Origin of the sequence: Anaerotignum sp. (assembly GCF_040307045.1) — a bacterium.
Lineage (GTDB): Bacteria > Bacillota > Clostridia > Lachnospirales > Anaerotignaceae > Chakrabartyella.
In genome coordinates this window covers 115,344-173,014 of record NZ_JAWRKF010000004.1, presented here as the reverse complement: position 1 = coordinate 173,014, position 57,671 = coordinate 115,344, and the positions used below count along the sequence as shown (strand labels likewise).

58 protein-coding genes, 1 tRNA gene and 1 other annotated feature (2 of these 60 cut by a window edge) are annotated in these 57,671 nt (G+C 39.2%); of the genes, 52 read left to right on the top strand and 7 right to left on the bottom strand.

Features of this window, described 5'->3' with window-relative positions; all coding sequences use genetic code 11:
- From ABVZ64_RS02980 to fliJ, 26 genes are all read left to right on the top strand, one after another.
- Positions 1-91, top strand: partial view of a GatB/YqeY domain-containing protein gene (locus ABVZ64_RS02980; protein ID WP_352399569.1) — the 3' portion only. The gene continues 362 nt to the left of window position 1, outside the view; the window shows 91 of its 453 coding nt (coding positions 363-453); the start codon falls outside the window, past its left edge; the stop codon is at positions 89-91.
- A gap of 224 nt (positions 92-315) precedes the next feature.
- Positions 316-1,314: an ABC transporter substrate-binding protein gene (locus ABVZ64_RS02975; RefSeq protein ID WP_352399568.1), complete on the top strand. Its 999-nt coding sequence runs from the start codon at positions 316-318 to the stop codon at positions 1,312-1,314.
- A gap of 105 nt (positions 1,315-1,419) precedes the next feature.
- A complete protein-coding gene (locus ABVZ64_RS02970; RefSeq protein WP_352399567.1) occupies positions 1,420-2,328 on the top strand; it encodes an ABC transporter permease in 909 nt (302 codons plus the stop codon).
- Positions 2,321-3,115: an ABC transporter ATP-binding protein gene (locus ABVZ64_RS02965; RefSeq protein WP_352399566.1), complete on the top strand. Its 795-nt coding sequence runs from the start codon at positions 2,321-2,323 to the stop codon at positions 3,113-3,115. Before ABVZ64_RS02970 ends, ABVZ64_RS02965 begins: the two co-directional genes overlap by 8 nt.
- A gap of 235 nt (positions 3,116-3,350) precedes the next feature.
- A complete protein-coding gene (gene yqfC, locus ABVZ64_RS02960; RefSeq protein ID WP_352399565.1) occupies positions 3,351-3,614 on the top strand; it encodes a sporulation protein YqfC in 264 nt (87 codons plus the stop codon).
- Between the two features lie 13 nt (positions 3,615-3,627).
- Positions 3,628-4,869, top strand: a complete 1,242-nt coding sequence (gene yqfD, locus ABVZ64_RS02955) for a sporulation protein YqfD (protein ID WP_352399564.1) — start codon at positions 3,628-3,630, stop codon at positions 4,867-4,869.
- Positions 4,832-5,833 carry a PhoH family protein gene (locus ABVZ64_RS02950; RefSeq protein ID WP_352399563.1) on the top strand — a complete coding sequence of 334 codons (1,002 nt, stop codon included), beginning with the start codon at positions 4,832-4,834 and terminating at the stop codon, positions 5,831-5,833. The genes yqfD and ABVZ64_RS02950 overlap by 38 nt, the downstream gene beginning before the upstream one ends.
- Positions 5,802-7,922: an HD family phosphohydrolase gene (locus tag ABVZ64_RS02945; protein WP_352399562.1), complete on the top strand. Its 2,121-nt coding sequence runs from the start codon at positions 5,802-5,804 to the stop codon at positions 7,920-7,922. Before ABVZ64_RS02950 ends, ABVZ64_RS02945 begins: the two co-directional genes overlap by 32 nt.
- Positions 7,906-8,376, top strand: coding sequence for an rRNA maturation RNase YbeY (ybeY, locus tag ABVZ64_RS02940; protein ID WP_352399561.1), 471 nt, complete (start codon positions 7,906-7,908; stop codon positions 8,374-8,376). The genes ABVZ64_RS02945 and ybeY overlap by 17 nt, the downstream gene beginning before the upstream one ends.
- Positions 8,377-8,390: 14 nt before the next feature.
- Entirely contained in the window at positions 8,391-8,783 is a 393-nt protein-coding gene (gene cdd, locus ABVZ64_RS02935; protein ID WP_352399560.1) for a cytidine deaminase, read from the top strand.
- Between the two features lie 13 nt (positions 8,784-8,796).
- Positions 8,797-9,357, top strand: a complete 561-nt coding sequence (locus ABVZ64_RS02930; protein WP_352399559.1) for a uracil-DNA glycosylase — start codon at positions 8,797-8,799, stop codon at positions 9,355-9,357.
- Between the two features lie 195 nt (positions 9,358-9,552).
- The gene (locus ABVZ64_RS02925; protein WP_352399558.1) at positions 9,553-10,008 is read left to right on the top strand and encodes a hypothetical protein; all 456 of its coding nucleotides are present in this window, start codon (positions 9,553-9,555) and stop codon (positions 10,006-10,008) included.
- Positions 10,005-10,907, top strand: coding sequence for a GTPase Era (gene era / locus ABVZ64_RS02920; protein ID WP_352399557.1), 903 nt, complete (start codon positions 10,005-10,007; stop codon positions 10,905-10,907). Before ABVZ64_RS02925 ends, era begins: the two co-directional genes overlap by 4 nt.
- 104 nt (positions 10,908-11,011) lie before the next feature.
- Entirely contained in the window at positions 11,012-11,203 is a 192-nt protein-coding gene (locus ABVZ64_RS02915; RefSeq protein WP_352399556.1) for a hypothetical protein, read from the top strand.
- Complete coding sequence (recO, locus tag ABVZ64_RS02910; RefSeq protein ID WP_352399555.1) at positions 11,173-11,901, top strand: DNA repair protein RecO; 729 nt, start codon at positions 11,173-11,175, stop codon at positions 11,899-11,901. Before ABVZ64_RS02915 ends, recO begins: the two co-directional genes overlap by 31 nt.
- A 144-nt stretch (positions 11,902-12,045) precedes the next feature.
- Positions 12,046-12,226, top strand: a binding site (T-box leader).
- Between the two features lie 80 nt (positions 12,227-12,306).
- Complete coding sequence (locus tag ABVZ64_RS02905) at positions 12,307-13,695, top strand: glycine--tRNA ligase (protein ID WP_352399554.1); 1,389 nt, start codon at positions 12,307-12,309, stop codon at positions 13,693-13,695.
- A 280-nt stretch (positions 13,696-13,975) separates the two neighbouring features.
- Positions 13,976-14,734 (top strand): AIM24 family protein, encoded by a 759-nt coding sequence (locus ABVZ64_RS02900; protein WP_352399553.1) that lies wholly within the window; start codon positions 13,976-13,978, stop codon positions 14,732-14,734.
- A 434-nt stretch (positions 14,735-15,168) separates the two neighbouring features.
- Positions 15,169-17,811: a pyruvate, phosphate dikinase gene (gene ppdK, locus ABVZ64_RS02895; RefSeq protein WP_352399552.1), complete on the top strand. Its 2,643-nt coding sequence runs from the start codon at positions 15,169-15,171 to the stop codon at positions 17,809-17,811.
- 988 nt (positions 17,812-18,799) lie between these two features.
- Positions 18,800-19,168: a flagellar basal body rod protein FlgB gene (gene flgB, locus ABVZ64_RS02890; RefSeq protein WP_352399551.1), complete on the top strand. Its 369-nt coding sequence runs from the start codon at positions 18,800-18,802 to the stop codon at positions 19,166-19,168.
- Between the two features lie 15 nt (positions 19,169-19,183).
- A complete protein-coding gene (gene flgC, locus ABVZ64_RS02885) occupies positions 19,184-19,627 on the top strand; it encodes a flagellar basal body rod protein FlgC (protein WP_352399550.1) in 444 nt (147 codons plus the stop codon).
- A gap of 18 nt (positions 19,628-19,645) precedes the next feature.
- On the top strand, positions 19,646-19,948 hold the full coding sequence (fliE, locus tag ABVZ64_RS02880; RefSeq protein WP_352399549.1) for a flagellar hook-basal body complex protein FliE: 303 nt from the start codon (positions 19,646-19,648) through the stop codon (positions 19,946-19,948).
- A gap of 216 nt (positions 19,949-20,164) precedes the next feature.
- Positions 20,165-21,760, top strand: a complete 1,596-nt coding sequence (gene fliF, locus ABVZ64_RS02875) for a flagellar basal-body MS-ring/collar protein FliF (RefSeq protein ID WP_352399548.1) — start codon at positions 20,165-20,167, stop codon at positions 21,758-21,760.
- 2 nt (positions 21,761-21,762) lie between these two features.
- Entirely contained in the window at positions 21,763-22,773 is a 1,011-nt protein-coding gene (gene fliG / locus ABVZ64_RS02870; RefSeq protein ID WP_352399547.1) for a flagellar motor switch protein FliG, read from the top strand.
- Positions 22,757-23,623, top strand: a complete 867-nt coding sequence (locus ABVZ64_RS02865; protein ID WP_352399546.1) for a FliH/SctL family protein — start codon at positions 22,757-22,759, stop codon at positions 23,621-23,623. Before fliG ends, ABVZ64_RS02865 begins: the two co-directional genes overlap by 17 nt.
- Positions 23,616-24,917 (top strand): flagellar protein export ATPase FliI, encoded by a 1,302-nt coding sequence (gene fliI / locus ABVZ64_RS02860; RefSeq protein ID WP_352399545.1) that lies wholly within the window; start codon positions 23,616-23,618, stop codon positions 24,915-24,917. Before ABVZ64_RS02865 ends, fliI begins: the two co-directional genes overlap by 8 nt.
- Positions 24,918-25,379 carry a flagellar export protein FliJ gene (fliJ, locus tag ABVZ64_RS02855; RefSeq protein ID WP_352399544.1) on the top strand — a complete coding sequence of 154 codons (462 nt, stop codon included), beginning with the start codon at positions 24,918-24,920 and terminating at the stop codon, positions 25,377-25,379.
- A gap of 116 nt (positions 25,380-25,495) precedes the next feature.
- Here the strand turns inward: fliJ and ABVZ64_RS02850 are convergent.
- Together ABVZ64_RS02850 and ABVZ64_RS02845 are read right to left on the bottom strand one after the other, a co-directional pair.
- Positions 25,496-25,569: transfer RNA gene (locus ABVZ64_RS02850), tRNA-Met, on the bottom strand.
- Positions 25,570-25,648: 79 nt separating this feature from the next.
- Positions 25,649-26,362: a M48 family metallopeptidase gene (locus ABVZ64_RS02845; RefSeq protein ID WP_352399543.1), complete on the bottom strand. Its 714-nt coding sequence runs from the start codon at positions 26,360-26,362 to the stop codon at positions 25,649-25,651.
- A gap of 408 nt (positions 26,363-26,770) precedes the next feature.
- Between ABVZ64_RS02845 and ABVZ64_RS02840 the strand changes: the two genes are divergently transcribed.
- From ABVZ64_RS02840 to ABVZ64_RS02825, 4 genes are all read left to right on the top strand, one after another.
- Entirely contained in the window at positions 26,771-27,778 is a 1,008-nt protein-coding gene (locus ABVZ64_RS02840; RefSeq protein WP_352399542.1) for a TAXI family TRAP transporter solute-binding subunit, read from the top strand.
- 114 nt (positions 27,779-27,892) lie between these two features.
- On the top strand, positions 27,893-28,285 hold the full coding sequence (locus ABVZ64_RS02835; protein ID WP_352399541.1) for a DUF1850 domain-containing protein: 393 nt from the start codon (positions 27,893-27,895) through the stop codon (positions 28,283-28,285).
- A gap of 92 nt (positions 28,286-28,377) precedes the next feature.
- A complete protein-coding gene (locus ABVZ64_RS02830) occupies positions 28,378-30,333 on the top strand; it encodes a TRAP transporter permease (protein WP_352399540.1) in 1,956 nt (651 codons plus the stop codon).
- Positions 30,334-31,466: 1,133 nt separating this feature from the next.
- Complete coding sequence (locus tag ABVZ64_RS02825; RefSeq protein ID WP_352399539.1) at positions 31,467-31,934, top strand: TspO/MBR family protein; 468 nt, start codon at positions 31,467-31,469, stop codon at positions 31,932-31,934.
- Positions 31,935-32,143: 209 nt separating this feature from the next.
- Here ABVZ64_RS02825 and ABVZ64_RS02820 read toward each other — a convergent pair whose 3' ends face one another.
- Positions 32,144-32,596 (bottom strand): hypothetical protein, encoded by a 453-nt coding sequence (locus ABVZ64_RS02820; protein ID WP_352399538.1) that lies wholly within the window; start codon positions 32,594-32,596, stop codon positions 32,144-32,146.
- 201 nt (positions 32,597-32,797) lie between these two features.
- Between ABVZ64_RS02820 and cls the strand changes: the two genes are divergently transcribed.
- Positions 32,798-34,270: a cardiolipin synthase gene (cls, locus tag ABVZ64_RS02815; RefSeq protein WP_352399537.1), complete on the top strand. Its 1,473-nt coding sequence runs from the start codon at positions 32,798-32,800 to the stop codon at positions 34,268-34,270.
- Positions 34,271-34,289: 19 nt separating this feature from the next.
- The gene (locus ABVZ64_RS02810; RefSeq protein WP_352399536.1) at positions 34,290-35,039 is read left to right on the top strand and encodes an acyl-[acyl-carrier-protein] thioesterase; all 750 of its coding nucleotides are present in this window, start codon (positions 34,290-34,292) and stop codon (positions 35,037-35,039) included.
- A 699-nt stretch (positions 35,040-35,738) separates the two neighbouring features.
- Here ABVZ64_RS02810 and ABVZ64_RS02805 read toward each other — a convergent pair.
- From ABVZ64_RS02805 to ABVZ64_RS02790, 4 genes are all read right to left on the bottom strand, one after another.
- Positions 35,739-36,179 carry a DUF3955 domain-containing protein gene (locus ABVZ64_RS02805; protein ID WP_352399535.1) on the bottom strand — a complete coding sequence of 147 codons (441 nt, stop codon included), beginning with the start codon at positions 36,177-36,179 and terminating at the stop codon, positions 35,739-35,741.
- Complete coding sequence (locus ABVZ64_RS02800; protein WP_352399534.1) at positions 36,176-36,652, bottom strand: RNA polymerase sigma factor; 477 nt, start codon at positions 36,650-36,652, stop codon at positions 36,176-36,178. Before ABVZ64_RS02800 ends, ABVZ64_RS02805 begins: the two co-directional genes overlap by 4 nt.
- Before the next feature lie 323 nt (positions 36,653-36,975).
- Positions 36,976-37,386, bottom strand: a complete 411-nt coding sequence (locus tag ABVZ64_RS02795; RefSeq protein WP_352399533.1) for an HIT family protein — start codon at positions 37,384-37,386, stop codon at positions 36,976-36,978.
- Between the two features lie 64 nt (positions 37,387-37,450).
- Positions 37,451-37,951, bottom strand: coding sequence for a hypothetical protein (locus ABVZ64_RS02790; RefSeq protein WP_352399532.1), 501 nt, complete (start codon positions 37,949-37,951; stop codon positions 37,451-37,453).
- Positions 37,952-38,101: 150 nt separating this feature from the next.
- Between ABVZ64_RS02790 and murG the strand changes: the two genes are divergently transcribed.
- The 20 genes from murG to ABVZ64_RS02690 all read left to right on the top strand — a co-directional run.
- Positions 38,102-39,160 carry an undecaprenyldiphospho-muramoylpentapeptide beta-N-acetylglucosaminyltransferase gene (gene murG / locus ABVZ64_RS02785; RefSeq protein WP_352399531.1) on the top strand — a complete coding sequence of 353 codons (1,059 nt, stop codon included), beginning with the start codon at positions 38,102-38,104 and terminating at the stop codon, positions 39,158-39,160.
- Positions 39,161-39,267: 107 nt separating this feature from the next.
- Positions 39,268-40,080 (top strand): peptidylprolyl isomerase, encoded by an 813-nt coding sequence (locus ABVZ64_RS02780; RefSeq protein ID WP_352399530.1) that lies wholly within the window; start codon positions 39,268-39,270, stop codon positions 40,078-40,080.
- A gap of 26 nt (positions 40,081-40,106) precedes the next feature.
- The gene (locus tag ABVZ64_RS02775; protein ID WP_352399529.1) at positions 40,107-40,550 is read left to right on the top strand and encodes a hypothetical protein; all 444 of its coding nucleotides are present in this window, start codon (positions 40,107-40,109) and stop codon (positions 40,548-40,550) included.
- Between the two features lie 354 nt (positions 40,551-40,904).
- The gene (pyrG, locus tag ABVZ64_RS02770) at positions 40,905-42,503 is read left to right on the top strand and encodes a CTP synthase (protein WP_352399528.1); all 1,599 of its coding nucleotides are present in this window, start codon (positions 40,905-40,907) and stop codon (positions 42,501-42,503) included.
- A 106-nt stretch (positions 42,504-42,609) separates the two neighbouring features.
- Positions 42,610-43,035 (top strand): adenine nucleotide alpha hydrolase family protein, encoded by a 426-nt coding sequence (locus tag ABVZ64_RS02765; protein ID WP_352399527.1) that lies wholly within the window; start codon positions 42,610-42,612, stop codon positions 43,033-43,035.
- 274 nt (positions 43,036-43,309) lie between these two features.
- The gene (locus ABVZ64_RS02760) at positions 43,310-43,810 is read left to right on the top strand and encodes an SEC-C metal-binding domain-containing protein (RefSeq protein ID WP_352399526.1); all 501 of its coding nucleotides are present in this window, start codon (positions 43,310-43,312) and stop codon (positions 43,808-43,810) included.
- 3 nt (positions 43,811-43,813) lie between these two features.
- Positions 43,814-44,878, top strand: coding sequence for an L-threonylcarbamoyladenylate synthase (locus tag ABVZ64_RS02755; RefSeq protein ID WP_352399525.1), 1,065 nt, complete (start codon positions 43,814-43,816; stop codon positions 44,876-44,878).
- 19 nt (positions 44,879-44,897) lie between these two features.
- Complete coding sequence (gene rpiB / locus ABVZ64_RS02750) at positions 44,898-45,326, top strand: ribose 5-phosphate isomerase B (protein ID WP_352399524.1); 429 nt, start codon at positions 44,898-44,900, stop codon at positions 45,324-45,326.
- 19 nt (positions 45,327-45,345) lie between these two features.
- Positions 45,346-45,972: a uracil phosphoribosyltransferase gene (upp, locus tag ABVZ64_RS02745; RefSeq protein ID WP_352399523.1), complete on the top strand. Its 627-nt coding sequence runs from the start codon at positions 45,346-45,348 to the stop codon at positions 45,970-45,972.
- A gap of 89 nt (positions 45,973-46,061) precedes the next feature.
- A complete protein-coding gene (locus tag ABVZ64_RS02740; RefSeq protein ID WP_352399522.1) occupies positions 46,062-47,099 on the top strand; it encodes an MraY family glycosyltransferase in 1,038 nt (345 codons plus the stop codon).
- Between the two features lie 105 nt (positions 47,100-47,204).
- Entirely contained in the window at positions 47,205-48,131 is a 927-nt protein-coding gene (locus ABVZ64_RS02735; protein WP_352399521.1) for a DnaD domain protein, read from the top strand.
- Positions 48,132-48,146: 15 nt separating this feature from the next.
- The gene (locus ABVZ64_RS02730; protein WP_352399520.1) at positions 48,147-49,142 is read left to right on the top strand and encodes an ATP-binding protein; all 996 of its coding nucleotides are present in this window, start codon (positions 48,147-48,149) and stop codon (positions 49,140-49,142) included.
- Positions 49,143-49,554: 412 nt separating this feature from the next.
- Positions 49,555-50,181 carry a dTMP kinase gene (tmk, locus tag ABVZ64_RS02725; RefSeq protein ID WP_352399519.1) on the top strand — a complete coding sequence of 209 codons (627 nt, stop codon included), beginning with the start codon at positions 49,555-49,557 and terminating at the stop codon, positions 50,179-50,181.
- 22 nt (positions 50,182-50,203) lie between these two features.
- Entirely contained in the window at positions 50,204-50,530 is a 327-nt protein-coding gene (locus ABVZ64_RS02720) for a cyclic-di-AMP receptor (RefSeq protein WP_352399518.1), read from the top strand.
- A 64-nt stretch (positions 50,531-50,594) separates the two neighbouring features.
- Entirely contained in the window at positions 50,595-51,584 is a 990-nt protein-coding gene (holB, locus tag ABVZ64_RS02715) for a DNA polymerase III subunit delta' (protein ID WP_352399517.1), read from the top strand.
- Complete coding sequence (locus ABVZ64_RS02710) at positions 51,581-52,453, top strand: PSP1 domain-containing protein (RefSeq protein WP_352399516.1); 873 nt, start codon at positions 51,581-51,583, stop codon at positions 52,451-52,453. Before holB ends, ABVZ64_RS02710 begins: the two co-directional genes overlap by 4 nt.
- Positions 52,443-53,198 carry a tRNA1(Val) (adenine(37)-N6)-methyltransferase gene (locus tag ABVZ64_RS02705; protein WP_352399515.1) on the top strand — a complete coding sequence of 252 codons (756 nt, stop codon included), beginning with the start codon at positions 52,443-52,445 and terminating at the stop codon, positions 53,196-53,198. The genes ABVZ64_RS02710 and ABVZ64_RS02705 overlap by 11 nt, the downstream gene beginning before the upstream one ends.
- On the top strand, positions 53,195-54,055 hold the full coding sequence (gene rsmI, locus ABVZ64_RS02700; RefSeq protein WP_352399514.1) for a 16S rRNA (cytidine(1402)-2'-O)-methyltransferase: 861 nt from the start codon (positions 53,195-53,197) through the stop codon (positions 54,053-54,055). Before ABVZ64_RS02705 ends, rsmI begins: the two co-directional genes overlap by 4 nt.
- 43 nt (positions 54,056-54,098) lie before the next feature.
- Entirely contained in the window at positions 54,099-54,476 is a 378-nt protein-coding gene (locus ABVZ64_RS02695; RefSeq protein ID WP_352399513.1) for a hypothetical protein, read from the top strand.
- Positions 54,477-54,830: 354 nt separating this feature from the next.
- A protein-coding gene (locus ABVZ64_RS02690; RefSeq protein WP_352399673.1) for an acyl-CoA dehydratase activase-related protein crosses the window boundary here: on the top strand, positions 54,831-57,671 show its 5' portion. The gene runs 1,446 nt beyond the window's last position; only the first 2,841 of its 4,287 coding nucleotides appear in the window; it begins with the start codon at positions 54,831-54,833; its stop codon lies off the right edge, out of view.

Here is a 57,671-nt window from a genome sequence, read left to right as displayed (position 1 = left end):
CATGGCGGTGATTACACCAAAAGTGAAGGGGCGTGCCGACAACAAGATCGTTGGCAGTTTTGTAAAGAAAATGCTCCAGGGCAATCAATAATCAAAGTAAATATTTTAAAGACCTGTTGGTGTAAAGCCAGCGGGTCTTTTCTTTTCTCAAAAAATAACGAAAATAAGACGAAGATAATTTGTAATTTTGTATGGGTTTAAATACAGTTTAACTTGACTTTAAGCGAATGCGTGTTATAATTACTTTAATAAATTAAAGCATAACCGCAAATATGCACTAAAGTGTTTCGGTTAATTTTGAGGGAGTGGTGTGGTATGAAAATGAAAAAAATGCGTTTGGTTGCAGCCATGGCTATGGCAGCAATGGTAGTTTCAATGACAGGCTGTGGTGGGGGAAGCGATACGGCTGAACCTGCTGGGGACGAAGGGGTATCTGAAACATCTTACAATGTAGGGGTTATGCAGTTGGTTGAACATCCTGCTTTAGATGCGGCTACACAGGGCTTTCAGGATAAGTTGAAAGAGCTATTAGGCGACTCGGTAACCTTCGATGTGCAAAATGCCCAGGGTGAAAGCACAAACTGTACGACGATTGCAACTAAATTTGTTTCTGATGGTGTAGATTTAATTATGGCGAATGCAACAGGTGCTGTTCAGGCAGCAGCAGCAGCAACCGGGGATATTCCAGTAGTAGGTACCTCTGTGACAGATTATAAAACAGCAGGCGTTATTGAAGAAAATGATGCGCCGGGAAGAAATGTAACAGGTGTTTCTGATTTAGCACCAGTAGATCAACAGGTGGCTCTTTTGCAAAAAGTAAATCCTGAGGCAAAAAAAGTAGCAATTGTATATTGCAGTGCTGAACCGAATTCCATTTTCCAGTCTGAATTGGCACAAAAATATTTGACCGAGGCAGGCATTGAGTTTAAAGAATATACAGCGGCAGACTCCAATGAGATTCAGGCAGTTATTACAAATGCCGTGGGTGAGTGTGACACCGTTTATATCCCTACAGATAATACCATGGCGAGCAACATGGAAATCATCAAAAACGTAACAGTACCTGCAGGTATTCCTGTTATTACTGGGGAAGAAGGTATGTGTGCAACTGGTGGTTTGGCAACATTAAGCATCAGCTACTACGAATTGGGCCTAAAAGCCGGTGAAATGGCTTATGAAATTTTAGTTAATGGTGCAGACCCTGCAACAACACCAATTGCCTTTGTTAGTGATAATATTGTACCAAAATTCAATGCTGAAATTGCAGAGGCTGTAGGCATTGCAATGCCAGAAGATTTTGAAGCAATTCAATAATCAAAGATACATACAAAAGAGGCAGAGCGGGCCAGGTGACTGACCGCTCCCTTTTTTCTACCTAAGGGATGTAAAATAGGATGCAAAGAATGGGGGAGGAATGACATGAATGTCATGGCGTTGATGAAGGCATTACCCGGTTCTGTGGCACAGGGGCTCATTTGGGGCTTACTTGCCATCGGGGTATATATTACATACAAAGTTTTGGACTATGCGGATTTGACTGTAGACGGTAGCCTATGCACAGGTGGTGCGGTTGCGGTTATGATGATGCTTGGGGGGTACAATCCCTATATCGCATTAATTGGTGCAACAGCGGCGGGTATGGTTGCCGGCTTAGTAACGGGGGTATTTCATGTAACTTTTGGTATCCCTGCTATTTTATCAGGCATTTTGACACAGCTAGGATTATATTCTGTAAATATGCGTATTATGGGGAAATCTAATCAAGCCATTAGCGTGGATAAATATAATTTGATCTTAAGCTTACGGGATATTCCCAATGCAATTTTCGTTTCTGCAATTTTTTGTGCCATTGTAATTGTTATTTTGTACTGGTTTTTTGGAACCGAGCTTGGGCGTTCTATTCGTGCAACAGGGAATAACGAAAGTATGTCTAGAGCCCAGGGCATAAACACAAAAACCATGAAAATTGTTGGCTTAATGATTTCCAATGGTTTGGTTGGATTGGCAGGTGCGCTGTATGCACAGTATCAGGGAAATGCGGACGTAAATATGGGCCGTGGTGCCATTGTCATTGGTTTGGCGGCGGTAATTATCGGGGGCGTTTTATTCGGCAAAATATTTAGGAATTTTGCTATGCGGTTGGTTGGCGTTATCTTTGGTGCTATTTTGTACTTCGTTGTTATTGCAGTAGTATTGCAGTTAGGCTTAGAGACCACAGACTTAAAGTTGGTAAGTGCTTTGATTGTGGCAACTTTCCTGGCTGTACCTTATATGAGAAGTCAATATTTCATGACTCATGGCAAAAAGGGAGGGAAGGCAAATGCTTGAAATTAAAAATGTTTATAAAACCTTCAACCCAAACACGCCAAATGAGAAAAAGGCATTGAATTGTCTTAATTTAACTTTAGAGCCGGGGGATTTTGTTACAATTATCGGTGGGAATGGTGCTGGTAAATCCACGATGTTAAATGCCATTGCAGGGGTTTGGCCTGTGGATAGTGGTCAAGTGATTATTGACGGAGTGGATGTAACAAAGTTACCTGAGCACAAAAGGGCCTTGTATTTGGGGCGTGTGTTTCAGGACCCAATGAATGGTACAGCCGCTGATATGGAAATTGAGGAGAACCTAGCTTTGGCATTTAGACGTGGAAAAATAAGAGGGCTTCGCTGGGGAATAACAGCAAAAGAAAGGGAAGAGTATAAAATATTATTAAAAACCTTAGATCTGGGGTTAGAGACACGCATGAGGGCAAAGGTTGGACTTCTTTCCGGTGGACAAAGACAGGCATTAACATTGCTTATGGCAACGTTGAAAAAGCCGAAACTTCTTTTGTTGGATGAACATACAGCGGCTCTTGACCCCAAAACGGCAGCGAAAGTTTTGGAGCTTTCCGACCGCATCATTGAGGAGCATAGCTTAACAGCTTTGATGGTTACCCACAATATGAAGGATGCCATTGCCCATGGTAATCGTTTGATTATGATGTGTGATGGACGGATTATATTGGACATCAAAGGGGAGGAAAAAAATAAATTAACCGTGGAAGACTTGTTGCAAAAGTTTTCCTTGGCAAGTGGTAGTGAATTTGTAAGCGATAGAGCTTTGTTGGGATAATAAATAAGGTGCGATTTCTTCTGTACACAAGGAGGAAATCGCACTTTTTTATGGAATAAAATAAAAACAAAAATCCCCCTTTTTACGCTGACTCCCCATTTTCTGGAAGAATATTTTTGCTAAAGGTGAAGGTTTAATTTTATGGTCGTATTTTTTGAACATTGCAAGACAAGGTATTTCTTGGCGTTTTCAAGCATAATGTAAACAAACGGTTTTTCGGATGGTGATGAGGTATATGGATTTACGAAGGGGTGTGACCGAAGCCTTAGACCTGCCAAAAGAAATTATGCTGGATTTACCGTTGATATCTTTAACGGGGCGGGAAGAGGTTACTGTTGAAAATCATAAAGGAATATTGACCTACGGAGAAGACAGCATTCGTATTGGTACGAAGGTAGGTACGCTATGCATTCGTGGGCAAGATTTGGGGCTAAAACAATTAACCGGGGAAGCGTTGGTGATAACGGGAAAGTTGATAGCTCTGGAATTTTTGACCTGATGAGGTGAGGATTTTGTTTCTGGCATTGTGGTATTATTTCCGTGGATATGTTATGATAAAAGTGAACGGTTTTGCCGCGGAGCGGTTTATGAATATGCTCTCTTATCGGGGAGTATACTTATGGGACGTGGAGTCTGACGGCGCTGGGGTGCGATTAAAAGCACCTATGGGAAGCATGAATTTGCTTTCTATGTGTGCGGAAAAAACCGGCTGTAGGATTGAGGTGCAAGGGTATGGTGGCTTTCCAGCTAAAGCCCATCGTTTTAAAGGACGACAGGTATTAACGACAGGAATCATGCTTTTTGCAGCAGGACTTTATTTGCTATCTTCTTTTATTTGGGTGATTCAAGTTGAAGGGAATGAGAGAGTTGAATCGGCAGAAATATTAACCTACTGCCAAGAGCTAGGGCTAAAGCCTGCAGCTTGGAAACGAGGGGTTGATCCAGAGAAAATCACGAAAGAACTGTTGATTCAGTTTCCCGATATTTCATGGGTAAGTGTGGGTGTAAAAGGAACCGACGTAACAATAAAGGTTGCTGAAACCATTGAGAAAACAGAGGTAGTGGACAAGGAGACGCCCAGTGATGTGATTGCTACTATGGATGGTGTTGTATTAAAAATCACAGCTGAACGAGGGACGCCTTTGGTCAAAGAAGGCGATGTGGTGAAAAAAGGTGACGTGCTGATTTCTTCGGAGGTTTTGATTGGCCTTGAAGGAGAAGAACAGCATTCGGAGTATGTGGCGGCAGAAGGTACTGTAACGGCGCGGGTTTGGGAGCAGTTAACAGATGAACTACCTCTTACATATGAAGAAAAAATTTATACTGGAGAAACAAAAACAAACAAAATTCTAAGTTTTTGGGGAAAAGATGCAGATTTTATTCATCCCTCCCTAGAAGGTGCAGAAGTCGATGTTGAGGTTCTTTTTGATAAAGAATTGTCTCTGGGTGATTTTAAGATGCCTATTTCTCTAAAAAAAGAGCAATATAATATATATACCCTTGAGAAAAAAAATCGTACTGTTGACGAGGCAAAGAAAGAGCTGGAAGATATGTTAAGAAAAAAGACGGAGCAATGCCTTAGTCCGTATGGTACAATTGAAAAGATAGAGGTACATTATGAAGAGTATACCGATTGCGTTCGTGCCAAAGGGCAAGCGGTGTTAACCGAGCGAATTGATGAAAAACAAAAAGCAGAGAAAGGGCGGGATGCCGTAGATGGCACAAATAGAGAGAGCGATACAGCTGGACAATAGGGTAATATTACCTGTGTTTGGACAGTTTGATGTAAATATAAGAAAGATTGAAAAAGAGTGTAATGTGAAGATTGTGAACCGCGGGGATGATGTGAAAATTAGCGGAGAAGAAGGAAATGTGCATCGAGCGTGGAGTGTTATGAATTCCATTGCGGCCTTGGCAAGAAAAGGTGAGGAGATAACGGATCAAAACTTGAACTATTTTATCGCTGCTGCTGAAGAGATGAACTTAGAAGAAGCAGAAAAAGTGTATAACGACTTGATTTGCCTTACTGCCAATGGAAGACCATTAAAGCCAAAAACACTGGGCCAAAAAAAATATGTGGATTTAATCAAAAATAACACTGTGGTTTTTGGCGTTGGTCCTGCGGGTACAGGCAAAACCTACCTGGCAATGGCAATGGCAATCACAGCCTTTAAAAATAACGAAGTAAGCCGAATTATCCTTACTCGCCCTGCCATTGAGGCTGGGGAGAAACTGGGTTTTTTGCCTGGGGATTTGCAGCAGAAGGTGGATCCGTATTTGAGGCCGTTGTATGATGCTCTTTATGAAATCATGGGTTCGGAAACCTTTTTGAAGAATATGGAAAGAGGATTAATCGAAGTTGCCCCATTGGCTTATATGCGTGGACGTACCTTAGATAATGCTTTTATCGTATTGGATGAAGCCCAAAATACAACCCCGGAACAAATGAAAATGTTTTTAACTCGCATTGGGTATGGTTCAAAAGCTGTGATTACAGGTGATGTGACCCAAATTGATTTAACGGAGGGAAAACGTTCGGGATTAACGGAAGCAACCAAGATATTATCCGGCATTGAGGGTATTGGTTTGATTACGCTAACAAACAAAGACGTAGTCCGTCATCCGTTGGTTCAAAAAATCATTCTAGCCTATGAAAAATTCGAGACCAAGAATCGGAGTGATCAGGATGGCAATAAGGACAAAAGAGGTAGGTATTAAACGGTATTCTCAATGGATTTTGCTGGGGATAGCCTTTATTCTTACGGTACTTTGCATTGGTGCAGGCCCTTATGGACAAAACGAAGAAATTGTTCAAGTTGGCGATGTGGCCATGAAGCGCTATGTGGCTACAAGGGATACGGTGGATGAGGTTACAACGGAAAAACTAAAGACAGCAGCGGCAAATAGTGTAGGACCAATTTACAAGAATGATGTTGTGGTGGAAGAAAATAGTACGAAGCAGGTCAATGACGTTTTTCAGGAGTTAAACGATTTAATTCTTGGGATGAACGATGGAGATGACTTTTACCAAAAGGTGCAAGGGGCATCCCTAAAGCTGCCTGTCGTATTGAGCAATCGTCAGTTATCTGCATATCAGGCCATGCCTTTGTCTAATCGCATTTTGTTTGCGGAAGACTGTGTTGGTATTCTGAACCAGATCTATGGAGAAGGTCTTTCTGCCGATGAGTTAGAACAAGGCAAAGCCCAGATAAAGGCGGGTGTTGCTGCCACTGCTTGGAGTACAGACTTAAAGGGAATGGCATATACCATTGTTTCTGCAGCCTTAGACCCCAACTTGGTGTTGGATGAAGATGCCATGGAAACCGCCAGAGAAGAAAAACGTGGTGAGGTAAACAGTGTTTGGATCCGTAAGAATCAAAAGATTGTAGATGAAGGAGAAATAATAACCCAGGATATATATGATAGATTGGTATCTTTAAAACTGATTGGTGATGCCAAAAAGGATGGTAGTTTAATCCCATTTTTAGGAAGCACCACCATTATAGCCCTTCTTTTGGGAGCCGTTAGCTTGCTTTTTTTATGGAATAAGGGAGCGGCCGTTTTGAAAAAAAACGAGATACGTATGCTATGTTGTGTATACACTATAATGGTTTTACTGTGTAAAGCCATGGCTTTATTGCCTTATTATTCATTAATACCCCTATGTTTATTTGCAATGTTGGTCAGTATCTTAATTGGGCGTAGAATGGCGCTTTTGATGAATTGTTTTTTCTGCATTGTTGCGTGTATGATTTTTAACGGGGATGTGGAATTTTTAACTTATGCTTTGATTAGTGGCTCCTTTGGTGCATTAATGATTCAAAAGACAGAACGTCGTGCCCATATGGTTCCTGTGGCAGTTGGTATGGCAATGGTAAACTTTATTGCAATGTTTGCTGTAGGTTTATTTTTTAGAGATGGATACACCACAGAGCTTGCCATTGCATCGGGATTAGGTGCGTTGATGGGGTTAATTGGTGTTGTCATTGCTGTAGGTAGTTTGCCATTTTGGGAAGGTGTTTTTGAGGCAAATACACCTTTGCGTCTATTGGAGCTGACAAACCCCAACAATGAGCTTTTAAGAAGGCTTATGATTGAAGCGCCAGGTACATATCACCACAGTTTAATTGTGGCGAATTTAGCAGAAACCGCTGTTTACGAAATAGGAGGCAATACGGCTTTGGCAAGGGCTGGGGCATACTATCACGATGTTGGAAAGCTAAAATACCCCATGTTTTTTGGCGAAAATCAATCGGGGCATAATCCCCATGATGATTTGGAGCCCAAAGCAAGTGCCCGCATTATTACGCAGCATACAAAAGCTGGGGTTGAACTGGGTATAGAATATGGGATCCCTAAGGTGATTTTAAATATTATGAAGGAGCACCATGGCACTTCTTTGGTAAAATATTTTTATTTTAAAGCATTAAAAACCTATGGTGCAGAAAATGTGGTAGAGGCGGATTACCGTTATGATGGACAAGTCCCATCTAGCAGAGAATCAGCAGTGGTTATGCTTGCAGACACCGTGGAGGCGGCAGTTCGGGCCATGCTAGGCAATGGCAAAACCTTGGATGATGTGGAAGAATTTATCAAAGGGCTAATAAAAGACAAATTGGACGACGGACAATTAAACCGCAGTGGCCTTGCAATTCATGAATTGGAAATTATACGCAAGGCATTTTTAAAGGTATTCCATGGGATGTATCATGAAAGAGTGAGCTATCCCAAAAAAGAGGATATCGAGGCTGCATCCCGAAAAACACAGATAGGAAAAGAGGAGGAAAGCAGTGACAATACTGATTGATAATCGTACAGAAGAAGTTCTTTCCCAGGAACTTTTTGAAGCCATTGAAAAAATGGTACATGAATCTTTACGCTATGAAGGCTTTGAACAGCCTTGCGAGGTAAGCGTGTCTATTGTGGTTAATGCAGAGATTCGGCAAATTAACAAGCAGTTTCGGGGGATAGACCGAGCAACAGATGTATTGAGCTTTCCGTTGCTTACTTTTGAAGAGGATGAAATTCTTGACTTGAATGAAAAGAACGAAGTGCTTTTGGGCGATATTATCATTTCTTTGGAACGGGCCAGAGAGCAGGCCCAGGAATACGGTCACTCTTTAAAAAGAGAAGTAGCATTTTTGACTGCCCATAGTATGTTGCATCTTTTGGGTTATGATCATATGAAAGAAGATGAAGAAAAAGAAATGTTTTCAAAGCAACGGGAAATACTGATAAATGCAGGCATTCCCAGAGAATAGAGGAGATGGTTATAATGAAAGACCATGAACTGGTTGTACTGGCAAAAAAGGCTATGGAAAAATCCTATGCTCCTTATTCAAAGTTTAAAGTAGGAGCGGCATTGTTGGGGAAAGATGGAATTGTATACCTTGGTTGTAATGTGGAAAATGCATCTTTTGGTGCTACCATTTGTGCAGAAAGAATAGCCCTTACAAAGGCTGTTTCTGAAGGGGCAAGAGAGTTTGAAAAAATTGCTATTGTTGCAAGCTCCGGTGAGTATGCAGCTCCATGTGGAATTTGTAGGCAGGTATTATACGAATTTATGCCCGATGGAGAAGTAATCCTAGATAGTAACGAGGAAGGCATGAAAGTGATGAAGTTAAAAGAGCTTCTACCTATGGGCTTTCGTGGGGAAGATATAAAGTAAGCGGGGGAAAGCTATGGCTGAAAAAACCTGGGAAACATTAGAAGGTGCTTGTCGCAGCTGTAAGAAATGTAGGCTTTGGGAGTTGCGTACAAATGTGGTAATTGGCAAAGGTAACCCAAAGGCAGATATTATGCTTATCGGTGAAGGTCCCGGTCAACAGGAGGATTTGCAAGGTGAGCCTTTTGTTGGACCCGCAGGGCAGTTGTTGGATAAAATGCTGGCTAGTGTAGGGCTTTCTTTGGAGGATGTTTATATTGCCAATATTGTCAAGTGTCGGCCGCCTGGCAATAGAGACCCTTATGATGATGAGAAGCAGGCTTGCTTAAACTTTTTGAGGTATCAGCTAAAACTTGTAGAGCCGAAGATTGTTGTTTGCTTGGGGCGTGTAGCAGCTTGTGCGATTATTGACCCTGAATTTCGTATTACACGTCAGAGGGGACATTGGTTTTCCGTAAAAGGCTACGAGTTTATGGCCACCTATCATCCTTCGGCTCTTATGAGAGATGAAGAGAAAAAAAGACCTGCTTGGGAAGACATGAAAGCAATCCGCAAAAAATGGGATGACCTAAAGTAACTTTTGTACTATAAAATCTTACTCAGGTAAAATGAATCATAGCTGGATAGAGGGCTAGTGTTCAAATTCATTAGAGTTCTGGTCAAACAGTTGCGTTGAGGGGGGCTACCTCAAAGCATAATTATCATATAGAAGCACTTGCGAAAAAATGCATATATGGATACAATAGAGAAAATTGATTGGGAGGAAGATCATATGAATGCTTTAGTAGAAAAATTTGCTCATATAGAAGTGAAGCCTAATGCAAAAACCATGGAAGAAGTGGTGGCTTATATTGAAGAAAATTGGAATGCCCAGAGAGTAAAGATTAAAGAGAAAGATTACATCATTCACTATAAAAATGCCATGGAATTCATGAAACAAATGGGCAAAAGCACAGAGGGCGTGCAGGAAGAAATCAGAAGATATGAATTGCCAAATAAAATTTGTGTTGTATTAGGCATGCAGTCAGAATATATGACAGCAGAGGCAGGCATGAAGTATTATCAGGCGTTAACCTTAATCAAAGGCTTAACACAAGAGGATATAGACACTAAAAATGATCGTTGGTTGCAATATATGATGTTGTTAAGCATGCAGCAAGATTGGGATGCAAAGGAAGCGGAGTATAAAGCACAGTTGGAAGCGCAGAAAGCAGAGGAGCAAGCATGAAAAAATTTCGTTCCGGTTTTATTACTTTAATCGGTAGACCTAACGTAGGTAAGTCTACATTAATGAACTGTCTGATTGGGGAAAAAATCGCAATTACATCTCATAAACCACAAACAACACGGAATAAAATCACAAGTATTTTGACTAAAGAAGACTTCCAATGTGTATTTTTAGATACGCCGGGAATTCATAAGCCCAAGCATAAACTGGGTGAGTATATGGTGCGTTCAGCGGAAAATACATTTAATGAGGTTGATTTGGTTTTGATGCTAATTGAGCCTACGGAAAAAGTAATGGATATGGATCAATATGTAATTGACCGCCTTCAAAACGTTAAAACCCCTGTGGTTCTAGTCATCAATAAAATTGATACGATTGAGAGAGACAAGCTGTTGGAGGTTATTGATGCTTACCGTCAATTGTATGCCTATGCTGAGGTAGTGCCTATTTCTGCAATGAAAGGCAGTAATACAGATGAATTAATGAGGGTTATTAAAAAATACTTGCCTGAGGGACCCCAGTATTTCCCTGAAGATATGGTTACTGATCAACCAGAAAGGCAAATTGCATCTGAAATTATACGTGAAAAGGCCCTATACTTGTTGCAAGATGAAATTCCCCATGGTATTGCAGTGGAAATTATGTCTATGAAAAAACGTCCAGACCAAAATATGGTGGATGTAGAGGCAACCATTTATTGTGAAAAAGATTCCCATAAGGGAATTATTATTGGCAAGCAGGGGAGTATGTTAAAAAGAATTGGCTCTCAAGCAAGAAGGGATATGGAAAGATTGCTAGGCTCTCCAATCTACCTACAGCTTTGGGTTAAGGTCAAAAAGGACTGGAGAGATAGTGACTTTTTACTGAAAAATTTTGGTTATGATAAACGAAATATCTGATAAATTCAAGAATTGACTCCTTTTAAGAAGCCGTTGGTATTTATTTACCAGTATGCTTTTGGTTTTGTTCCATAACATAACCATGAAAGGGGACGGTATTATGAATGAGCAAAATAAGAAAGCATACTGGCAGAAGTTTGTACAATCAGGACAGATTGAAGATTATCTTCGGTACAAATCCGGTATGGGAGACAAGCCAAATCCCCGACGGAGAATATCTGACAGTACAAAAAACAAGGAGTTCTATTGAAAATGAGGGAAAAAAGTGGGTGTGGTTGAGCTTAGAGGTATTGTAATTGCAGAAAATCAGAGGGGAGAGAGCAACAAACAACTCATGGTTTTGGCAAAAGGAATTGGGAAAGTTATGTTAACTGCCCGAGGGGCAAAAAATACCAAAAGTAAGCTGTTAGCTGGCACACAGTTATTTTCCTATTGTGATTTTTTGGTCTATGAAGGAAAAGGATTTTACTCTCTAACACAGGCTGATTTGATTCAAAATTTTTATGAAATACGTACGGACATGGATAAGCTGGCTGAAGCTGTTTATATGGGAGAATTGGTTGAGAAAACCTGTCCTGAGGGAATGGAACAGGATGAAACTTTAAGGCTCTTTCTGTATGCTTTGGCGGTGTTGGAGAAATCAAAAATACCGCCAAGGCTTATTTCCCGTATTTTTGAGGTAAAATATTTACAGATTTCAGGCCTTTTGTCTTATGAAGGTTGCATGGTTTGTGGCCATGATAAAGATTCCTTATTTTTTCATGAAAGAGATGGTGAATTCCTTTGCATGGAGCATTGCTGTGGTGGGGAAATTCCACTCATGGGAGCAGTGCAAAAGGCATTATCCTTTATTACCCAGAGGGATGGAAAGCAAATATTTTCCTTTACACTCTCCCCAGAGGCATTGTTACAAATGGATTTGGTTTTAAAAAGGTATTTGGAGGTACATATGGGGGTAGGTTTAAAAAGCCGAGAATTTAGTAAAGAATTATGATTAGGCAGTTTATGTGGATGTATCCCTATATTTATGTTAGGCATAGACAACAGTTTTGAAATGCAAAAATGAAGCCTTAGATGAAAAAAGAAAAATAGGTATTGACAGAAATCGGGGAAAGTGTTAGCATAAGGGCTAAATCGAATAACTGCGATGAAAAAGAGGAGTATCCGTAATATGTTTTCAGAGAGTCTTCGCTAGGTGGAAAGAAGACAGCAGAATACGGGGAAGGGCACTTTGGAGCAGGACTTCACAAGAGTGGATTTATGCATCCAGCATAAATCAATAAGGGTGGAACCGCGGAAGATAGACTTTCGTCCCTTGCTTTTACAGCGAGGGAGGGAAGTTTTTTTATTTCCTTTCCTCGGTAAAAATCTTATCGACTTTTTTGAAGGAGGAATTATCATGGCTGAGAAAACAATGGAAAAGGTAGTAGCATTAGCAAAGAACAGAGGTTTTGTATACCCTGGTTCTGAAATTTACGGTGGTTTGGCGAACACATGGGATTACGGCCCCATTGGTGTAGAATTGAAAAACAACGTAAAAAAAGCTTGGTGGAAGAAATTCATTCAGGAAAGCCCTTACAATGTAGGTGTTGATTGCGCAATCTTGATGAACCCTCAAACATGGGTGGCTTCTGGTCATGTTGGTGGTTTCAGTGATCCTTTGATGGATTGTAAAGAATGTAAGGAACGTTTCCGTGCAGATAAATTGATTGAAGATTATATTGCAGCAAATGAAATGTCTGAAATGGTGGTTGATGGTTGGAGCAACGAAGAAATGAAGAAATTTGTGGATGACCACAATGTAGCTTGCCCTTCTTGTGGTGCCCATAACTTCACTGATATTCGTCAGTTTAACTTGATGTTTAAAACCTTCCAAGGCGTAACTGAGGATGCCAAGAACGTTGTATATCTTCGTCCTGAAACAGCTCAGGGCATTTTTGTAAACTTTAAAAACGTACAGCGTACCAGTAGAAAGAAACTTCCCTTTGGTATTGGCCAGGTTGGTAAATCTTTCCGTAATGAAATCACGCCTGGTAATTTTACATTCCGTACTAGGGAATTTGAACAGATGGAATTAGAATTTTTCTGTGAACCAGGTTCTGATTTACAATGGTTTGAATACTGGAGAAACTTCTGTAAAGAATGGTTATTGAAGTTAAACATGAAGGAAGACAGCATTCGTCTTCGTGACCATGAACAGGAAGAACTTAGCCATTACAGCAATGCAACAACAGATATCGAATTTAGATTCCCCTTTGGTTGGGGTGAACTTTGGGGCATCGCAGACAGAACAAATTTTGACTTAAGATGTCATCAGGAAGTAAGTGGTCAGGATATGACTTATTACGATCAAGAAAAGAATGAGAAATATATTCCTTATTGTATAGAGCCATCTTTGGGCGCTGATCGTGTGACATTGGCATTCTTATGTGAAGCATATGACGAGGAGGAGGTTGGAGAAGGAGATGTAAGAACAGTTTTACGTTTCCATCCCGCAATTGCACCTGTAAAGGCGGCCATCCTACCCCTTTCCAAGAAGCTAAGTGAAAAGGCAACAGAAGTATTTGCTTTGCTTTCTAAGGAATTCAACTGTGAATTTGATGAATCTGGTTCTATCGGTAAGCGTTACCGCAGACAGGACGAAATTGGTACACCTTTCTGTATCACATATGACTTTGATTCTGAAGAAGATCTAAGCGTAACAGTTCGTGATAGAGATACCATGGAGCAGATTAGAATGCCCATTGCTGAATTGACAGCATACTTGAAAGAAAAAATGGAGTTCTAATTTACGAAATAAGTGCAGTTGTGTTTTGTATATAGAAATAACATCCTTATAGAGAAGCACCCCGTTCTAATGGCGGGGTGCTTTTGTGTTTTGGCTAAATGAATGAACAGAGTTTCACTAAGGGAAAATTTTTTTGAAACAGGCCGATTAATACAATTTTAAGAATCCCTTAGAGTTTAAATACTGATTTGGTTTCTTATTTTTGGTATAATTATTTTATATCTAAGATAAGAAAATCTCTAGAGGAGAAATAATACATCATAAAAGGAGACGATTTGATATGGTGACTTGTAAGAATCTTTATGATAACGGTAATATGAAACAAATTGATGGGAAGGGACAGTATAAGGTTTTTGAACATCAGAAGGATATGAGTGTGACCCCAGATAATGCAATCTCTGCTTATTTTGCTTCCGAAATGAATGTTAGACGCAGGCAGGTTCTTGTTGAGCTTGCAGGCGGAAGCTGCATTGTACAGGGAGGTTTGATGCAATGGACAGCAGGGCAGGTTCAGCTTACCAGTGGCATAAAAGGTGTGGGAGATTTTTTAGGTAAAGCCATTGGCTCAAAGGTAACAAAGGAGTCTGCTGCAAAACCGGAATATAAGGGGCAAGGTTTGATTATGCTGGAGCCTACATATAAGCATATTTTGCTGGAAGAAGTTTCCCAATGGAATGGTCTGGTTTTAGACGATGGGTTATTTATGGCTTGCGATGGCACTGTGGAACAAAAGGTGGTTGCTAGAAGCACAATTTCTTCAGTAGCGTTAGGTAATGAGGGATTATTTAACCTTTGCTTAAAGGGCAAGGGTCTTGCTGTACTGGAAAGTCCTGTCCCTAGAGAGGAGCTTTTAGAGTTTATTTTGGAGGATGATGAAATCAAAATTGATGGCAATATGGCCATTGCCTGGTCCAACTCACTCAAATTTACCGTGGAACGATCTTCAAAAACGCTTTTAGGGTCAGCTGTTTCAGGAGAGGGATTGGTAAATGTTTACAGGGGGTCTGGCCGCGTTTTGGTAGCACCTACAATAAAATAAAGAAAGTTTCATATTCTTTTCAGATATAAATTTTATGAATTTCGTTTTTTTGCTAGATTTTCTTGCAAAATTTCAGGAAACACTGTATACTTATTGCTTATAACATAAAACTTATAAGGAATAAAAACCTAGAAGCAAAAAAATAAGTGGGACATTTAATGTCCCATGATGCAATATGCTGACCATGATGAATGGTTGGCATATTTTTTTTGGCAAGTTGAAGTAAAAACAGGGGATAAAACAAGAAATTTATTGCACAATGACGGCTTCCTGTTTTTTTATAAGAACAATAAAGTAGAATGCGCTACTTCCTCGTTGGAATTTCATTGTGATTTGCAGATGAAAATGATATAATTTATTTGAATTAAACTTTCCAAATTTTTTAGGAGAAATTCTAAGTCTTACATCCAGATGGAAAACAGGAGGTAATGTGTATGAGCAAGAAATATGTTTATATGTTCAGCGAGGGAAATGCATCCATGAAGAACCTTTTAGGCGGAAAAGGTGCCAACCTTGCGGAAATGACAATGTTGGGTCTGCCTATTCCTCAGGGCTTTACCATTTCTACAGAAGCCTGCACAGAATACAACGAAGGCGGTAAAAAACTGACTGAAGAAATGATTGCACAGATTGAAGTGGCACTGAGCAAGCTTGAAGAAATCGCCGGTAAAAAGTTGGGTGATCCCCAGAACCCCCTTCTGGTTTCCGTACGATCTGGCGCGAGAGCGTCTATGCCTGGTATGATGGATACCGTATTAAATCTTGGTTTGAATGACGTATCTGTAGAAGGATTGGCAAAGAAAACTGGAAACCCAAGATTTGCCTATGACTCTTACAGAAGATTTATTATGATGTTTGCGGATGTTGTAATTGGTGTATCCAAATCTAAATTTGAAAGAAAACTTGACGAATACAAAGAAGAAGTTGGTGCTAAGTTTGATACAGACTTGACAGCTGAAGACCTCAAAAAGGTAACTGCTATGTTTAAACAGATTTATTTGGAAGATCAGGGAAAAGATTTCCCTCAAGATCCAAAGGAGCAGCTTTTTGAAGCAGCGATGGCTGTATTTCGTAGCTGGGATAATCCCCGTGCATTCGTTTATCGAAGGATGAATGATATTCCATATAGCTGGGGTACAGCAGTTAACGTACAGATGATGGTATTTGGTAATATGGGTGACACCTCTGGAACTGGTGTTGCTTTTACAAGAAATGCTGCGACTGGAGAAAAAGCAATGCTGGGTGAATATTTGGTAAATGCCCAGGGTGAGGACGTTGTTGCTGGTGTTCGAACACCGAACCCCATTGCAAAGCTGGCGGATGACATGCCAGAGGTTTACAGAGAGTTTATGGAAATTTCCAACAAATTGGAAAATCATTATAAAGATATGCAGGATATGGAGTTTACCGTCGAAGAGGGTAAACTATATTTCTTGCAGACAAGAAACGGAAAGAGAACAGCCAATGCTGCATTGCGTATTGCCGTTGATATGGTAGAAGAAGGCTTGATTACTAAGGAAGAGGCGTTGATGAAAGTTGATCCCAAACAGTTGGATCAAATTTTACATCCTGCTTTCGATCCCAAAGCATTAAAAGCAGCAACGCCTTTGGGCAAGGGTTTGCCTGCATCACCTGGTGCTGCAGCGGGCAAGGTATGTTTTACTGCAGAAGATGCGAAAGACAGAGCAGAAGGTGGAGACAGAGTTATTTTGGTTCGCTTGGAAACATCTCCAGAGGATATTGAAGGTATGGCTGCTGCACAGGGTATCTTAACTGTTCGTGGTGGTATGACTTCCCATGCAGCTGTAGTTGCCCGTGGTATGGGTACTTGCTGTGTATCTGGATGTGAAGAAATCAAGATGAATGAAGCAGCAAAAACATTTACTTTAGGCGGTAGAACATTTAAAGAAGGGGATTACATATCACTCGATGGTTCTACTGGAAATATTTATGGAGAAGATATTCCTACAGTTGACCCTGAAATTAGTGGTAACTTTGCAAAGTTTATGGCATGGGCAGATGAACGCAGATCCCTTAAGGTTAGAACAAATGCTGATACACCCCATGATGCCCAAACAGCAATCGATTTCGGTGCAGAAGGTATTGGCTTAACAAGAACTGAGCATATGTTCTTTGAGGGCGATAGAATCATGAAGTTTAGAAAAATGATTCTAGCAGACACTGTGGCAGAAAGAGTCGAAGCCCTGAAAGGAATTGAGCCATTTCAGAAAGAGGACTTTAAGGGGATTTATAAAGCAATGCAGGAAAGACCAGTAACCATTCGTTTGCTGGATCCTCCTCTGCATGAATTTATGCCTAACACAGATGAAGAATTTGAAATTTTAGCAAAAGAAACAGGTAAAACTGTGGAAGAGTTAAAAGTGAAGGCAAGAGGATTGCATGAATTAAACCCGATGATGGGGCATAGAGGTTGCCGCTTGGCAGTAAGCTATCCTGAAATTGCTGAGATGCAGACAAGAGCAATTATGGAAGCAGCTGTAGAAGTTTCTGCGGAATTAAACATTAACATTAAGCCTGAAATCATGATTCCCTTAATTGGAGAAATTAAGGAATTGAAATATGTTAAAAATATTGTTGTTGAAACAGCAGAGAAGGTTTTGGCTGATACAGGAATAAAACTGGAATACCTTGTAGGTACCATGATCGAAATTCCTAGAGCTGCATTGACAGCAGATGAAATTGCAACTGAAGCTGAGTTCTTCTCCTTTGGTACCAATGACTTGACACAGATGACATATGGCTTATCTCGTGATGACGCAGGTAAAATTTTAGCGGATTACATAGATAGAAATATTTATGAATGTGATCCTACTGCAAGACTGGATAGAACAGGTGTAGGTATGCTGATGAAATGGGCAGTTGAAAAAGCATTGCCAGTTCGTCCTGATATTCATTTGGGTATCTGCGGTGAGCATGGTGGGGATCCCTCCTCTGTTGAGTTCTGCCATCTAATTGGATTGGATTATGTTTCTTGTTCTCCTTTCCGAGTTCCAATTGCAAGATTGGCTGCAGCACAGGCTCAAATCAACTATCCCAGAGATACAAGAAAACACTGATTTTAAAAGAAGGTTGAAAACGCAAAAATGAACAGTACCCCTAAAGTTAGACAGTATGGTATACTGCAAATAACTTTGGGGGTATTTTTATGCAAACAGGGAGCCGTTTTAGGGAAGTATTCAAATAGGACATTGTTGAAAACATGGGACAAAACCAATTAGGGCATGCAGAATCAGCAGGGTAACATGTTTGTCGGGACATGAACCAGTAAGTATCTTGAAGAAGGAAGGAATTAAAGACATAATTCCCACCAAATTAGTAAAATCAGCGCAAAAAGTACCATTTTATGGTCACAGGCAAAGGCACATAGCAGAGAGTAAGTGTAAATAGAGATTGTTTGGATCATGCAGTAATTGAAACCTTCTTTGTTTTGCTCAAAAATAGACTGCTATATTTACCAAAATTTTAAGCACTTGAGAGTTTTAGGATTGAGCACAATGACTACCTAATTGCAATAACCTCGATTATGGAAAAACGAAAGGGGTTACCTCCTGTTCTACATAGACAACAACCACCCGGTTACTTAATTTTATATTTCCAGCTTTTTGTGTGACTTGAAAAAATGGTTTGGCCTTTTTTAGTAGAATTATTACATTTTTATATAAGAAAATATAATAACTCCTAAGATTTTATCAACTAAATTACTTATCCGAATGAAATTTTGTAATAAAATGCAAGTTTAGAAGATTATAAAAGATTTAATGTCATTTAACATAAAAAATAATTGATTAATGTTGATTTTTACCAAACATTTATCTATAATTATACATAGTGAGATTATGGTGTTTAAGAAGTACGAATCATATACCAGACTATTTAAGTCTAATTACTAAATAGAGGGTATAAATTTGTACTTTTATGTTATTTTACAGTAAATTTTGATTCAAACGTATAATTATTCCACATCAATCACAAAATGTGAAAAAATGGAATGAGTAAGTTTACATAACATGAAGTTATCTGGTCGAATAAGAGGGGTGCGTATCATTGTTTAATAATTCAGTATTGATGTCTCAAAAAATGGCTGATTTTTTATGGCAAAAGCAACAAGTAACTTTAAATAATATTGCCAACTCATCCACACCTGGTTACAAAGCACAATATGTTACCTTTCAGGATGAGTTGAAACGCAAATTAGACTTTTATGGGGAAATGGGTGTAAGCAAAATTAGAGATGGAATATCGGAATCCTCCGTTAGGGTTCATACCAAAAAAGATGAGTCTAGTCGATTGGATGGGAATAACGTGAATATGGATGTGGAACAAGTTGAGTTGGCTAGTGCCACCATACAGTATCAAATGGCCATTAACAATATAAATAATGAGTTTAATAGGATTCGTAGTGTGATAAAATAATTAGGAGGGGTATTTGTGGCTTTTTTGAATGGGATGAATATTAGTGCGTCAGGGTTGACAGCGCAGAGGGCTAGGCTAGATGTTACTGCGGAAAATATATCAAATGCCAATACCACCAGAACAGAAAGTGGAGACCCATATAGAAGGCGTATGGTGGTGTTTGAGCCTAGAAATCAAGGTGGTTTTCAGGAAATTTTTAGTCGTACAGCTAGGGGCAAGTATTCAAGTCAGCAAGGGGTTATTGTAAGTGAAATTATTGAAGACGAAAGCCCTTTTAAGTCGGTATATGATCCTACCCATCCAGATGCAGATGAAAATGGTTATGTCATGATGCCGAATGTGGATTTACTTAAGGAAACCATTGATGGGATGGAAGCATCTAGGGCATATGATGCCAATGTGACGGCGTTTAATGCAATGAAGGCTATGGCTACAAAGGGACTTGAGGTTGGAAGATAATAATTTGGAGGAAAACATATGTCAATGACACCACTTAATCGGTTGGAACCAATGCAGTTACTTGATCAAACAAATGCTAGCAGTAAAATGAAGACCAACCAATACGATTTTAGAAATATTTTTTCAGAGGCAGTTACAAATGTAGTTGAAAGTGAAAATAATTTGGCGAAGGAACAATATTTGTTTGCTAGTGGCCAGAATGAGGATACTCATTCATTGGGAATTGCTGCAACCAAGGCTCAAATTTCTGTGGATTTATTGGTTACTTTGAGAAATAAAGCGCTAGAATCTTATAATGAATTAATGAGAATTAGCCTCTAATTGTTGCATATGGCATTTAATCTCTGGCCTTTTTTTAAGGTAGGATGAAACCGCAGTAAATACGGTAGCAGGGACAAGTTTTTACGAAAAATGAGGTGTCATCAAATGCTAGCAAATCCGTTATTTTTCACAGATTGGACAATAAAGTTTAACTTATGGTTGGGATTTGTTAAAGGCTTAGTTATTAGAAAAATATAGAGTAAGAGGGGTACCAGTTTGAATGCGAAAATGAAAGAATTGTTTCAAAAAGGCAAAGAAATAATTGGAAAGATTAATCCGAAAATGAGAAAAATGGTGCTAGGCGGGGCGTGTCTAGTAATTCTTTTTTCCATAGGTATTGCAGTTTTTTTGAATAATAAACCATACGAAACACTTTTTAGTGGTTTAAATCAGCAAGAAGCAAGTGAGATTATGGAAAAATTGCAGGGCATGGGCGTTGAGTATAAGTATGGGAATGATGGGGTTATATCGGTACCCAAGGATCAGGAAGAAAAGCTAAAGGCTCAGCTTGTTTATGAAGGATATCCTAAAAGTGGTTTTACATATGACGTGTTTAAAGATAACATTGGGATGACAACCACTGACTTTGAAAAAAATAGCTATAAATTATTTGAACTACAAAATAGAATGGGCGCCACCATTCGCCTGTTTCAAGGTGTAAAAGATGCAAAGGTCACAATTGCCCTAGCTGAAGACAAAAAATATGTTCTAAACGATAAGAGTGTGCAAGAAGCACAGGCGTCTGTTGTTGTAATCATGCAGGATGGTGGGTCACCCACAATAGAGCAGGTGAAAGGTATCCAGAGGTTGGTGGCGAAAAGTATTCCTTCTATGGAGATGACAGATGTTGCAGTGTTAGATGGAAATGGAAATGATGTTTCAGCAAGCACTGATAGCATTTCAGAAGGCGCCAATAAGCTGAAACTTGAGTTTGAAAAGCATATGGATGACGCCATTCGGGCTAAAGTTCTCAATGTGCTAAGCCCTATTTATGGCGCAGATAATGTAAAAGTTTCTGTTAGAACAACAGTTGATGTAGACAAAAAGATTCGAGAAATCATAAACCATGAAACTCCTATTGAAAATTCTGATAAGGGGATTCCCGGCACAGAGTCAAGCGGTGTTGAAATAGTAAAAGATGGAGAAGCGGCAGGTGGTGTTCCAGGAACCCAGTCTAATGCGGAAGTTCCTACCTACTCTCAAGTAGAACGAGATGGCAGTGAAACATATTATAAACAAGAGAACAATATTGATTATTTAGTTAATCAACTTACGGAGCAAGCCCAAATAGATTCTGGTAGTATTCAAGATATTTCTATCTCCGTAGCTATTAATAGTGAAACTACGGGCAACCTTTCTGAGAGGGATCTGAAGGGGCTGGTAGGTAATGCAGCTGGGATTACAAAGGATAACCAAGATGAAAAAATTGCCATTGTTGCCGCGCCTTTTTTTGAAGGCAATTCTATGCCTTCAACCCTTGATGATTTGGGTAAGAATAATTGGATTATTATTGGAGCCATCGCAACAGGGGTTCTACTCATCATTTTAGTATTCGTCATTCTCATTGTATCAAAAAGGAAAAAGAAGAAAAAGCAGATGAGTTCCATCGAAGTAACCAGAGAACCATCCATTTCGCCAGATGCATATTTAAAACAGTTGAAACAGAGGCAACAAGAAGATGCTGAGAACCAAATTTTGAACTTATCAAATGAAAAAGGGCTAGAGCTAAAAAATAAAGTTCGTGACCTGGCTGGAGATAATCCTGAAATTTCGGCACAGCTTATTAGAACTTGGCTAAGAGGGGGAGAGTAAAAGTGGCAAAAGAAAATTTAGTGACGCCAGAACAGAAGGCCGCTGCGGTTGTTATCTCCCTTGGTGCAGAAAAAGCAGCACAAGTGTATAAATATTTAACGGAAGAAGAAGTTCAAAGGTTGACCATTGAGGTTGCAAAGCTAGGCTTTTTACCAGCAGAGGTCACAGAGAGTATTCTTGATGAGTTTTATAAAAATTGTATGCTTCAGAAAGTAGTTACAGAAGGTGGTATGGAGTACGCCAGAAGTGTTTTAGAAAAAGCTTTTGGTGAGGATGTGGCAAACAATTTACTAGGAAAGGTTGAAAGAACCTTAAAATCCAGAGTGTTCTCTTTCTTAAGCAAGTATGATGATTTGTCTATCTTCTCCATCTTAAGCAATGAAAGACCACAAACCATAGCGTTGGTTCTTTCCTACATGGATTCAGATCGGGCTGCAAACATTATTGCAGGACTGCCGGAACAAAGAAAGATTAGTGTAGTAGAGGCAATCGCCCGTATGGATAGCGCAGCGCCTGAGGCCATGAGAATAGTTGAGAGGGAAGTGGAGAAAAAGCTATCGTCTGTGATGACAACAGATTATACGAAGATTGGTGGTATTGATTATATTGCCGAAGTAATGAACTATGTAGACAGAAGTGATGAGAAATATATTTTTGATGAACTTAGTAAGAAAGATGTTGAACTTGTTGAAGAGATTCGTAAAAAGATGTTTGTGTTCGAAGATATTGTGGGGATGGACAATCTTTCTATTCAGCGTGTTATCCGTGAGGTTGATCAAAAAGACTTGGTTTATGCCCTTAAGGGTGCGCAGAGCGAGGTTGCAAGTGTTATTTTTGCAAACATGTCTGCTCGTATGACAGAAACCATTAAGTCTGAACTTGAAATAACAACGAACGTTCGTGTTAGAGATGTTGAAGACGCACAGCAGAGGATTGTGAGCGTAGTTAGAAAGCTTGAGGATGCAGGCCAGATTATCGTTTCTAAGGGTGGAAAGGATGATATTATTGCATAAGGAAGGATCAACGGTGGGCTCTTTTGCTTTTGCACAATTCGGAGCCGATGTTGAGGAAAAGAGCCATTCATGTGAAGCTGGTTGTGAAATTGTTCTTCCGGAGTTTGAAACTGAAGTATTAATAGAAGCTGAAAAGGAAGAACCAGAAGAAGAATTCCCAACAGAACTACTAGAGGATAAACTGCTTTTAAAGGAAATGGAAAAAAGGGAAGAGGAGCTTAGGGAAAAAGAAAAGAGAATCATTCATGAGGCGCGAAGAAAAGCGGAAGACATACTAAAAGAGGCCTTGGATGATGCAGAGGAAATAAGGGTAAACGCCTTCGACCAAGCATCTAGAGAAGGCTATCAAGATGGTTTTGAAAAAGCCTATGCAGAGCATAAAGCAAAGATGGATGAAGATACAGCAATTTTCCTCATCAAAGTAAGGGATATTATCCAGACTTTTGAAGCAGAAAAAGAAGCTTTAATTTCTCAAAACATTGATGAATTAAAGGAATTGGTGCTGGTGATTGCCGAGAAGGTGATTCAAGTGAGCTTAAAAACCAGCGGTGAAATTATTAAAAAGATGATAGTGACAGCAACAAACAAAATGAAGTATAAAGAATGGGCAAAAATTTATATTTCGAAAAGTGATTCATCATTAATTATTGAATCCAATGCCGATTTGCTGGATGCAATTTCTCATTTGTCAGAACATATCAAGGTTGTCGTTATGGAGGATTCAGCACCAGGAACTTGTATTATTGAACTGCCAGATCAAATTATTGATGCTAGTGCAAACACCCAGTTGGAAAATATCAGGGGGATTATGAAGAGCGTTGGTACTCTCGGAGGGAATAACATTGTTTAATGAATTGGTGGATGTTATCAAACGCACAAATACCATTAGCCATATCGGGAAAATTGAAAATATTGTTGGAATGGCAATCGAAGCATCCGGCAGAAAAGCCAGTATTGGCGAAATCAGTATGATCTATAACGAAAATGAGAAAAGACAAATCATGGCTGAAACCGTTGGCTTTCGGGATGATCGAATTCTTTTAATGCCTTATGAAAGCATCAAGGGGGTTTCCGCAGGTACCTTTGTAAAAAATACAAATGAGTGCTTAAAAATACCAGTAGGGGATTTTTTGCAAGGCAGGATCATTGACGCTATGGGAAGGCCGATGGACGGCTTAGGCGAAATAAAGACAAATCAATTTTTTTCGGTGGATAGTATTGCTACAAACCCACTGACCAGGCCGCCAATCCAAGAGAAAATGGAGTTTGGAGTAAGGGCTATTGATGGGTTGCTTTCCATTGGCAAGGGACAGAGAATGGGCATTTTTGCAGGTAGTGGTGTAGGTAAGAGTACCTTGCTAGGTATGATTGCAAAAAACGTTAAAACAGATATAAACGTCATAGCACTGGTGGGAGAAAGAGGACGAGAAGTGCGTGAATTTATTGAACGTGACTTGGGTGAGGAAGGGCTAAAACGTTCAGTTTTAGTCGTTGCAACCTCAGATCAGTCCGCCATGCTGCGTATGAAATGTCCTTTGGTGGCCACAGCCATTGCCGAATATTTTAAGAATCAAGGAAAGGACGTTCTTTTAATGATGGACTCCCTAACGCGATTTGCTATGGCACAGCGAGAGATTGGACTAGCTATCGGTGAGCCACCAATTGCTAGGGGATACACACCATCGATTTATGCGGAGATGCCAAAACTACTGGAACGAACAGGTAATTTTAAGGAAGGCTCTATTACTGGCATCTACACTGTACTTGTTGAAGGAGATGATACCAATGATCCTATCGCAGATACAGTAAGAGGTATTATTGATGGACACATTGTGTTGTCCAGAAAGTTGGCCAATAGCAATCATTTTCCTGCAATTGATGTAAACGCAAGTATATCAAGACTAATGAGTTCTATTGCAGAGCAGCACCACCTTTCTTTGGCATCCCGATTAAGGGATATCCTTAGCATTTATGAAAAGAACGAGGACTTGATCTCTATTGGTGCCTATAAGCATGGTACAAACCCAAAGTTGGATTTTGCTGTTTCTAAGATTGATAAAATCAATGGGTTTTTAAAGCAGGGTGTAGATGAGAAAATTTCCTTTGAACAAACACTGAAGCAGATGGAGGAAATTTTAAAGTAAATGCTGGCGATTTATTATGTGGGTGATAAAATGAAAAAGTTTAGTTTTCAGCTTGAGTCGGTAATGAATTTTAAAAATCAACGCTTAGACAGTAAGAAGGCTGAGCATGCAAAAATAGTTGCAATGGTCAATGATCAAAATGATAAAATTAACAACCTTTTAGAAAAGTTTAAGGGCGTTAATCATGAATTTAATGCAAAAAAGATAGCGGGTATCGCCATTATTGACGCTATGGAATATTCTGGATTTTTGTATAAGCTTGAGATTGAAATACAGCAAGCAAAACGCTATTTGGAGGAGCTTAAGCATAAGGAAGAGTTAAAACGAGCAGAAGTGGTAGAGATTAAGGTTGAAACTTCAACGTTAGAAAAACTAAAGGAAAAAAAACTGGAGGTTTATAATAAAGAAGTGCAAAAAAGTGAAGAGTTGTACATAGAAGAGTTTGTTTCCAGAAATTTGTGATGAGGAATAGTTTAAACTAAAAACATATATAAAAAACCCCCTTTCACATCAGTGGAAAGGGGATTTTTAACATTGTTGTTTGTAATAAAAAACCTCCTAGAAAATAGGAGGTAAAATTGCGGAGGCCAGATTTGAACTGACGACCTTCGGGTTATGAGCCCGACGAGCTACCGGACTGCTCCACTCCGCGATAAAATAAAATATATCAAACGATATGTTCTATTATAGACCTTTTAGATAGGTTTGTCAATAAAACATTGTCGCAAATTTCACACCCCATCTTTAAATTTCGACTCTAACTTACCTTTTCTGTCTTTCCAATCCGGCATTCGTGCACTTAAAAAAGCATAAAACTCCTCGCTGTGGTTCTTATGCAAGAAGTGGGCAAGCTCATGCAAAACAACCTGTTCGATACAATCTTCAGAGGATTTCATCAATTGTAAATTTAAGCGAATGGTGTTTCCCTCAGTGGTGCAACTCCCCCAAAGAGTTTTCATATTTCTAACTTGAATTGTGGGACGCTTAATGCCGTAGGGCGCAACCAAAGGGTAAATATGATCCATTACTTTTTCAAATTTTAGGTATGCTTGCTGTTTTAGCCAAAGTAGATATTCATCACGCAATGCATTTTCTGTGGTGCTGTTGCTTGTCATTTGAATTTTGTCATCCTGGATTTCTATATGGGAGGAACCCTTTGATAAGACCAACTGATATGGTTTTCCGAGGTAGTAAAGGGTTTTGCCTTCATAAAATCCTGTTGGCGGTAAATTTTGGCGTAACTTTTCGATCTCAGCCAAGTGGGTAATGATCCAAAGGGACTTTGATTCCACAAAATCTTGGATTACAGTAAGAGGTACTTTTTTTGAGGCTGAGACTACTACTTTTCCATGCTTGTTCACACGGAGGTTAATATATTTAACATCTTTACGAATTAGTTCAAATTCTAATTCGATGCCTTCATATTGAATTGTGTGTGTTGACATGAAAACGCTCCTTCATAGTAAATTCTATTTTATATTTTACACATATAAAATAGAATTGTCCAGAGTTGGAAATTTATTCAATTTATGCATTAAATATTTATATATTCATAAATAAATGGTTAAGGAATAAAAACAATAAAAAAAATTCATATATAGTAAAAAATGAAAAAAACAATATGTTACACCTTTGAGTGATATATTCATTTTCGCATGCGAATTAATTAAAAATTTAAATAATAAAATCATTAAAGTCGAATAAAGCATTAAAAAAATTAATTAGATACAGGGATAAGTTATAAAACTATGAATTTTGCATTGTATTATGCATTGACATATGGTAAAATAAGTTTTGAATATAAATGTAATTACTTGCATAAAGGCATAAACAAAAAATAAGGAGATGAGCAAATGAAAAAGAGACTGGCAACATTAACAGCTTTGGCTGTGACTGCAATGATGGCTTTTACGGGTTGTGGTGGTGGAAACAGCAGCGACGATCAGGCTGCTGGCGGTGCAGAGGGCAATTCGGGAAGTGCAGCACAATTAACGTTAGGTACTGGTGGCACAACGGGTACATACTACGCAGTTGGTGGCACAATGTCCACAGTTCTTAACAATGCCATGGAAAACGTAAGCCTGAAGGTTGTTTCTACAGGTGCATCCAAAGCAAATATTTTAGATATTGACGAAAAGATTTCCGACATTGCAATTGTCCAGAATGACGTAATGTATTATGCATTTAACGGTACAGACCTTTTCCAATCAGATGGTTCCTTTGATACTTTCTCAGCAGTTGCTGGTATCTATGATGAAACATGCCAAATTATTGCTGGGCCCGGCATCACCAGTATTGCCGATTTAAAAGGCAAGACAGTAAATGTTGGTGATGCAGGTAGTGGTGTTGAATTTAATGCGACACAGATTTTAGCTGCTTATGGCATTGACATAAATAAAGATATCAACAAAGTAAACGGTAGCTTTGGTGATGCGGCAGATTCCATTAAAGATGGAAAGATTGATGCTGCATTTATTACAGCTGGTGCACCTACAACTGCAGTTGTAGACTTAGCAATTTCCAAAGATATTAATTTATTGGCCATTGATGATGAACATGCAGAGACTTTGATGGCAGAATATCCTTTCTATACAAAGACAATTATTCCAGGGGGAACTTACTCTTGTGTACCTGATGATGTTCAAACTTTAAGCGTACGTGCAACCTTAATTGCCGGTAACGAATTAACAGAAGATACTGTTTATGAGTTGACTAAAGCACTCTTTGACAATAAAGATGCCCTTGCAAACAGCAACGCAAAGTTTGCAGAGTTGGACGCAAACGCAGCAGTACAGGGTATTTCCGTTCCTTTCCACCCCGGTGCTGAGAAGTACTTCAAAGAAATTGGTGTTCTTAGCTAATTGTTGGATTACATCAGTTTAACCTACAAACAGGTAGTTGTCATAGTGGTTGCAATAATAATGGTTATTATTGCAACTACTATTTTTCATATGAACCATACAGGAGATTGCCTGATGTTGCGGAACGGGAGAACAGGCAAGATTCTCGCAAGTTACCCCATGGAAGAAGGCGGGGAATTTTCTGTGCGATTCATACATTCTGTCAATAAATCTACAGTAGAGGATAGATACCGAATTGACGATGGTGAGATAGTTGTATATGAGACAGTATATTATAACTTTGGAGCAGGGGTACAAACAGAGTTGGGTGAGGGACAGACATTAACTTATGGGGATGATGGGTCTATGATTATTTCGGGGTTTCATAAGCCGATTTCGGATCTTTCATACAATGTTAGCCCTGTATATGACCATATATTACGGATAAATGGAGAGGAAGTCAGTCTGCGCCAATTATGTGGCAAAGATAGGTTCGTCTCCTTCAGCTATGAAAGGGGAAAGAAGTAACATAGGGGAGATTTTTGACAATTTTGAGTAATGTAATAGATGCTTAGAGAAAAACTTTGGTTCACAGATTGATAAGAGGAGGAGGAAAACGGGTGTTTAAGAAGAAAGCTGAAGATTCCTTAGAAAACACAACGGCTATGCATGCAGAAGAAAATGGTGCGGATTTAGAAGCTGTTATGAAGAAGTATGATAGAGAAGCAAATACACGCCATTTTGAAGGAATGCCAAAAGTGATTGTACGTTGTATGTTAATTGGTTTCGCCTTATTTATGATATATATGAACCTATTTTCAACATGGGGAGAGCAAATCAGACGATGCTTATTCTTGGGAATGGTAATCTTATTGGTATTTACTATTTATCCCAGAAGAAAAGGTGTGACTCACAAAACCAATTTTATACCTTGGTATGATTGGATTTTGGGAATCGCTGGATCAGCCAGCTTTTTCTACTACGTTGTGAATTTTAACGAGATTATTCAAAAGGCAACGAGAATTGGTCAAGTTGAAGTTGTTGTGGGCATTATTGGAATTCTGGTATTAACAGAAGCCTGCCGCCGTGTGACAGGTATTCCAATTATTGTAGTTGCAACTGCATTTGTAATTTATGCATTTTCCACGGGACTACCCCTTAGACGAATTATTTACAATTTGTTTTATACTACAACTGGTGTAATTGGGGTACCTATTGGTGTATGTTCTACTTTTATCGTGTTATTTATTATTTTTGGGGCTTTCTTAGAGGCTACGGGTATATCCAACTTCTTTATCCAATGTGCTAACTCCGTTGCCGGAGCCAGCTCAGGGGGGCCCGCAAAGGTCGCTGTTATTTCTAGCGCACTATGTGGCATGGTGTCTGGTAGCTCTGTCGGCAATACAGTTACAACGGGTAGTGTAACTATTCCTATGATGAAAAAGACTGGTTATCCTGCTGAGTTTGCTGGTGCAGTTGAGGCGGCAGCATCAACCGGTGGGCAGATTATGCCACCTATTATGGGAGCCGCAGCATTTTTGATGGCGGAAATGTGTGGCGTAGAATATGCAAGTATCATTCAAAAGGCTATTTTGCCGGCTTTCTTGTATTTCTCAGGGATTTTTCTAATGGTTCATTTCAAAGCTAAAAAATTAAAATTAATGGGCATTCCCAAAGATGAACTACCTAAATTTAGCCATCTATTCAAGAATATATACTTGTTATTGCCTTTGGTAGTATTAGTGTATATGATCATTGATGGGTATACAATGTCTCGATCTGCAATTTTTGCAACCTTGGTGGCAATTGCTGTAAGTATGTTTAACAAAGAGAACCGTATGACCGTAGATGGGTTTTTCACAGCATTGGAAAATGGTGGTAAAGGAACCCTTTCCGTTGCTGCTGCTTGCGGTATGGCGGGTATTATTGCTGGCGTTGTTAGTATGACAGGATTAGGGCAGATTTTTATTTCTGGTATTGTTTCTATAGCGGGGAATAACTTAATCATTGCATTAATGCTGACAATGGTGTGCTGTATCATTCTGGGTATGGGTGTGCCTACGACAGCAAATTACATTATTATGGCAACAACCTGTGCGCCTATTTTGATTACAGGTATGAATATGGATATTATTGCTGCCAATATGTTTGTTTTCTATTTTGGTATCGTGGCTGATATTACACCTCCTGTTGCGTTAGCGGCATATGCAGGTTCTGCAATCGCAGGTGCCAATCCTATGAAAACTGCTTTTAATGCAACGATGCTTGCAATTGCAGCATTTATAATTCCTTATATATTTGCTTACAACGAAGCATTGTTGTTTATTAATACAACACCATTACAGGTAATTCAGGTTGTTATTACTTCCTTTATTGGAATGTTCTCCATTTCAGCAGGTATGATTGGGTATATGTTTAGAGATCTAAAGCCTATTGTTCGTATTATTTGTATTGCATGCGGCTTGATGTCCATACACCCAAGTATGGCCACAGACGTAATCGGTGTTACAGCGTTTGCAGCAATCGTAGCATGTCAGCTACTAGCAAACCGCAAAGGAGCTAAGGCGGTGGCATAAAAGGTATAAATATTTTAGCGAGTAGCAATGCTACTCGCTTTTTTTATGAATTAGGAGCAAAAAATTTAGGAGCAAAAAATCAGCAGATAATGGATCGAGATAAATGGTATAGTAATTTGGCGATTGATAATAAAAATCTTTTATACAATTAAATAAAAACAAAATAAAAATTATTTTATCTTTTTTATATAGAAATTTGATAAAATCCATATATATGCTGTTTTTGGTGGGTGGAACAGTTAACAGAGGGACGTAGTGGGGCTAGATGAAAATAGGAACTCATTGTGCACCAAGGGTTATTAGGTATAGTGGGATTGCCATAGTTGCCACTTATTTTTTCTATAATTTTTACTATTTATTCCATAAAGAATCCCAAGAACTTAAGGTGGCATCTAGGGCAACAATGAGCATAAACCACTTTGGTGGTAGTGCCCATTGGGACTATGATTCATATCCCTATTTTGCTTTTGAAAATAAATAGAATGCAATGGTGTTGAGAGCAAATGGAAAAAGAAAACGGGTAAGATGACATATCAGAATAATTGACGATAGGAGTAGATGGTTTTGCAAACGTAAATTACTAATTTGGGTATGGCTTTGGACATTTTGTGATGAAAGAGGTCCAAGGAATATATTGAAAAAGGTATCGAAAGGAGATGTCGTTGCCTATGTGAAAGGAGATGAGTTTCTCGTTTATATAGACATGGATGAGTCTACCATGGTTGGAGAAACAAGAAGAAAATGAAACGAGTTGTTGCGCCAGGAGTTTGCGGTGGCTTGCCGTAATTTCTGCATAACGGCAAGTGTTGTTTGTTTTAGCATTGTTGTTGAATAGAAAATTTTAGAAATGGCACCGATAAGCTGCTTGGGGTATGCACAGAAATAGAAACAATAGAGACAATAGCCGATGTTTGTACAAAGAAAATTTGGACATATATACATAAGACCTTTTGGTAAATGAATTTCATCCTGCCAAGAGGTTTTTTATAACTAATGCTCTGTTTATTTTTTCGAAATCAAATATATGACGCAGAAATAAGAGGAAAACTAGTTTTTTTAGTATGGAATTTTTATAAATGCAATATAAATAGACTAAATGAGACAATTACTAAGTAATAGAAGGGGGAAGTTCAATGTGTAACAAAAAGGTCGCTGGGTTATTCTTCGTTTTGTTGTCGTTAGGCGTTGGGGCATTGTCGGGGTTTTTGAATATGGGGGCCATGAGCCAGTACCAGGCTTTAAACCAGCCACCTCTATCCCCTCCTTCATGGGTTTTCCCTGTAGTGTGGACTATTCTTTATATCCTCATGGGCATTGGTGCAGCTATCGTTTATTGCTCTGATGATTCTAAAAAAAAGGAAGCTTTAAAAACATTTTTTATTCAGCTTGCATTTAATTTCTGTTGGAGTTTCTTTTTCTTTACCTTCGAGTGGAGGTTTTTTGCCTTTGTTTGGCTGATTGTATTACTGCTTTTGGTTTTAGCAATGGTGAAAGATTTTTGGGAGATTTCACCCCTTGCCGCCAAATTACAAATTCCCTATGTGATATGGCTTTGTTTTGCAGCATTTTTAAATTTTGGGACTTGGTGGTTGAATCGTTAAAAGGAGAGGGTTTCCGTAATTTTTACACAGAGGAGTCTTTTTTGCAATGAGAAAAATTTGGGGTAATGGTAATGCAAGAGTATCTTTGCAGTACTTTCTCGTGAAGTAAATTTCATGATTTAAGTTATTGCGCTAAAAAGCAATTGGTTATATTATATTTTAAAATAAAAACCTCTTTTGCCATAGGCAAAGAGGTTTTGTTTTGCGTGTTATTTTTTAGATAATTTTCTGTTTAAGCTAGCAGTCATTTTTTCTGTAATGGATTTTTTCTTTTTATCTTCCAAATTCATGCCTGTAATACCAATAATATACATTCCTGCCAAATCAACCTTGATGCTTTTTTTTACGGGAAGCACATTATAAACGGGTTTATCACAAATAAGTGTGGTAATCTGAGGTCCGATTTTTGCACGAACCAAATTTGCTTTACGCATTTTAGTGGTTTTAGGCATTTGTTCATATACGGCTTTGGGCAAATTAGAAGGAGAGGGCTTTTCTTGTTTTTTGTCAATGACAAAAATTTGTACAGTCGTGCGGTTATTTTCAATAAAGTCCTGTGCCTGAATCATTTTGCGCATACTTTTTTTATTAATATAGTATAAAACGGCAAGAATGATGGCTAACACCACAAGAATAATAATCAATACATCTGAAAAGTTCACTAATAGTTCCTCCTTAATTTTACGCAAAATACAAATTTGCGTATTTGCTTTGATACTTGTTCTATTCTAACATTGTTTTCGATTTTAGGGAAGTAGGAAAAGTTAAAATTTCACTTTTTTTCAAGTGGTCATGCCTTGCATACTTTTGGAAGAATATAGTATACTACAATAAACTTGGTGTAGGAGAGGGGAGAGTCTTTCATGAGTACACAGGTTCTTACAGTGATGGCATATTTGGCATTGGTTATTTTAGTGATTAACGTATTTCTCGCTAGCTTGATGGTTTTTTTTGAACGAAGAAATCCTGCAAGTACATGGGCGTGGTTGTTAGTCTTGTTTTTCATACCGATTTTCGGTTTCTTGATATATTTGATTTTTGGGAAAAATGGGAAGCAGGAGAAGATGTTCCGCGAAAAAGAGGAATATGATCAAAAGGTATATTTTAAGTATTTATTTCATGATCGTCACTCCATAGAAAAAATTCAGCGACAAAAGGCATTGATTGAAAGCCGTGGCAGATTGGTTGAGGCTGAATACTTGACGGATTTAGCATATTTGCATTTAAACTCTGGCAATTGGATGACTTTCAACAATAAGGTAACTGCATTTAGTAGAGGCAGGGATAAATTTGAAGCTTTGGTTCGGGATATACGCAAAGCCAAAAAATTTATTCATTTAGAATATTATATTTGGCGTGGAGACAAGCTAGGCGGGCGCTTATTAGAAGAACTGATTAAGAAGGCAAAAGAGGGCGTAGAGGTACGCCTTTTGTATGACGGAATGGGGAATTCATCATTGCCCAAAAGATATTTTGCAAAGCTACATGAGGCGGGAGGCTTTACAGCGGCATTCTTGCCCCCGTTTATTGTGCGCCTAAATTACCGCAACCATAGAAAGCTATGTATCATTGATGGCCAGGTAGGCTATATTGGCGGATTTAATGTTGGGGATGAATATTTAGGGATTGTAAAACGATATGGTCCTTGGAGGGATACACACCTTCGTTTTGAGGGGGATGCTGTTGACCAGATGCAAATTCGCTTTATTATGGATTGGAACTTTACTGCAAAAAGTGGTGCCGTAGCCCTAGAGGATAAATATTTTCCAGAGAGAGATCAATGGGATGGTGTCGAAACCCAAATTGTTTCTAGTGGACCTGATACGCAATGGAAAAATATCCGTAATGGGTACTTTAAGATGATGAATGAGGCGGAGGATCATATTTATCTGACTACACCATATTTCGTTCCCGATGATGGGATTTTTGAAGCTTTAAGGGTTGCTGCCTTATCAGGCATTGATGTGCGTATCATTATTCCGGGTAACCCGGATCATATTTTTGTGTATTGGGCAAGCATGTCTTATTTAGGAGAGCTTTTAGAGGCTGGCGTACGCTGCTATCAATATGAAAAAGGATTTATCCATGCAAAAACGTTATGCATAGATGGTTTGGTGGCATCTGTGGGCACTGCCAATATGGATGTTAGAAGTTTCGATTTAAACTTCGAGGTGAATGCGTTTATGTTTGATGCTGGATTAACCAGATCATTGGAGGCAGATTTCTTGCGGGATTTGGAAAGCAGCGTTGAAATAACAAAGGATTGGTATTATAGAAGGAAATGGTGGTTTAAGGTGAAAGAAGCAGTGGCAAGGTTGATATCGCCTATGCTTTAAGGAAGTGGGGGAAGTTGAAGTGAAGCAATTTGGTTACGAGGAGAGCCTAAAAATCTCTTATTTTCAAATAGACGGTAATATGGTTATGACACCTGCGGCATTGTTTTCCGATTTGCAGGAGGTGGCAATTAATCATTCAGACGCTTTGGGATATACTGTGGATTATTTGTCGGGGAAACAATTAGGTTGGGCAATCATTAATTGGCACCTGCAAGTAGAGAGGATGCCTAAACTAGGAGAAAAGATTACCATCCAAACCTGGAGTGAAAAATGTAGAAGAATGCAGGCCATCAGATGTTTTTATGTGCTGGATGAAAAGGAAGATATCATCATTAAAGGAACTTCCAGATGGATATTTATGGATTTGGAAAAGCGAAAACCAACGAATATACCTGACGAAATGACTGCACGTTATCATTCGGGACAAGAATCGGCGATTCCTGGGGAGAAATTCATCATGCCTAAGGAGAATGTGAATGAAAGGGCTTCCATCCGATCACTGCTTATAACCAGAAGAGACACAGACACCAATGGCCATGCAAATAATGTGAAATATTTAGAGTGGGCTATGGATGATGTGCCAGATGAGATTTACGATGAAATGCAGTTGGCAGATGTACGCATTGTTTATCGAAAAGAGTGCGTAAGAGGCGATGAAGTGGTTATGAAAACCTATATCCATGATATGGAGGACGGCAAAGAGGTTTTAACTTTTATCACGGATAAGGGGCAAATGGTTTTGGCAGAGGTGGCAACTCTTTGGCAGTAAAAGCTAAAATAAGCTGAGATGGGGCATAAAACATCCAAATCAAGGTGGGCTGTGGTGTGGTAAAGTAGCCCATTGCAACAAAAACATCGCAACAGATGAAAAGGAAAAGACCTAAAAGGTATAGCTCAAAATAGGGTTGTGCCTTTTTTTGCTTCCATAGATCAAACGCAATAGTAACATGCACACAAAACAAGAGTGCGTAAATGGTACCTATAACGGGTAGAGGAAAGATTAGAAAAAAAAGCAAAAAGAAAAATAGATTGTACGAAGCCTTCTTTTGTATAAAAAAATGAATATAAAAGAGCTGAACAAGACAAAAGAAATAGACCCCAATTTTATAAAATGGAGTAAATAGTAGTATGCCATCGCTAATAATTGTGCAAAAGGTTGCTTTGGGCACACCATAACGAAGAGCGGGGAAAATGCAGAGGCATATTATAAGAAAACGTAAAACATCAATATGTTGGCGCTGATTACAAAAAATCAGGAAATTATATAATAGTAGAAAAATAATAAACACAATCCAGTCTGCCTTTTTCATAAAATGCACCTCAGGTTTATGTTGCCCAAAAAAAACTAGGACATTCTTGAAAGAGAATGTCCCAAAGTTTTTGTGGTTCCTGTGGTCGATTTTTGATTCAATTAAAGTACAAGGATTTGTACTTTGAGTGAAAAAGCATTGCCAGTTCGAAAGATTTTTTAAATTTTTGATAACCGTTTTCGCTTAACAAGTCGAAGAATGCCTAAGAAGATGATGGACAACAATGTAACAAAAGCAGAAAGAAATGAAAGTGGGATTAGCGCGAAGGGCTCCACCAATGTTCCATCTGAAGCGACATAACTTCCAATCAGTTGATAAGCAACAATACAACCCATGCAGGATAGTGCAGAAATAACCATGACCCCAATTAGAAAAGCGATAAGCTTATCATTTTTCCAATGTTTTGAAATGTTTTTAATCACATTAATATCCTCAATTTGATTTTCTACATAGATATCCGCCGACATAAGTTCTAGTTCGTGTCTGCAGTTTTTGCAGGTTTTGAAGTGATCTTCCACCAACTTTCGGCTATCTTCGCTGCATACATTGTCATAATATAATGGGAGTAAATCCTGAATGATTTCACAGGTTATTTTCATAATGCATTCTCCTTTAATTTTATTTTTGCACGATGGTATGTGATTCTTGCCCAGCTCTCGGTTTTTTGAAATATTTCTCCAATTTGGGCAAAAGATAATTCCCCGAAAATGCGTAAAGTAAAGACCTCTTTATATGGCTCTTGTAGGTTATGGAGGGCTTTATGGATTTGTATGGCTGATTCCTTGGTTAGAAATTGTTTTTCTATGTTTTCGTTGTTTGAAACATTTTCTGAATCTAGAGATTGATTTAGCCGCTGTTCTTTTCGTAAATATGAGAAATAGGTATTTTTTGCTATTTGGCATAACCAAACATATAATTTACAATTACCATCAAAGCTTTCGATACCTTTTAATGCCTTAAAGAAAGTCTCTTGGGTAATTTCCTCAGCAATAAATTTATTTCTACTCAGGCATAGGGCGTATCTGTAAACATCTTTAAAGTATTTGTCGTATATTTCGTTGAACTCTGGCACGATTTCACCTCGCTTTCATACATATGACTCTGTATTTTCAATTTCGTTACAAAAAAACGAAAAAATATTTCAATATATCATAAATCGTTTTGATGATTTGGTAAAATTCCTCCATCCTGGTAATGGTTATAGCCATAAATCAGGATTGTCATAAATAGAAACAAAAAATAGCCATAATTACAGATTAGTGTAATTATCGCTATTAGATGTTTTCTTTATGCTTCTTGTCAAAATGTTTTACCAAGATGACAAATGCAAGGCACGTTTCTAAGCAACAATAAGCTTTTGCTATCCCAATTATTTTGGTTAGTGGGCAGCAAAAATTATATGGTTGCTTCTAATTTTTTGCGCATTTCTTCAATCTGGCTATCTGTTAAATCCATTGGTTTATAGGCAATGCGAATGCCATCATTTTCATAGCGAGGTATTAGATGCAAATGAAAATGGAATACTGTCTGTCCTGCAACTGTACCGTTATTCTGCATTACGTTTAAGTGTTCAAAGCCTAAAACAGATTTCATTTGTTTTGCTATTTTCGTTGCAAGGGCAAAAAGGCGACCTGCCAGATCAGGATCAATTTCAAAAATATCTGCAGAATGCTTTTTTGGTAGGATTAAAACATGACCTTCGTTTGCAGGGAATCTGTCTAGAATCACTTTGAATTCTTCATTTTCATATATGGTTGCAGACGGAATATCCCCGTTTATAATTTTACAAAAAATACAGTCGCTCATGACAGTTCATCCTTTCGATATGGTTTTACATCAGTATATCACGAAAGGATAGGCTTGCCCAGTATTAGCGAGAATAATATTTCGAAAACAAATAAGTCAGAGCGTTGCTATGGCTCATTTTATCGGAGGATATTTCAAAGAAGATATCTCTGAGCTCTTGTGTGGGCATTGTTAAATGCAGGGTGCGATAAAAATCCCCGTTATCAATTTCTAAAAGCAAAGTGTCTTCAAGTAGCTCCTGTCCAGAAAGGGTGGGTGGATTGCCTTTTGGTATAGCCTCATCCTTTTGATTGGTAATGAGATAATAAGCCTCCTTGATTTGATTCATGTGTTTTAGCTCATCCAAATACATTGCTTTTAAAATGTTTACAGAATCTGCCATCCTTGCGTCAGTCATTAGGGATGCAAAGCGTTCTGCTAAATCAGCGTTCTCTTGCTGAGCCATATACAAAATTTCTAAAAGGCGACGATCTTCTGCTAAAGTGGCAACTTGATTTTCTTTAGCTTTTTCTTTCATTTCCAGAGAGGTTTCATACAGTTTGGTATTTTTGTTATATGGATACATTGGTCAGGCTCCTTTTTCTTTTTTGTATCATCTTATGCGAAAAAGTTTGTTTTCTTGCCTGAAAGGGCATAAAATATATGTGGATAGAGAAAAGGATTTCTGCTAAGCTATAAATAAATAACAAAAAGAAAGAATAAAGGTGGGAAAACCATGAAAAAAATCGTTTTAACTGGCGGTGGTACTGCGGGGCATGTAACCCCCAATTTGGCATTATTACCATTTTTAAAAGATGAAGGATGGGAAGTTATTTATATCGGCTCAGACAAAGGAATTGAACGAAGCCTGATCGAGGCAGAAGAAATTCCGTATTATAGTATTCCTACTGGGAAACTGCGCCGTTATCTTTCAAAGGAGAATTTTAGCGATATGTTTCGGGTTGTAAAAGGGGTAACTGAGGCGAAAAAACTAATAAAAGAGTTGAGGCCAGACTTGGTTTTTTCCAAAGGGGGATTTGTAGCAGTGCCTGTTGTTTTGGGGGCAAACGCAAACAACGTGCCTGTTATTATCCATGAATCAGATATAACCCCGGGATTGGCCAATAAAATAGCAATGCCGTGGGCAAAGATAATTTGCACCACCTTCCCAGAAACATTACAACATATTTCTAAGAAAAAAGGTGTGCATACAGGTTCGCCTATACGTAAGGAACTGTTTCAAGGAAAACGAGAGAGAGGTCTTGAAAAATGTGGTTTTGACGGATCAAAACCTATTCTTTTGATGATGGGGGGCTCTCTGGGAGCAGTCAAGTTAAACCAATGCCTAAGGGAGAAACTGCCCGATGTGGTAAAAAAATTTGATGTGATCCACCTTTGTGGAAAGGGAAATTTAGCAAAAAATCTATTGAACCAGAAGGGGTATAAGCAGTTTGAGTATGTATCTGCTGATTTGGCTGATTTGTTTGCAGCCACAGATTTGATTGTTTCTAGAGCAGGAAGCAACTCCATTTGCGAATTTTTGGCATTAAAAAAACCTCACTTATTGATTCCTCTTTCTAAAAAAGCCAGCCGTGGAGACCAGATTTTAAATGCGGATTCTTTTGCAAAGCAGGGGTTTGCCCGAGTTTTGCCAGAGGAGGAGATGACAGCAGAGTCTTTGTATGAAAATATAAATACACTTTATGAAAATCGTAAAAAATATATTGATAAAATGGAAAAAAGCGGTTTATCAGATGGAACACAAGGTGTTTTGCATCAGATTCGTAAGTTTTAATAAAGATTTAAGAAAAATAAATTGACACGTGTCAAGAAAAAATATAAAATGCTAAAATGTGATTTACGGAATAAACTCCGAAGCTAAAAGAATAAGGAGGATATGGCATGAAAAAACACGTTGTGTTAGTTGTTGTGGCAGCAATGATGCTTTTTGCAACAGGCTGTTCCAAAAGTGAGACAAACGGAAATAATGATACAAATGAAAGCAATGTTTCAACGGGAAGCGATTTGGTAGATTCAAATACCAATTTGCAGGCAGAAATGCCCAAGGCAGGAGATGAAATTGCTGTAATTACCACTTCTGAGGGTGTGGTTAAGATCCAGTTTTACCCTGATGAAGCCCCAAAAGCCGTGGAAAACTTTAAGTCACTGGCAAAGTCTGGTTATTATGACAGAATTACCTTTCACCGCGTCATTGAAGGGTTTATGATTCAGGGTGGTGACCCTACTGGAACGGGCACCGGTGGTGAGAGTATTTGGGGTGAAGATTTTGAAGACGAAATCTCACCTAACCTTCACTTTTATCGGGGTGCATTGGCAATGGCCAACAAAGGTCCTAACACCAATGGAAGCCAATTCTTTATTGTTCAAAATGATAAAGTGGCAGACCAAGGCATAGAAGCAATTCGTCAAACTAGAGATGAGAATGAAGAAATTGGTATTACTTTAGGGGAGGAATTTTATACATTAGACAAAATTTTTCCTGACTCTGTACTGGATTATTATACTGAACATGGTGGTAGTGTGGAACTTGAATATATCTTTGGAAAACCTTATACTATATTTGGCCAGGTCTTTGAAGGTATGGATGTGGTTGACAAAATTGCAGCAGTAGCGGTGGATGGAAAAACAAGTAAGCCACTGACAGATGTTATAATTGAAAAAGTAGAAATTGTAAACTATGAGTCACAAGGTTAATAGTTTTACGGCAAGGAGAAGAAGCGATGAAAAAGAAATTGTGGCTTGGGGCAGTTTTAATTGGTATGACTATTGGGGTAAGTGCTTGTGGAAATGAAGAAAAACAAGAGCCTGCAAGCGAAACAGCAAGTGTTACCGTTGATTTTATCAACCAAACCGGAGAAGATGTTGGGATTTTGAGAATACGTCCTACTGAGGATTATGATTGGTCTGAGAATCTACTTCAAGAAGAGGTTTGGAAACAGAATTATGAAATGCCCGTATCATTAAGCGGTGTTCTGCCTGACTTAGAAGATGGGTGGCAGGTACAGATGAAATTCCTAGATGGTACGGAAGAGACATGGAATGCCGTTGCAATTGAGGATAATACAATTGCTGTATTTTCTCTGGACAACGGATTGCCAAATGTTGAAATCGAAGCTAGTGATGATGTTCAAGGTGAAGCATCCGAAACTGGAGAAAAAGAATAAGCTTGGAGTCAAAGGGGACTGCAACGAGGGATAAAACCTGGCTTGCAGTCCCCACTTTTTTATTGGAATCAGTCTCCAAATGCTTTTTGAAAGTTCAAAAAGCATAGAAAGAAAAAGTTTAGAAGAAGTTAGCTTGATGTATGAGCAAGGCCTAACTTCAATAGCAATGGTCCTTTTTATTGGTGATAATTTGCCAGAGACGATGGGGCTTTTTCTTATTTAAAAAGCAATTGCCCATAAATTTACCAAGGCAGTGTTTTTTAGCAAACTACAATGAGGATTGGTTTAATAACTTCTGAAAAGGAGTTTTGTTAGTTACAGCAAAGATGATGGTACAAAAGAAGGAGAGAGACGATGGAAACAAAATATGTATTTGTAACTGGTGGTGTAGTTTCGGGTTTGGGCAAAGGTATTACAGCAGCATCTTTAGGTAGGCTTTTAAAATCCATGGGTTATCGGGTTAGGATTCAAAAGTTTGATCCTTATATTAATGTGGATCCAGGTACTATGAGCCCCTATCAGCACGGTGAGGTATTTGTTACCGAAGATGGAGGGGAAACAGATTTAGATTTGGGGCATTATGAGAGATTTATTGACGAAAATTTAAATCTAAAAAACAATGTAACGGCAGGCAAAATCTATTGGTCCGTCCTTCAAAAAGAGAGAAGGGGCGAATACTTAGGGGCAACGGTGCAGATGATTCCCCATATTACCAATGAAATTAAGGAGCGGGTTTATGCTGCAGGTGAAGAAGCCGAAGTTGTGATTACAGAAATTGGTGGTACCGTTGGTGATATGGAAAGCACACCGTTTTTAGAGGCGATACGACAAGTGGGTAGAGAATTAAAAAGGGAGAACTGCTTATATATTCATGTTACCCTTATTCCCTACTTATCTAAAGGAAAAGAAATGAAAACAAAGCCGACACAGCATTCCGTGAAAGAGCTTCTTTCCATTGGAATTCAGCCTGATATGATTGTGTGTCGTACGGAACGCCCAATTAGTTTGGAAATGAAGGAAAAGTTAGCGCTGTTTTGCAATGTGGATGAGGACTGCATCATTGAAAATTTGGATGCGGACAGCCTATATGAAGTTCCTTTAATGCTGATGAAAGAGGGCCTGGAAAAGACGGCATGTCGAAAGCTAGGTTTGGAAGAAAAGCCAATGAAGCTGGATGACTGGATGGAAATGTTGGAAAAAGAACGGAACCCCAGAAAAGAGGTTTCTATAGCTTTGGTTGGTAAATATGTAGAACTTCAGGATGCATATCTTTCTGTTGCAGAGTCATTGCATCACGGTGGCATTCACCATCAGGCAAAGGTAAACATTCACTGGATTGATGCCGAAAATTTAACAGCCGATAACGTAGAGGAAACATTGGCTTCATGCCAGGGTATCTTGGTTCCTGGGGGTTTTGGCACAAGGGGTCTTGAGGGCAAAATGGAGGCAATTCGTTTTGCTCGGGAAAAAGATATTCCTTTTCTGGGAATTTGCTTGGGAATGCAGTGTGCTGTGATTGAGTTTGCAAGAAATGTTTTGGGATGGGAAACAGCAAATACTACAGAAGTGGATGAAAATTCAAAATACCCTGTTATTCATTGGATGCCCAATCAAAAGGATATAAAAGATATGGGAGGAACCATGCGACTGGGGGCATATGAATGCCATATTGCTCAAGATTCTTTTGCAGAAAAAGCATATGGGACGTCGGTTGTTTGGGAAAGACATCGCCATCGTTTTGAATTTAATAATACATACCGCGATGCACTAACACAGGCGGGGCTTTCTATTACGGGGATCTCCCCAGACGGGAGACTGGTGGAGATGGTGGAGAACCATAAAAATCGTTGGTTTGTTGGGGTTCAGTTCCATCCTGAATTTAAGTCAAGACCTAATAAGCCCCATCCTTTATTCAAGGATTTTATTGGTGCTTCCCTAGCAACGAAAAGATAAAAATGTAAGAAAGTCTTAAATAATTTCTTGCTGATTTCTAAGATTTTTCTGGTAGAATGAAATAAGAAAAGGGGAAATACTCTATACTATAAGGAGGAGTTCCATAATGAATTTAGAAAAAAAAGAAAAGGTTTTGGTACTGGTTACGGCGCAGAAGAATTCTTTGAGATTAATCGACTACGGCTTTTCATTGTCATTGGCAAATGATGGGGAATTACATATTTTACATGTACAAAAGGGTAATAGTGTTTTTGAGGGTAAAGATACGCTAAAGCGCTTGCAAGAATTGGTAGACTATGGCGGTAGGTTAGGTGCATGTATCCATGTTCAATGTGATAAAGATGTGGCTGGATGCATCAAAAATTTTGTTGCAAAGGAAGAAATTACTCGTGTGATTTTGGGGGAAGCACCCCAAGAAAAGAAGCAAAAAGAATTTGGCGAGTGGGATCGTATTCTTGAGTCAATACCAGAAGAAGTAAAGATAAATGTGGTGACAAGGGAAGATGTGGAAGTTCAACGGTTGATCGTGTAAGTTCAGTGGAGGGAGTCGATTAAATCGACTCCCTATTTTGCGGTTTATACGAGGAATTTTCATTTTTTGTTGCAATCAGGGAAGAATTATATTATCATTTCAAAGAGTGGAGAAATCTGCAACTAAATAAATGCTTTTGGGATACAAAATTTTTGTTTTATAAATAGTATATCAAGACGGCATCATATGTTAATGGTACTTTTTAAACAACTTAAGTTTTAATATCTTATAAAGCCTTTTGTGATAAGTTATGAAAATAAAGGAGCGATAAGTAATGAGTTTATATGAAAGCTGGATGGAAAAGGCTTTTTCTCAAGAAGGTAGAAGTGTGGATGCAATTTGGGATGATTATTTGCCCAAGGAGCAGAGAATTTATGAATATATCATAGGTGACAAAGTAAAGTCCGTTGAGGGAACTGTAGCTGAATTGGCAGCTCGGTTTAACATGACAGCAGGAGAAATTGTTGCTTTTGTAGATGGTATCAACGAAGTGTTACCTGAAAAGTATGAGATGGAAAGCCTGCAGGAAGATTCTAAGATTTCTTTGCAGATTGACTTTGAAAAGTTGTATAAGAAAATGGTGGAGTATAAAGCAGAGCACCTTTATGCATTGCCCCAATGGGATCATGTTTTTGATGCTGATACACGTAAAAAATTTATGCTGGAGCAGAAAAACTCCCGTACAGTAATTAAAGGTGAAAAGGTCGGACGCAACGATCCTTGTCCTTGTGGTAGTGGCAAGAAATACAAAAAATGTTGCGGAGCAAACGCTTAAATAATGAAAACGAAGCTTATTAGGATTAACCCAGAAAACCCAGAACCCCTTTTGGTTGAAGAAGCGGCCAGAATTTTGAAGGAAGGCGGCCTTGTGGCATTTCCTACCGAAACAGTTTATGGCCTGGGTGGAAATGGGTTAGATAGTGAAGCTTGTAAAAATATTTATATAGCCAAGGGGCGTCCTTCGGACAACCCCTTGATTTTGCATATTTCCCAAATCAGTGAGTTGCGTCCCATTGTGCGGGAGATACCCCTGGCGGCGCAAAAACTGATGGATGCTTTTTGGCCAGGACCTCTTACCATGATTTTTCCGAAGTCACAAATTGTGCCCTTGACCACAACCGGAGGGTTGGATACGGTAGCAGTGCGTTTTCCCTCTCATCCAGTGGCTAAGGCAATCATACGGGCTACGGGCTTACCAATTGCTGGGCCAAGTGCCAATTCTTCAGGGAAACCAAGCCCAACAAGGGCATCCCACGTTGAGTTTGATTTATCAGGGAAGATTGACATGATTGTTGATGGAGGTGCGGCTGAGTGGGGCTTAGAATCAACCATTGTTGATGTTACAGGCGAGGTGCCTGTGATCTTGCGTCCCGGAGCTATTACGAAGGAAATGATGGAATCCGTGGTAGGTGAGGTGATGATCGATCCTGCTATTTTAACGAAGCCATCGGATGACTTGAAACCAAAGGCCCCAGGTATGAAATATACGCATTATTCCCCAAAGGCAAAGGTAACTTTGGTAAAAGGGAATACAGAAGCTGTTATATCAAAAATCAATGAACTATGTGTGGATGAGCGGGTGCAAGGAAAGAAAACTGGGGTTATGGCTACGGAGAAAACAAAGGGATGCTATCATGCAGATGTCATATTATCTTTGGGTGATAGAGACAAACTCGAGGAAATTGGTGCTAATTTATTTAAGCTCCTTCGCAAGTTTGATTACCTTGGGGTAGATACTGTTTTTTCTGAGGTATTTCCAGAAGAAGGCGAAGGCTTGGCGATTATGAACCGTTTGAATAAAGCAGCTGGATATTACCGAGTTGAAGCGGAGGAAGCAAAATAAAAAATAAGGAGAGACCATTATGTTAGCTTTAGGTTGTGATCACGGCGGCTATCCGCTTATGTTAGAGGTAATTAAATATTTAGAGGATCAAAATATTCCATTTAAAAACTTTGGGACTTTTTCTGAAGCATCTGTGGATTATCCTGAATTTGCAAAATTGGTTGCTCACGCGGTTGCTGATGGTGAATGTGAACAGGGAATTTTGATTTGTGGTACAGGTATTGGAATTTCTATTGCTGCCAATAAAGTAAAGGGCGTTCGTGCAGCCCTTTGTGGAGATGTTTTCTCAGCAAAAGCAACAAGGGAGCATAATAATGCCAATATTCTTGCTTTAGGTGCCCGTGTAACAGGGGCAGGCTTAGCGCTGGAAATTGTGAAGGCTTTTTTGGAAACGCCGTTTTCCAATGATGAACGTCATATAAGAAGAATTAACCAAATTGAAGACTGAAGAGAAAGAAGGAACGAAGATGAGCAAATTATTCGTATCTGAACATCCTATGATTCAGAGCAAAATGGCCATGTTAAGAAACAAAGACACAGGATCAAAGGAATTTCGTGAAATCATCGGTGAAGTTGCTATGCTTTTGTGTTACGAAGCAACCAGAGACTTGCCTTTGACAGAGGTGGAAGTGGAAACACCTGTTGCATTGGCACAGTGCCGCACCATTGATACAAAACTGGCTATTGTACCCATCTTGAGAGCAGGAATTGGTATGACAGATGGTTTGTTAAACTTAATGCCCAATGCTAAGATTGGACATATCGGTTTATACCGTGACCCCGAAACACTGAACCCCGTTGAATATTACTGTAAATTGCCTTCCGATGTAGAAGAAAGAACAGTTTTCTTAACAGACCCTATGCTGGCTACAGGTGGCACTGCAGAAGCGGCTATTGGTTTTTTGAAAGACAGAGGTGTAAAAAACATCATTATGCTTTGTATTCTTGCGGCTCCTGAAGGTGTAAAAAGAATTCAGGAAGTGCATCCTGATGTTGATATTTATGCTGCGGCATATGATGGCACATTGAATGACCATGGCTACATTGTTCCCGGCTTAGGCGATGCTGGCGATAGAATTTTTGGTACAAAATGAATATAGAAAAATAAGTTGAGAGGGGTTTTTTAAAGTCCCCATTTTCCTGTATAGGGAGTTTCTCCCGGTCGTTAGGAGAGGATTTTTGGATGCAACATAATTGGTTATTATATATAGCGGCTTTTGCAAGTGCATTTGCGATTACGCTAGTAACAACTCCCCTTGCAAAGTGGATTTCTATAAAGTGCGGAGCAATCGATTATCCAAAGGACAGAGGTGTCCATAAAAAACCTATGCCCAGGATGGGTGGCGTAGCTATCGTGCTGGGTTTTACCATTACGGTTTTAATGGTATTCTATTTTGACAAAGGAATGAGTACAAAGCAGTTCATTGGCTTTCTTACAGGCGCCCTATTGATTGCAGGCTTAGGTGTTTTGGATGACATGAAAAACTTACCTGCAAAGTTAAAATTTTGTGTGCAGATTGTAGCAGCTCTCGTTGTCATTTTTTCAGGTACCCAAATTCAGGTGGTTCTTTGGCCTGTTACGGCCGCGTTACAGAAATTTAGCATTCCTATTACATTAATCTGGATTGTTGGCGTTACCAATGCAGTTAATTTAATAGATGGATTGGATGGCTTAGCGGCTGGTGTTTCTTCCATTGCAGCTTTAAGCTTAATGGTGCTTTGCATCATGACCGGCAGTAATACAGCCGTTGTTTTAACCGCCGCTCTTGCTGGCGCATGCCTCGGTTTTTTACCTAGAAACTTTAACCCTGCCGAAATATTTATGGGGGATACAGGTTCTACCTTTCTTGGTTTTGTTTTGGCGGTTACCAGTATTCTAGGGGTATTTAAGGGCTACGCTCTATTGGCTGTAAGTGTTAGCGTGTTGTGCTTAGGATTGCCGGTATTTGATACCATTTTTGCCATGCTTCGTCGTATGGCAAAGCATCAGCCAATTATGCAGCCAGACCGTGGGCATTTGCACCATCGTTTGATTGACAGGGGTTTTACACAGAAGCAGGCCGTGTTGATTTTATACGCTGTGAGCCTGTTCTTAGGATGCTTGGCGATTTTTATTTCTTTTAAAGATTCCAGGATTATTGTGGTTGTATTGCTAACAGTAATTTTATTGAGTTTTATTATTTATTATTTTAATGTTCATGTAAAACATAAAAGTAAGTAAAAAAAGGCTGCCCAAAGACAAAATGCGTCGAAGGCAGTCTTTTCTTAACGGCTAGAACATGTTATACTTAAAGTTACAAAATGATGGATAGAAGGGAGGGTACATATGGCGAAAGAAATTTATCTATCAAGCGAATTTGTGGAGAAGGAACTCCCATTGGCACCGCCGTTGTATGTTTCTATCTACTTGATGACAAAATCCTTAGAAGGTGCAGATGCGGCTAGGATTGCTGATAAGCTGAATATCTTGGAAAGCGATGTTGTTCGTGCATGGCAATATTGGAAAGATAGAGAGTTGGTTAAGTCTGCAAAACCCCAACAAAATCCTGTGTATTTAGCCCAAAGGCCTGAATATGGTACAGCGGAGCTGTCTGAGTATATGAAACACAAAGAAATGAAGGAACTGCTACAAACTGCCCAGAGGAAATTAGGAAAGCCCTTGACGCAGCAGGATATCAGTATGATTTTTGGTTTTTACGATTGGCTGGGTTTCCCGTTGGATCTCATTGAGGTTTTATTCTCCTATTGTGTTTCAGATGGGTTTAAAGGAATGCGATATATAGAAAAGGTTGCAATGGCATGGGCAGAGGAAGGCATAAACACCGTGGAGAAGGCAGCACAATACATCGAAATGAGAAAAACCGGCTTTCAATCAATCATGCGGGCTTTTGGTCAAAGCGGAAGAATGCCCGTGGAAGGCGAGGAAGCCTATATGAAAAAATGGTTGAATGAATATGAACTTCCATTGGATGTAGTTAAGCTGGCTTGCGAAAGAACAGTGATGCAGACCGGCAAGGTAAGTTTTGCTTATGCTGATAGCATTCTGCGCAAATGGAAAGATGCAGGGGTAAAAACTGTAGAAAACATTGAAATCTTAGACCGTGCATTTGCAGCAAAGAAGTCGGTTAAAGTTGCAGAGCCAAAGCCTATGGCAACAAGCCCAAAACAAAATCGTTTTATCAATTATACCCAGAGGCAGTGGGATTTTGAAAAATTAGAGAAGTTACAACGGGAAGAAAGAGACAAATGGTAAAGGGAGGCGGGAGCGATGGCAACTAGAACGAAAATATTTCGTGAGATATTGCGGGAGTATGATGGATTACGGACGCAGAAGGCTGCAGAGTTGCGTGAAAGGAAGGCTATGCTCTATGATAGATTACCCCGCTTAGAAGAAATTGAACGGGAGATGGCGCTTTTGGGCACCAAGACTGCCCGAATGGTTTTGCAAGGCACCCTTGACCCTCAAATGGTCGTAGAACAACTTAAAACAGAGCAGAAGGTGTTGGAACAGGAGCGTTTGGCTATTTTAGCTACAAACCAAGTTTCTCCCAAGTTGTTGGAGATTGAGTATGCTTGCCCTAAATGTGGTGACACCGGGTTTATTGGAACAGAACAATGCATTTGCTTAAAAAGACGGCTGATGGATAAACTCTATGACCAATCAAACGTGCGGGATATTATAAAAGTTGAAAACTTTGACAATTTTGATTTTTCTTTGTACAACACTGCCCCATCTAAAGAAGAGGGGCTTTCACCAAAAGCAAATGCGGAAAAGCTCTACCGTAGGGCATTGGCCTTCGTAGAAGAGTTTGGTAATGGTGCAAATTTGCTGATTTATGGTGGAACAGGTTTGGGAAAAACATTTTTGTGCAATTGTATTGCGAAGGATCTGTTGGAAAAAGGACATACCGTTTTATACCTAACAGCTGGTCAACTTTTTCGAAAGCTGGAAGAACAAAAATTTCATCGGGATGATGACGAAGAGGAAGCTAAGGAATGGGATCAAGAACTGTTAGAGGCAGAGCTGCTAATCATCGATGATTTGGGAACTGAGTTTTCCACGATATTTACGGCATCAGAGCTTTTTCGCATTATAAACGATAGAAAGTTAGCAAAAAAAGCAGTTGTTATTTCAACGAATTTGGGTCCTACGGAGTTAATGAGCCTTTATTCAGACCGTGTTACATCTAGATTTTTTGGCGAGTTTGAGCAGATGAAATTTTTTGGTGATGACATACGTATAGTTAAAAAGTTTAAGAAATAATAAATGACAAAGGGAGCGCCGACAAAAAAATGGAGACGTTCCTTTTTAATTTTAGTATTTTGTAGAGAATGGGATATGTTTGGTTCATTATATTTGCTTTTAATACTTGCCTAGTTCAACGGCAAACATGTTTGTGCATACAAAATTATTAGGCAATAATAGGGATTTGTGGTATAATAAGAATACAAAAAGAAATACACTTTTGTAAACTGATGTTTACTATTAGTGTTTTCTTTTGTGAAAATAGTAGATATATCATATCCAACAAATTAAGTAACATTTTTAATGAAAAATGGGGAGTACACTTTTATCCCGAGTATCTGCTATTTTGCAGGATAAAAGGGAAGAACTTCAACAGATTTTGTTATATATTAATAAGAATTATAATTAAGTTTCGTTTTTGAGGTGACCAATGAGAGGTTTCTTTATTTCCGTGGAAGGCAGCGATGGTAGCGGCAAGTCCACTCAGATTAAAAAAATTGAGGCATATTTAAAAAGTAAGAATCAGGAAATCCTACTTACAAGGGAGCCCGGAGGCACGGTAATTTCTGAAAAAATCAGAGAATTGTTGTTAGACCCTGGGAATAAAGAAATGACTGTTAGGGCGGAAATGCTGTTATATGCTGCGGCAAGAGCCCAGCATTTAGAAGAATTCATCCTTCCCAATTTATATCAAGGAAGAAATGTTTTGACAGATCGATTTACGGATTCAAGCATTGCTTATCAGGGCTTTGGGAGGGAACTGGGAGATGTTGTGGCAGAGGTAAACCATATTGCAACAGGAGGCATTTGCCCAGACATCACATTTTTTTTAGATCTGGCTCCTGATGCTGGTATAGCCAGAAAGAAAGCAGAAATAGATCATGCCATGGATCGGCTGGAGCTTGAAAAAAAGGAGTTCCACCAAAGAGTATATAGCGGATACCTGGCTTTATGTGATTTGCATGGGCAACGCATCTGCCGTATTGATGCAAGCAGAGATATAGACTCGGTTTTTGCTGAGATACAGGCGGGTTTGGATAGATTATTTGGTTTTTAAATAAATGACGGGAGGGGTATATATGAAGCTCATTATTGCCATTATTCAAGACGAGGACGCGGGAGAGGTTATCTCCAATCTGAACAAGGCTAGTTTTCAGGTGACGAGGTTAGCGACGAAAGGCGGCTTTTTGCGAGCAGGAAATACGACTCTCTTAACTGGCGTGGAAGATGAAAAGGTGGAAGAAGCATTAGGCATTATTGAAGAAAACAGCAGGTCACGGACACAGTTTGCAACGCTGCCTTCCTCTTGTGGAGCCATGCACGGATTTATATTGGCACCCATAGAAGTAAATATTGGTGGGGCGACGGTTTTTGTTGTGGATGTTGAACAGTTTAAAAAGTTCTAAATGGGAAAGAACTAAATTTAGTTGTATCGCAACAGGTATATAACATTGAAAAGGAGTGGGCGCATTGTATACCTTTCAAGAAATTTGGGGCAACCAGCGTCTGCTCCAGCATTTGCGTATTGCAGTGAAAAATCAGAAAACATCCCATGCGTATCTATTTGTTGGTGGGGTGGGAGCGGGCAAGAGAATGATTGCAAACACCTTTGCAAAGTATCTTTTGTGTTCCAACCATCAAGAAGATTCTTGTGGGATTTGTGATAGCTGTCGGGTTTTCGACAGTGGGAATCATCCGGATGTGATACACGTATCCTCGGAAAAGAAAACTTTAGGTGTGGACGAGGTTCGTGGTCAGATACTTGAAACCGTTGATATTAAGCCCTATCATTATGACAAAAAGATATATATCATTCACCAGGCTCATACCATGACGATTCAAGCACAAAATGCACTGTTGAAAACCTTAGAGGAACCCCCTAGCTATGCTGTTTTTTTGCTTTTAGCCCAGACTGAAGATGCGTTTTTACCCACCATTTTGTCAAGAACAGTCACATTGAAAATTAGCCCTCTTTCAGAAGAGGAAATTAGCCGTTATTTGGTTCAAAAGGGATTGGTATCTGCTGAGGAGTCTGTATTTTATGCAACATATGGACAAGGAAGAATTGGCCTTGCTCTGGAATTGTTAGAGGATGAAGTTTTTTATGAAATGAGAGAGAATATACTAAAACAAATGAGCCAATTACCTTCAATGGAGTTATCTGAAGCCTTGCTCTTAGCCAAGGAATGGGAAATATACAAGAATGACTATCGATTTTTAGATATTATTGATTTATGGTATCGAGATTTGCTGGTGGCAAAATCATTACGAGATGAAGGATTTCTCATACAAAAAGACAAAAAAGAAATGATTTTTTCTGCTGCAAAGGAGCCGACTGAGATTTTGGCGATTAAGGCGGCAGCTGTGGTGAAGGCAAAAGAATGCTTAAAACAAAATGGAAATTTTCGGCTAACCTTGGAGGTTATGCTGATGGAGTTAAAGGAGAATATAGCCCAATGATTGAAGTGGTAGGAATTCGATTTAAAAAAGCAGGAAAAATGTATTACTTTGATCCCGATGGATTAAAGCTGGATAAAGAGGATTATGCCATTGTGGAAACTGCCCGTGGTGTGGAATATGGTATGGTAATTAAGGAAAACACTTTTGTGCCAGAGGAGACCATTGTGCCTCCTCTTAAGAAGGTGCTTCGAAAGGCAACAAAAGATGATGCGCGTACGGTGGAAAACAATGAGAAAAAAGAAGCTGAGGCGTTTCAAATTTGTTTGGGGAACATTGCGCGCTTGGATTTGGATATGAAGCTGGTTGATGTAGAAATGACCTTCGACCGAAATAAATTGATTTTCTATTTCACTTCTGATGGCAGAGTTGACTTTAGAGAATTGGTAAAAGAATTGGCAGCAACTTTCCGCACACGTATTGAGCTTCGTCAGATTGGTGTGCGTGATGAAGCTAAGATGTTAAATGGCATTGGTATCTGTGGCAGAACCTTATGCTGTGCTACTTTTTTGGGGGATTTTCAGCCTGTTTCAATCAAGATGGCGAAAGAACAGAGTCTTTCTTTGAACCCTACAAAAATCAGTGGTATATGTGGACGTTTGATGTGTTGCTTGAAATACGAAGAAGAAGTTTATGAGGAATTAAATCGCAAACTTCCAAAAGTAGGAGATATTATCGCCACACCTGATGGGACAGGTGAGATTCTCTCTGCCAATGTACTGCTTCAGCAAGTGAAAGCAGCGGTAAGAAAAAAAGAAAACGATCCGCCAACCATTGCTTTTTATCATGCAGATGAGATTAAGCTGATTAAAGCGAAAAAGAAGAAAAAACAAGAACCTATTCCTGAGGAATTAAAGGCTTATGAGGACTGAAATTAAGATAAACGAATATGAACGGATAGATGACTTGCACCGCAACGGCTATAAAATCATACAAGACCCAAAACGGTTTTGCTTTGGTGCAGACGCAGTGTTGCTTAGCGGATTTGCGATAGTAAAAAAAGGTGAAAGAGTATTAGATTTGGGCACAGGCACGGGTATTATTCCTATTTTGCTTGAGGCAAAAACCATGGGAAGTCATTTTACAGGACTGGAAATTCAGGATGAGAGTGTTGAAATGGCCAAAAGAAGTGTGGCCTTAAATGGATTGGAAGATAAGATATCCATATGTCATGGAGATATAAAGCAAGTCAGTGAAATATTTAAGGGAAAAAAGTTTGATGTTGTGACCTCTAATCCACCATATATGAATGAGGGATCAGGCCTTGTGAATCCCTTTCATGCCAAGGCGATTGCCAGGCATGAAGTTCTTTGCTCTTTGGAGGATGTGGTATCGGGGGCATCAAAGGTAATGGAAAGTGGCGGAAGATTTTACATGATACATCGTCCCCATAGGCTTGCAGACATTATTATACTTTTTCGCCAATATAGGTTAGAGCCCAAACGTTTACGTTTTGTTCATCCATTTCAGGATAAGGCGCCAACTATGGTTTTGATTGAAGGTGTAAAGGGTGGAAACCCAGGGTTAAAGGTTAATCCACCCATAATTGTTTATAGTGAACCGGGAAAGTATACGGAAGAAGTATTTGAAATTTATTATGGAGAAGGACAAGCATGATACAAGAAAAGGCAGGAACTTTATATCTTTGTGCAACACCCATTGGAAATATGGAGGATATTACCCTTAGAACTTTAAAGCTTTTGGAAAGGGTGGATGTGATTGCAGCGGAGGATACAAGAAATACGCTAAAGCTTCTAAACAGGTTTGAAATTAAAACTCCTATGACAAGTTACCACGAACATAACAAAGTGGGAAAAGGACCATATCTAATAGAAAGGCTTTTGGCTGGGGAAAATATTGCCTTGGTAACAGATGCTGGTATGCCGGGAATTTCTGATCCCGGGGCTGATCTAGTAAAGCTATGTTATGAGGCTGGGGTTCCTGTTACAGTTGCACCAGGTGCATCTGCGGCGGTGGTTGCACTGGTACTTTCTGGTTTGGATACGAGAAGGTTTGTATTCGAGGGCTTTTTGCCTTCTGATAAAAAAGAGAAACGATCCATTATGAGAACATTAGAAAAAGAGCATCGCACCATGATTTTTTATGAAGCACCTCATCGTCTACTGGATACGTTGGAGGAATTGGAAGGTATTTTTGGTGGGGATCGTCGGTGTGCTGCCATTCGAGAGCTAACAAAAAAATTTGAAGAGGTGCGACGGGATTCCATTGGAAATCAAAGGCTATATTTTAAAGAAAATCAGCCAAAGGGTGAATTTGTTTTGGTAATAGAAGGTCTTTCCCTGGACCAGCAAAAAAAAGAAGCCCAAGCTAGTTGGGAAGAAATATCTATTTCTGATCATATTGAAAGTTATTTAAATCAAGGTTTGAGCGATAAAGATGCAATGAAGCAGGTCGCTAAAGACAGGGGTGTTTCAAAGAGAGATATCTATAAAGAATATAAGGGGAATGAATAAATTTCCTTAAGTAACATAGATAAAAGGAAAGGGGTGTTTGGGAATGTTAAATGGTTTTTTGGCTTTGCGTTGGCAGGATATTCTGTTTGCTGCATGTATAGCATATGTGGTTTTTACTTTGATACGACGGGTTCAAAGTATCCTTGGAAGGAATCCTCAGGGTAGTGACTATAAAGTGGGAAATGTGGATATGGTGGATGTATATGAAAAGTGTAAAGAACTATTTCCAATTCAAAAGCTTACTTTTCATGGGAAAGAATTTACCCGTGGTATGCGCATAAAAGTAGTGACGATTCAGAAAAAAATCATCGAGGGCGAACTCATTGGTATGAATAAAGTGAATTTGATATGTATCCGTACCCATAATCAAATTATTGCCCATCAGCTAGAAAAGATTGAAGATATTACCGATATAGAATGAAAAAAAGGCTATCACCTGTTTGGGAGGTAGCCTTTTTGGTTGCCATAAATTTGTCGAAATATGGGGTAAACAAAAACCTTAACAGGATTTTAGCGGCTGAAAATATTGAATTTGTCGGGTTTCGGCATATAATTAAAATAAGTTTAGATAAAAATAAATACAATATTTAGGGGTAAGCCTTCCGGGATGTAATAAATATTGTATGTTCCAATAAAATTATTAAGTACATAGCCTTTAGGCAAAGTTGGGAAGAACGTATATGGACGTTTATCAATTGAAAATTGGTAGCAGAAGTATATTGAGGGGGTATTGCAAGTGAGATATCATGATGAAAGTTTTAACAATACATATAAAATGGGCATTGACATTGGCTCTACAACTGTAAAGGTTGTTTTGGTCAATGGTAAATTGGAAATGGTTTTTCAATGCTATCGAAGGCATTTTTCAGAGATCAAAAAGACATTAATGGGTATCATTCAAGAGGCTAAGGAACAGTTGGGAGATGTTTCTTTTTCCATAATGATAACGGGCAGTGGCGGCGTAAATTTGGCAAAAAGCATTGGGGTTGAATTTATTCAAGAGGTTGTTGCCACAGCAAAAGCGTTGGAGACTACAGCGCCCTTAACAGATGTTGCCATTGAACTTGGTGGTGAAGACGCTAAGATTATATATTTTGATGGCGGTAGCGTTGAACAACGAATGAATGGTGTTTGTGCTGGCGGCACGGGTTCGTTTATTGATCAAATGGCAAGCCTTTTGCAAACGGATGCAACAGGCTTGAATGAATTGGCCAAGGCGTATTCTGTTATTTATCCAATAGCTTCCCGTTGTGGTGTGTTTGCAAAAACCGATATCCAACCGTTAATAAATGAAGGAGCTAAGAGAGAAGACTTGGCAGCTTCAATTTTTCAGGCTGTGGTAAATCAGACCATTGCCGGACTTGCCTGTGGCAAACCCATTCGAGGGCATGTTGCCTTTTTGGGTGGTCCCCTTCACTTTTTGTCTGAGCTTCGTAACAGGTTTATAGAAACATTAAAATTGACAGACGAAACAACCATTATCCCCGAAAATTCTCATTTGTTTGCTGCCTATGGTACAGCAGTTTCTTGCAAGGATGAGGAATTCTTCAATTTCTCTGAAACGATGCAAAGGCTAAACCGGGATACAGAACTGGTTGCAGAGGTTGGACGAATGGAGCCTTTGTTCCGTGATGAAAAGGAATATAAGGTTTTTAAGGATAGACATGATCGCAATAAAGTAAAAAGAACGGCAATCACCACTTATCATGGGGATGCCTTTTTAGGTATAGATGCAGGGTCTACCACAACAAAAGTGGCTTTGGTTGCTGAAGATGGCAGTTTGTTATATTCATTTTATGCTAGCAATGAAGGAAACCCTTTGGGAGTGGTAACCAAAAGTCTGAATGAAATGTATGATTTAATGCCCAAAGATGTAGTGATTCGCAATTCCTGTGTGACAGGGTATGGCGAGGGCCTCTTAAAAGAAGCGCTTATGGTTGATCTAGGGTATATTGAGACAGTTGCCCATTATAAGGCCGCTCAATTTTTCCGTCCGGATGTAGATTTTATTTTAGACATCGGTGGACAGGATATGAAATGTATCCGCATTAAAGATAATGTGATTGACAGCGTGCTATTGAATGAAGCTTGTTCCTCAGGTTGTGGTTCCTTTATTGAAACCTTTGCAAAATCCTTGAACTATGGTGTGGCAGATTTTGCAAAAATTGCTTTATTTGCTAAGCACCCTATTGATCTAGGGTCTCGTTGTACTGTATTTATGAACTCCCGTGTCAAGCAGGCACAAAAAGAGGGAGCCGACGTATCGGATATTTCAGCAGGCTTGGCTTATTCGGTCATTAAGAATGCGCTACTAAAAGTTATTAAGATTTCAGACCCCAAATCCATGGGGAAATCTATGGTGGTACAAGGGGGCACCTTTTATAACGATGCGGTTCTAAAGAGTTTTGAAATGATTAGTGGAAAGCAGGCTGTACGCCCTGATATTGCAGGTATTATGGGGGCGTTCGGTGCGGGTCTCATTGCAAGGGATAGATATGAGGCTGGCTACGAAACAACACTGATTAGTCGTGCAGAAATGAATGCTCTTGAGGTTCGCTCTAATATGGCAAGATGTCAGGGGTGTACAAATCATTGCCTCTTAACAATCAATTTGTTTAGCGGTGGAAGACGATTTATCACAGGAAATCGATGTGAAAGAGGGCTAGGAAAAGAAAAAATCGAAAATCCAGCTCCCAATCTATATGAGTATAAACGTCATCGGTTGTTTGATTATGAACCATTAGCAGTAGAAGAAGCAAACAGAGGTACAGTTGGTATTCCCCGAGTGTTGAATATGTGGGAGGATTACCCTTTCTGGTATACCTTCTTTACAAAACTGGGGTATCGTGTTGTGCTTTCCCCTTATTCCTCCAAGGAAATCTTTGAAAAAGGTATGGAGTCCATCCCAAGTGAATCGGTTTGCTATCCCGCCAAGTTGGTGCATGGTCATATAATGTATTTAATCCAGCAGAATGTGGATATGATTTTCTATCCAGGTGTGGTTTATGAACGCAGGGATAGTGCGGCAGCAGATAATAATTATAACTGCCCCATTGTGGCATCCTACAATGAAAACATAAAGAATAATGTGGAGGAGCTGCAAGAGAAGGGAATTCCATTCCTGAATCCTTTTATCTCCATGGATAAGATTGAAACGGTACAAAAACGAATGGTTCAGGAATTTGTACCTTTGGGTTGTACGAAGAAAGAGATTGAGGAAGCGGTAGAGTGTGGCTGGGAGGAATGGTCTGCATTCCGTCGAGATATACATATAAAAGGCGAAGAAACTTTGCGGTATATTGAAGAAAAAGGGATGATAGGGATTGTTTTGGGGGGGAGGCCATATCATGTGGACCCTGAAATCAACCATGGCATTCCAGAACTAATTGCGGGGTATAATATAGCAGTTTTTACCGAGGATAGCGTTGCACATCTTGGCAAAGCAAAGCGGCCCACCATTGTTAGAGATCAGTGGACATTTCACTCCAGGTTGTATGAGGCAGCGGCATTTGTGAAAACTCAAGAGAATCTTGAATATGTGCAGTTAAACTCCTTTGGATGTGGGCTGGATGCTGTTACAACAGATGAAGTAAAGGCAATCTTAAATGCTTCTGGT

Bases quoted from the DNA above. Each gene is read 5' to 3' on its own strand.
- ABVZ64_RS02975 (WP_352399568.1), top strand. From the start codon at position 316: ATGAAAATGAAAAAAATGCGTTTGGTTGCAGCCATGGCTATGGCAGCA.
- ABVZ64_RS02970 (WP_352399567.1), top strand. From the start codon at position 1,420: ATGAATGTCATGGCGTTGATGAAGGCATTACCCGGTTCTGTGGCACAG.
- ABVZ64_RS02965 (WP_352399566.1), top strand. From the start codon at position 2,321: ATGCTTGAAATTAAAAATGTTTATAAAACCTTCAACCCAAACACGCCA.
- yqfC (WP_352399565.1), top strand. From the start codon at position 3,351: ATGGATTTACGAAGGGGTGTGACCGAAGCCTTAGACCTGCCAAAAGAA.
- ABVZ64_RS02950 (WP_352399563.1), top strand. From the start codon at position 4,832: ATGGCACAAATAGAGAGAGCGATACAGCTGGACAATAGGGTAATATTA.
- ABVZ64_RS02945 (WP_352399562.1), top strand. From the start codon at position 5,802: ATGGCAATAAGGACAAAAGAGGTAGGTATTAAACGGTATTCTCAATGG.
- cdd (WP_352399560.1), top strand. From the start codon at position 8,391: ATGAAAGACCATGAACTGGTTGTACTGGCAAAAAAGGCTATGGAAAAA.
- ABVZ64_RS02930 (WP_352399559.1), top strand. From the start codon at position 8,797: ATGGCTGAAAAAACCTGGGAAACATTAGAAGGTGCTTGTCGCAGCTGT.
- ABVZ64_RS02925 (WP_352399558.1), top strand. From the start codon at position 9,553: ATGAATGCTTTAGTAGAAAAATTTGCTCATATAGAAGTGAAGCCTAAT.
- era (WP_352399557.1), top strand. From the start codon at position 10,005: ATGAAAAAATTTCGTTCCGGTTTTATTACTTTAATCGGTAGACCTAAC.
- ABVZ64_RS02915 (WP_352399556.1), top strand. From the start codon at position 11,012: ATGAGCAAAATAAGAAAGCATACTGGCAGAAGTTTGTACAATCAGGAC.
- ABVZ64_RS02905 (WP_352399554.1), top strand. From the start codon at position 12,307: ATGGCTGAGAAAACAATGGAAAAGGTAGTAGCATTAGCAAAGAACAGA.
- ABVZ64_RS02900 (WP_352399553.1), top strand. From the start codon at position 13,976: ATGGTGACTTGTAAGAATCTTTATGATAACGGTAATATGAAACAAATT.
- ppdK (WP_352399552.1), top strand. From the start codon at position 15,169: ATGAGCAAGAAATATGTTTATATGTTCAGCGAGGGAAATGCATCCATG.
- fliE (WP_352399549.1), top strand. From the start codon at position 19,646: ATGTCAATGACACCACTTAATCGGTTGGAACCAATGCAGTTACTTGAT.
- ABVZ64_RS02865 (WP_352399546.1), top strand. From the start codon at position 22,757: ATGATATTATTGCATAAGGAAGGATCAACGGTGGGCTCTTTTGCTTTT.
- fliJ (WP_352399544.1), top strand. From the start codon at position 24,918: ATGCTGGCGATTTATTATGTGGGTGATAAAATGAAAAAGTTTAGTTTT.
- ABVZ64_RS02845 (WP_352399543.1), bottom strand. From the start codon at position 26,362: ATGTCAACACACACAATTCAATATGAAGGCATCGAATTAGAATTTGAA.
- ABVZ64_RS02840 (WP_352399542.1), top strand. From the start codon at position 26,771: ATGAAAAAGAGACTGGCAACATTAACAGCTTTGGCTGTGACTGCAATG.
- ABVZ64_RS02835 (WP_352399541.1), top strand. From the start codon at position 27,893: ATGTTGCGGAACGGGAGAACAGGCAAGATTCTCGCAAGTTACCCCATG.
- ABVZ64_RS02825 (WP_352399539.1), top strand. From the start codon at position 31,467: ATGTGTAACAAAAAGGTCGCTGGGTTATTCTTCGTTTTGTTGTCGTTA.
- cls (WP_352399537.1), top strand. From the start codon at position 32,798: ATGAGTACACAGGTTCTTACAGTGATGGCATATTTGGCATTGGTTATT.
- ABVZ64_RS02805 (WP_352399535.1), bottom strand. From the start codon at position 36,179: ATGAAAATAACCTGTGAAATCATTCAGGATTTACTCCCATTATATTAT.
- ABVZ64_RS02795 (WP_352399533.1), bottom strand. From the start codon at position 37,386: ATGAGCGACTGTATTTTTTGTAAAATTATAAACGGGGATATTCCGTCT.
- ABVZ64_RS02790 (WP_352399532.1), bottom strand. From the start codon at position 37,951: ATGTATCCATATAACAAAAATACCAAACTGTATGAAACCTCTCTGGAA.
- murG (WP_352399531.1), top strand. From the start codon at position 38,102: ATGAAAAAAATCGTTTTAACTGGCGGTGGTACTGCGGGGCATGTAACC.
- ABVZ64_RS02780 (WP_352399530.1), top strand. From the start codon at position 39,268: ATGAAAAAACACGTTGTGTTAGTTGTTGTGGCAGCAATGATGCTTTTT.
- ABVZ64_RS02775 (WP_352399529.1), top strand. From the start codon at position 40,107: ATGAAAAAGAAATTGTGGCTTGGGGCAGTTTTAATTGGTATGACTATT.
- pyrG (WP_352399528.1), top strand. From the start codon at position 40,905: ATGGAAACAAAATATGTATTTGTAACTGGTGGTGTAGTTTCGGGTTTG.
- ABVZ64_RS02765 (WP_352399527.1), top strand. From the start codon at position 42,610: ATGAATTTAGAAAAAAAAGAAAAGGTTTTGGTACTGGTTACGGCGCAG.
- ABVZ64_RS02760 (WP_352399526.1), top strand. From the start codon at position 43,310: ATGAGTTTATATGAAAGCTGGATGGAAAAGGCTTTTTCTCAAGAAGGT.
- ABVZ64_RS02755 (WP_352399525.1), top strand. From the start codon at position 43,814: ATGAAAACGAAGCTTATTAGGATTAACCCAGAAAACCCAGAACCCCTT.
- rpiB (WP_352399524.1), top strand. From the start codon at position 44,898: ATGTTAGCTTTAGGTTGTGATCACGGCGGCTATCCGCTTATGTTAGAG.
- upp (WP_352399523.1), top strand. From the start codon at position 45,346: ATGAGCAAATTATTCGTATCTGAACATCCTATGATTCAGAGCAAAATG.
- ABVZ64_RS02740 (WP_352399522.1), top strand. From the start codon at position 46,062: ATGCAACATAATTGGTTATTATATATAGCGGCTTTTGCAAGTGCATTT.
- ABVZ64_RS02735 (WP_352399521.1), top strand. From the start codon at position 47,205: ATGGCGAAAGAAATTTATCTATCAAGCGAATTTGTGGAGAAGGAACTC.
- ABVZ64_RS02730 (WP_352399520.1), top strand. From the start codon at position 48,147: ATGGCAACTAGAACGAAAATATTTCGTGAGATATTGCGGGAGTATGAT.
- tmk (WP_352399519.1), top strand. From the start codon at position 49,555: ATGAGAGGTTTCTTTATTTCCGTGGAAGGCAGCGATGGTAGCGGCAAG.
- ABVZ64_RS02720 (WP_352399518.1), top strand. From the start codon at position 50,204: ATGAAGCTCATTATTGCCATTATTCAAGACGAGGACGCGGGAGAGGTT.
- ABVZ64_RS02710 (WP_352399516.1), top strand. From the start codon at position 51,581: ATGATTGAAGTGGTAGGAATTCGATTTAAAAAAGCAGGAAAAATGTAT.
- ABVZ64_RS02705 (WP_352399515.1), top strand. From the start codon at position 52,443: ATGAGGACTGAAATTAAGATAAACGAATATGAACGGATAGATGACTTG.
- rsmI (WP_352399514.1), top strand. From the start codon at position 53,195: ATGATACAAGAAAAGGCAGGAACTTTATATCTTTGTGCAACACCCATT.
- ABVZ64_RS02695 (WP_352399513.1), top strand. From the start codon at position 54,099: ATGTTAAATGGTTTTTTGGCTTTGCGTTGGCAGGATATTCTGTTTGCT.